At 69.3% G+C, this 57671-nt stretch carries 42 protein-coding genes, 2 tRNA genes and 1 riboswitch (2 of these 45 running past the window's edge); of the genes, 18 read left to right on the top strand and 26 right to left on the bottom strand.

Annotation, left to right across the window (positions count from 1 at the left end; genetic code table 11):
- The 4 genes from ACFU8W_RS16470 to ACFU8W_RS16455 form a co-directional block, all read left to right on the top strand.
- Nucleotides 1–3118 carry the 3' portion of a hypothetical protein gene (locus ACFU8W_RS16470; protein ID WP_384037047.1) on the top strand. Its footprint begins 380 nt before the window's first position, so only the last 3118 of its 3498 coding nucleotides appear in the window; its start codon lies off the left edge, out of view; the stop codon is at nt 3116–3118.
- Between the two features lie 59 nt (nt 3119–3177).
- Nucleotides 3178–5049: a hypothetical protein gene (locus tag ACFU8W_RS16465; protein WP_384037044.1), complete on the top strand. Its 1872-nt coding sequence runs from the start codon at nt 3178–3180 to the stop codon at nt 5047–5049.
- A gap of 38 nt (nt 5050–5087) precedes the next feature.
- Nucleotides 5088–5852: a hypothetical protein gene (locus ACFU8W_RS16460; RefSeq protein WP_384037042.1), complete on the top strand. Its 765-nt coding sequence runs from the start codon at nt 5088–5090 to the stop codon at nt 5850–5852.
- Nucleotides 5853–6555: 703 nt separating this feature from the next.
- Nucleotides 6556–7815 (top strand): MrcB family domain-containing protein, encoded by a 1260-nt coding sequence (locus ACFU8W_RS16455; RefSeq protein ID WP_384037039.1) that lies wholly within the window; start codon nt 6556–6558, stop codon nt 7813–7815.
- Nucleotides 7816–7983: 168 nt separating this feature from the next.
- Here the strand turns inward: ACFU8W_RS16455 and ACFU8W_RS16450 are convergent, their stop codons facing one another.
- Nucleotides 7984–8781: a hypothetical protein gene (locus tag ACFU8W_RS16450; protein WP_384037036.1), complete on the bottom strand. Its 798-nt coding sequence runs from the start codon at nt 8779–8781 to the stop codon at nt 7984–7986.
- Between the two features lie 947 nt (nt 8782–9728).
- Here ACFU8W_RS16450 and ACFU8W_RS16445 point away from each other — a divergent pair.
- Nucleotides 9729–10130 (top strand): CBS domain-containing protein, encoded by a 402-nt coding sequence (locus ACFU8W_RS16445; RefSeq protein WP_345510456.1) that lies wholly within the window; start codon nt 9729–9731, stop codon nt 10128–10130.
- Between the two features lie 314 nt (nt 10131–10444).
- On the opposite strand, the gene ACFU8W_RS16440 is transcribed toward ACFU8W_RS16445, so the two are convergent.
- Nucleotides 10445–11914: a catalase gene (locus ACFU8W_RS16440; RefSeq protein WP_345510458.1), complete on the bottom strand. Its 1470-nt coding sequence runs from the start codon at nt 11912–11914 to the stop codon at nt 10445–10447.
- A 151-nt stretch (nt 11915–12065) separates the two neighbouring features.
- On the opposite strand from ACFU8W_RS16440, the gene ACFU8W_RS16435 reads away from it, so the two are divergent.
- From ACFU8W_RS16435 to ACFU8W_RS16420, 4 genes are all read left to right on the top strand, one after another.
- The gene (locus ACFU8W_RS16435; RefSeq protein ID WP_384037031.1) at nt 12066–12485 is read left to right on the top strand and encodes a Fur family transcriptional regulator; all 420 of its coding nucleotides are present in this window, start codon (nt 12066–12068) and stop codon (nt 12483–12485) included.
- A gap of 413 nt (nt 12486–12898) precedes the next feature.
- A complete protein-coding gene (locus ACFU8W_RS16430; RefSeq protein WP_384037028.1) occupies nt 12899–13714 on the top strand; it encodes an ABC transporter ATP-binding protein in 816 nt (271 codons plus the stop codon).
- Entirely contained in the window at nt 13711–14586 is an 876-nt protein-coding gene (locus tag ACFU8W_RS16425) for an ABC transporter permease (protein ID WP_384037025.1), read from the top strand. Before ACFU8W_RS16430 ends, ACFU8W_RS16425 begins: the two co-directional genes overlap by 4 nt.
- Before the next feature lie 44 nt (nt 14587–14630).
- Nucleotides 14631–15776 (top strand): ABC transporter substrate-binding protein, encoded by a 1146-nt coding sequence (locus ACFU8W_RS16420; RefSeq protein ID WP_384037022.1) that lies wholly within the window; start codon nt 14631–14633, stop codon nt 15774–15776.
- Nucleotides 15777–15841: 65 nt separating this feature from the next.
- On the opposite strand, the gene ACFU8W_RS16415 is transcribed toward ACFU8W_RS16420, so the two are convergent.
- From ACFU8W_RS16415 to ACFU8W_RS16400, 4 genes are all read right to left on the bottom strand, one after another.
- Nucleotides 15842–15915, bottom strand: a tRNA-Met gene (locus ACFU8W_RS16415).
- Between the two features lie 266 nt (nt 15916–16181).
- Nucleotides 16182–18263 (bottom strand): tetratricopeptide repeat protein, encoded by a 2082-nt coding sequence (locus ACFU8W_RS16410; protein ID WP_384037018.1) that lies wholly within the window; start codon nt 18261–18263, stop codon nt 16182–16184.
- Nucleotides 18264–18475: 212 nt separating this feature from the next.
- Nucleotides 18476–18549, bottom strand: a tRNA-Met gene (locus ACFU8W_RS16405).
- Between the two features lie 54 nt (nt 18550–18603).
- Nucleotides 18604–21465 carry a UPF0182 family protein gene (locus ACFU8W_RS16400; protein ID WP_384037151.1) on the bottom strand — a complete coding sequence of 954 codons (2862 nt, stop codon included), beginning with the start codon at nt 21463–21465 and terminating at the stop codon, nt 18604–18606.
- A gap of 127 nt (nt 21466–21592) precedes the next feature.
- Here ACFU8W_RS16400 and ACFU8W_RS16395 point away from each other — a divergent pair, with 127 nt between their 5' ends.
- Nucleotides 21593–22162, top strand: coding sequence for a PPA1309 family protein (locus tag ACFU8W_RS16395; protein ID WP_345510465.1), 570 nt, complete (start codon nt 21593–21595; stop codon nt 22160–22162).
- A gap of 52 nt (nt 22163–22214) precedes the next feature.
- Here ACFU8W_RS16395 and ACFU8W_RS16390 read toward each other — a convergent pair whose 3' ends face one another.
- The 4 genes from ACFU8W_RS16390 to ACFU8W_RS16375 form a co-directional block, all read right to left on the bottom strand.
- Entirely contained in the window at nt 22215–23303 is a 1089-nt protein-coding gene (locus ACFU8W_RS16390) for a PDZ domain-containing protein (RefSeq protein WP_384037013.1), read from the bottom strand.
- Nucleotides 23304–23447: 144 nt separating this feature from the next.
- Entirely contained in the window at nt 23448–23618 is a 171-nt protein-coding gene (locus ACFU8W_RS16385; RefSeq protein ID WP_384037010.1) for a hypothetical protein, read from the bottom strand.
- 124 nt (nt 23619–23742) lie between these two features.
- On the bottom strand, nt 23743–24204 hold the full coding sequence (locus ACFU8W_RS16380) for a molybdenum cofactor biosynthesis protein MoaE (RefSeq protein ID WP_384037008.1): 462 nt from the start codon (nt 24202–24204) through the stop codon (nt 23743–23745).
- Between the two features lie 137 nt (nt 24205–24341).
- Nucleotides 24342–25484 carry an SDR family oxidoreductase gene (locus ACFU8W_RS16375; RefSeq protein ID WP_384037005.1) on the bottom strand — a complete coding sequence of 381 codons (1143 nt, stop codon included), beginning with the start codon at nt 25482–25484 and terminating at the stop codon, nt 24342–24344.
- 190 nt (nt 25485–25674) lie between these two features.
- On the opposite strand from ACFU8W_RS16375, the gene ACFU8W_RS16370 reads away from it, so the two are divergent.
- Together ACFU8W_RS16370 and ACFU8W_RS16365 are read left to right on the top strand one after the other, a co-directional pair.
- Nucleotides 25675–27117, top strand: coding sequence for a zinc-dependent metalloprotease (locus tag ACFU8W_RS16370; RefSeq protein ID WP_345510471.1), 1443 nt, complete (start codon nt 25675–25677; stop codon nt 27115–27117).
- On the top strand, nt 27114–27662 hold the full coding sequence (locus ACFU8W_RS16365) for an NUDIX hydrolase (RefSeq protein WP_345510472.1): 549 nt from the start codon (nt 27114–27116) through the stop codon (nt 27660–27662). Before ACFU8W_RS16370 ends, ACFU8W_RS16365 begins: the two co-directional genes overlap by 4 nt.
- Before the next feature lie 90 nt (nt 27663–27752).
- Here the strand turns inward: ACFU8W_RS16365 and ACFU8W_RS16360 are convergent, their stop codons facing one another.
- From ACFU8W_RS16360 to ACFU8W_RS16345, 4 genes are all read right to left on the bottom strand, one after another.
- Nucleotides 27753–28508, bottom strand: coding sequence for an AIM24 family protein (locus ACFU8W_RS16360; RefSeq protein WP_266981738.1), 756 nt, complete (start codon nt 28506–28508; stop codon nt 27753–27755).
- A gap of 19 nt (nt 28509–28527) precedes the next feature.
- A complete protein-coding gene (locus tag ACFU8W_RS16355) occupies nt 28528–29208 on the bottom strand; it encodes an AIM24 family protein (protein ID WP_266981740.1) in 681 nt (226 codons plus the stop codon).
- Nucleotides 29209–29219: 11 nt separating this feature from the next.
- On the bottom strand, nt 29220–30848 hold the full coding sequence (locus ACFU8W_RS16350; protein WP_345510476.1) for a TerD family protein: 1629 nt from the start codon (nt 30846–30848) through the stop codon (nt 29220–29222).
- Nucleotides 30849–30955: 107 nt separating this feature from the next.
- Entirely contained in the window at nt 30956–31579 is a 624-nt protein-coding gene (locus tag ACFU8W_RS16345; protein WP_345510478.1) for a M48 family metallopeptidase, read from the bottom strand.
- Nucleotides 31580–31852: 273 nt separating this feature from the next.
- Between ACFU8W_RS16345 and ACFU8W_RS16340 the strand changes: the two genes are divergently transcribed.
- Nucleotides 31853–32998 carry a ThiF family adenylyltransferase gene (locus ACFU8W_RS16340; RefSeq protein WP_384036998.1) on the top strand — a complete coding sequence of 382 codons (1146 nt, stop codon included), beginning with the start codon at nt 31853–31855 and terminating at the stop codon, nt 32996–32998.
- 41 nt (nt 32999–33039) lie between these two features.
- Nucleotides 33040–34500, top strand: coding sequence for an ABC1 kinase family protein (locus ACFU8W_RS16335; RefSeq protein ID WP_384036995.1), 1461 nt, complete (start codon nt 33040–33042; stop codon nt 34498–34500).
- A gap of 80 nt (nt 34501–34580) precedes the next feature.
- Here ACFU8W_RS16335 and ACFU8W_RS16330 read toward each other — a convergent pair whose 3' ends face one another.
- The 5 genes from ACFU8W_RS16330 to ACFU8W_RS16310 form a co-directional block, all read right to left on the bottom strand.
- Entirely contained in the window at nt 34581–34784 is a 204-nt protein-coding gene (locus tag ACFU8W_RS16330) for a hypothetical protein (RefSeq protein ID WP_345510483.1), read from the bottom strand.
- 246 nt (nt 34785–35030) lie between these two features.
- A complete protein-coding gene (locus tag ACFU8W_RS16325; protein ID WP_266990483.1) occupies nt 35031–35354 on the bottom strand; it encodes a hypothetical protein in 324 nt (107 codons plus the stop codon).
- 32 nt (nt 35355–35386) lie between these two features.
- The gene (locus tag ACFU8W_RS16320; RefSeq protein ID WP_030915514.1) at nt 35387–35755 is read right to left on the bottom strand and encodes a WhiB family transcriptional regulator; all 369 of its coding nucleotides are present in this window, start codon (nt 35753–35755) and stop codon (nt 35387–35389) included.
- A 172-nt stretch (nt 35756–35927) separates the two neighbouring features.
- Nucleotides 35928–36260, bottom strand: a complete 333-nt coding sequence (locus tag ACFU8W_RS16315; protein ID WP_384036992.1) for a hypothetical protein — start codon at nt 36258–36260, stop codon at nt 35928–35930.
- Between the two features lie 164 nt (nt 36261–36424).
- A complete protein-coding gene (locus tag ACFU8W_RS16310) occupies nt 36425–38614 on the bottom strand; it encodes an ATP-dependent DNA helicase UvrD2 (RefSeq protein ID WP_384036990.1) in 2190 nt (729 codons plus the stop codon).
- 192 nt (nt 38615–38806) lie between these two features.
- Between ACFU8W_RS16310 and ACFU8W_RS16305 the strand changes: the two genes are divergently transcribed.
- Entirely contained in the window at nt 38807–39049 is a 243-nt protein-coding gene (locus tag ACFU8W_RS16305) for a mycoredoxin (protein WP_384036987.1), read from the top strand.
- A gap of 148 nt (nt 39050–39197) precedes the next feature.
- Here the strand turns inward: ACFU8W_RS16305 and ACFU8W_RS16300 are convergent, their stop codons facing one another.
- The 6 genes from ACFU8W_RS16300 to ACFU8W_RS16275 all read right to left on the bottom strand — a co-directional run bounded on the left by ACFU8W_RS16300 (nt 39198) and on the right by ACFU8W_RS16275 (nt 50660).
- A complete protein-coding gene (locus ACFU8W_RS16300; protein ID WP_384036984.1) occupies nt 39198–40061 on the bottom strand; it encodes a bifunctional 5,10-methylenetetrahydrofolate dehydrogenase/5,10-methenyltetrahydrofolate cyclohydrolase in 864 nt (287 codons plus the stop codon).
- Nucleotides 40062–40100: 39 nt separating this feature from the next.
- A riboswitch (ZMP/ZTP riboswitch) is annotated at nt 40101–40198 on the bottom strand.
- 98 nt (nt 40199–40296) lie between these two features.
- Nucleotides 40297–41244, bottom strand: coding sequence for an NAD(+) diphosphatase (gene nudC / locus ACFU8W_RS16295; RefSeq protein ID WP_384036981.1), 948 nt, complete (start codon nt 41242–41244; stop codon nt 40297–40299).
- A 44-nt stretch (nt 41245–41288) separates the two neighbouring features.
- Complete coding sequence (locus tag ACFU8W_RS16290; RefSeq protein WP_384036978.1) at nt 41289–42683, bottom strand: dipeptidase; 1395 nt, start codon at nt 42681–42683, stop codon at nt 41289–41291.
- Nucleotides 42684–42693: 10 nt separating this feature from the next.
- On the bottom strand, nt 42694–46176 hold the full coding sequence (locus tag ACFU8W_RS16285) for a UvrD-helicase domain-containing protein (RefSeq protein ID WP_384036975.1): 3483 nt from the start codon (nt 46174–46176) through the stop codon (nt 42694–42696).
- A 423-nt stretch (nt 46177–46599) separates the two neighbouring features.
- Nucleotides 46600–49998 (bottom strand): ATP-dependent helicase, encoded by a 3399-nt coding sequence (locus tag ACFU8W_RS16280; protein WP_384036972.1) that lies wholly within the window; start codon nt 49996–49998, stop codon nt 46600–46602.
- Nucleotides 49999–50207: 209 nt separating this feature from the next.
- Nucleotides 50208–50660, bottom strand: a complete 453-nt coding sequence (locus tag ACFU8W_RS16275) for an MGMT family protein (protein ID WP_345510489.1) — start codon at nt 50658–50660, stop codon at nt 50208–50210.
- A 236-nt stretch (nt 50661–50896) separates the two neighbouring features.
- Between ACFU8W_RS16275 and ACFU8W_RS16270 the strand changes: the two genes are divergently transcribed.
- The 3 genes from ACFU8W_RS16270 to ACFU8W_RS16260 all read left to right on the top strand — a co-directional run bounded on the left by ACFU8W_RS16270 (nt 50897) and on the right by ACFU8W_RS16260 (nt 57065).
- The gene (locus tag ACFU8W_RS16270; protein ID WP_384036969.1) at nt 50897–53644 is read left to right on the top strand and encodes a lysylphosphatidylglycerol synthase domain-containing protein; all 2748 of its coding nucleotides are present in this window, start codon (nt 50897–50899) and stop codon (nt 53642–53644) included.
- Nucleotides 53645–53777: 133 nt separating this feature from the next.
- A complete protein-coding gene (locus ACFU8W_RS16265; protein WP_384036966.1) occupies nt 53778–55376 on the top strand; it encodes an alpha/beta hydrolase in 1599 nt (532 codons plus the stop codon).
- Between the two features lie 108 nt (nt 55377–55484).
- Nucleotides 55485–57065 carry an alpha/beta hydrolase gene (locus ACFU8W_RS16260; protein WP_384036963.1) on the top strand — a complete coding sequence of 527 codons (1581 nt, stop codon included), beginning with the start codon at nt 55485–55487 and terminating at the stop codon, nt 57063–57065.
- 305 nt (nt 57066–57370) lie between these two features.
- Here ACFU8W_RS16260 and moeZ read toward each other — a convergent pair whose 3' ends face one another.
- Nucleotides 57371–57671, bottom strand: partial view of an adenylyltransferase/sulfurtransferase MoeZ gene (moeZ, locus tag ACFU8W_RS16255; RefSeq protein WP_345510494.1) — the final stretch only. 878 nt of this gene lie beyond the right edge of the window; only the last 301 of its 1179 coding nucleotides appear in the window; its start codon lies off the right edge, out of view — the gene reads right to left on this strand; the stop codon is at nt 57371–57373.

Genomic DNA, 57671 nt, shown 5'->3' with positions numbered 1-57671 from the left:
ATCCAGAGCGCGTAGCGCGGCGGCGGCAACTGGTGCGACCGTACAGACGGTAACCGGAGCGGCTGATGGCCGCGTGTCCCGAGCTCCTCAGGCAGGCGCAGGAAACGGGCGCGGTACCAAGTACCCACTCGCACAGATCTGGACGCACGTCGCAATGAATCCTGTCCGGATCTTCGTTCGCCTTCCTTCCGCGAAGGCATTGTCCATGCGTGTCGGCGAGGAGGACATCGCTGCAGCCCTGCGCTCCGCAGTAGCCAGTCATGGCCACCAGCTCTTTCGACAGCGCTCGGGCGCTCCGGCGAACGGATCCCTGCCCTACGAGCACGACTTGGTCGACGATCGAACGTGGGCCGCGTACAGCGCCCACCATCTGATTCCTGCCGCGGACGTTACCCCTCCCCAGCACCGGGCAGCTGTCGAGATCGAAATCGCTCCTCTCGATGGAGCCTTTGAAGTCTTCGTCGCGGTGGTCAATACCACGCCGGCTCCCAAAGACCAGATGATCCATGGAGTACGCCCCTACGAGGAGGCGTACCTGGATACCCGCTTGTATCAGGTCGTCCTGACGGCGACGCTCGACGGACACATCGAACCGTATGAGCTGGAACAGGTCGCCCAGTCGCATCGATACGAGCGTTCCGTGCCAGCGTTCGGTCACGCCTCGCCTGTCTCTCACCATGAGAATGGCGGACGTACCACGCTCCGGACCGAGTTCGCCGCCACAGAGCCGACATGGCGCGCATATCCCAGGGAGAGGTCCAGCAACATGGCTGGCCACGAAGTCCCCATCGATACCTCCTTCGACTCCCTCATCGCGAACCCGGTTGGCACCATCTCGACCCTGGTCGACCTTTTGGACGTCTGGGTAGACGATCACTGGGGTACTGCGGCATTGGACGTCCTACACAAAGCGCGAGGGTGGAACGACAATGCGCGTGCGGAGGCAGAGGAGGACGCCCACGCCGCCCGCGCGGAGGCGGCCTGGGTCCGTGCCGGATTGGACATCCTGCGGACCAATCCAAACGTGCGGGACGCCTTCGTGGCGGCGAACAAGGTGGTCAAGGCCGCCGCAGGCGATGAATACGACAGCTGGCGCCCTTTTCAGGTGGCTTGGATCGTTGGGTGCCTCCCGGGCCTGGTCGACCCTAAGCAGCACCAAGAGGTCAACATCGTCTGGTTCCAAACGGGTGGCGGGAAGTCCGAGGCGTATCTCGGACTGATGCTCGTCACGCTCTTCTACGGTAGGTACACAGGCGTCACCCGGGGCACGCAGGTATGGGCACGGTTTCCACTTCGCCTGTTGGCGCTCCAGCAGACCGAACGCTTCGCGAAGATGATCATGAACGCGGAGATCCTCAGGCGTAGGGACCATCGCATCCGCGACACGGGCGCCTTTGGCATCGGTTACTTCGTCGGCGGTGGCAATACTCCGAATCGACTCCGCAAGCCTGACGGCAGCAATTACAACAACGGTCCGGACCCCACCGACCCGGCGACCGCCGAGGCATGCAGGGTGCTAGACGATTGTCCCGTTTGTGGTCGGAGTCTCACCGTCAAGTGGGACGACCCAAGCCACACCATGCGCCACGTCTGCGAGAACCGCAACTGCGAGCTGAGCGGTGTCCTCCCGATTTGGGGAGTGGACGACGACATCTACCGCCGGGCACCCTCCGTGCTCGTCGGCACCGTCGACAAACTCGCGCAACTTGGCCAGAACCAGGCCTTCCAGATCTTGCTCGGCCGTCCTCATTCTCTCTGCCCTAGGCACGGCTACTCCGCCAACCCCAGCTGGTGCTCCGTTTTCGGGTGTAAGGAGCAGCGGCGTCCGGTACCGAAGGGGTTCGGGCACGTACGGCTGGAGATCGCCGACGAACTCCATCTCCTCGACGAAAGTCTTGGCGCACTCGACGGCATGTACGAATCGCTGCTCCAAAGGATCAGCGAGCGACTCAAGAACGATCCCTTCCAGATCGTCGGCGCCACCGCGACCATCGAGGGCTACCGGAACCAGGTACGCCATCTCTACGACCGCGAAGCCCGGCGTTTTCCCGTCAACGGCCCTGAGGCAGGGGAGACCTTTTGGTCCACTACCCGGAAGGGCGATCCGCTGCGCCGCTTCCTGGGGGTGCGCTCTCGCGCCAGCACCATGGTCACCGCCACTCGCGAGGTTGCGATGGTGCACGACCGATGGGTGCGTGACCTGCGCGACGACCCAAAGAGCGTCGCCGCGGAATCGGGTCTCGACGCCAACGACGTCTCAGTCATCGAGGAGGTCCGACGGGCGGGCGAGGATCTCTTCGAGGTTTTGGTCGCCTACTGCTTGCGGAACGAGGATCTGACCAGCTTCGTCCGGGACCCCGCGGTGCGGGAGCTATTGGAGAGCGAGGACAACCTCGCGATCATCAACGGCGACACCAGTCCTAGCGTGATCCGCTCAGCCGTTGGCCGGCTGCTGAAGCCTCCGGCGAACAGCTCGGAGCGCGTCAAGCTCATCGCCGCCACCAAAGCGATCGGGCACGGCTTCGACGTCGCGAGGCTTGGCGTCATGGCCGTCATGGGCACTCCGACCCAGGCGTCCGAGATCATTCAGGCGTCGGCACGCGTAGGCCGCCGTTTCCCAGGACTGGTGGTAAATGTGATCAACCCCAGCCGGGACCGGGACGCGAGCGTTTTCCGCTACTACCCCGAGTGGATCCGCTACCTGGATCGCCTCGTCCACAAGGTGCCCGTGAACCGAGAGTCGGTACCTGTCCTCAAACGCGTCCTGCCTGGTGGATTGATGGCCTGGCTCCTACAGGTCCTAGACCGGGACTGGATTACAGGAGGGCGCAGGCGACGATCCCTGGCGGACTCAACCGCGTTCCGAGACGCCGTGAACGACGGATCAGTCGACCGAGCCCTGCTCGTCTCCCTGCTGCGTCACGGATTCGGCATCGACAGCACGAGTGTCTATCACCGAATGCACCGCGAGGCCATCGACGCCTGGGTCGACGACCACCTGGCCACGCTCCCGCTTCGCGCGGAAGCCGGCAAGCGACTCCCCGACCTGCTGCATCCGTCCGTACCTCGGTCCCTGCGCGATATCGAGGAGCCCTTGACCATCTACGGCGAGTTGTAGTCACACGCGGATTCCGCGTCGCTCCCCGCCGTTTCCTCCTGTACTCGGAGAGAGTCCACATGGTCTTCGAACAACTCAACCGCAGCAATATCCAGGCACTCTGGCGCTACATGCCCGGCCAGCCCTACAACTGGTCCTCCAAGGGATCAGTCCTCGGCGAGTCACCGCGCCAGGTAACCCCCCTCGACGTTCCCGAGGGATGGGTGGCACCGCAACTTCGCCGACTGCTCCTGCCCTTCGCCAGTGCCACGGGTAACGATCCGCGAGCTGGTGCCGAGCTGACCGCGATCGAGCGGCGACAGTTCAGTCTGGTCAAAGCGGAGGACCTCCGGGCCGTTCGCTTCCCCAACACCTTCCTGTGCCGTGCATGCGGCGCCTTCCGGCTCATCCGCGCCACCGACACCGCACCTACATGCCCCACTCCCGCTCACGGGCGGTTGGACCAGTTCTCTTGGTGCGAGGTACATGAGTGCGGTCACCTGAGCGAGATCACCGTACCTCGATGTGCCTCGGGCTGCCGCTCCTGGATGCACCTCAATAATACTCGCGACTTGAACACCTCCCGCTGGTACTGGACCTGCGCCCGCTGCCAGCGGCGCTCGGACGAACCAGTCGTCAGATGGTGCTCAACCTGCCGCGATGGGCGTCCTCAGGTCATGCGGGTGCCGCAGACAGCGGCCTATTACCCCCAACAAGTCACCGTCATCAACCCGCCCACCCGCGGGGACTATGGCGCACTCGCCTACGACGGCGTGTACGCCGCCGCAGTAGCGCAGAGCCTTGGCACGCTGCCCAGAGGGGCTGAGGGTCTCCGACGAGCTGGAGGCGCCAATGCCACGGGAGGCGCCGTGGAGCAAGCGCGCGAGACGGCGGAAGCACTGGGAATGAAGCCGGGCGAGGAGCTCTACGACCAGCTCATCGCCAAGGCCCAGAAACGTGAAGACGACGTGCCCGCCTGGGACACCCAAGTCGAGGCCTTGGGCCGTGATCCCGAGACGATCGAAGCGTTCGGTGAAGAATGCCGACAGCTCGGCCTTGCTTGGGACGCCAAGCCGTTGACGGTCCAGAATCTACTTGATGGCGACGCTGGAACCCAGTTGGAGGCCTACTACCAGCAATACCCTAAGCTCATCTCCCGCTGCGGGTTCAATGACGTGACTCTGCTGCGGGAGTTGCCCATCGCCTACATCGTGGCAGGCTACACAAGGATCAGCAGTAACGCGGTGGCCACCACACGCCGAGGCACCCAGACCACGCAGCGGTTTCGCTTCTTCCCGGCAGGGCGCGATAGCAAGTTCCCAATGTACGGCGTGCGCACCGAGACCGAGGGCCTGCTGTTCGAGTTGGACAAGCTTGCCGTGGTGCAATGGCTCATCGACTCGGAGGTCATCGAAGATCCTTGCCTGCGCACGCAGGAAGAGGCTCAACAATGGATCTTCCAATTCAGCGACCCCGTGCTCGACGTCTTCAACGCTCCCGAAAATTCCATCACAAAGGCGATTCTCGGTCTCGTCCATTCTATGGCTCACCGCACGATGAAGGCCCTAGCCACCAGGTGCGGGCTCAACGTCGACTCTCTCGGGGAATACCTCTTCCCAGCTAACTGCGCCTTCCTTGTCTACGCCAACACACGCAGCAACTTCACTCTCGGTGGACTCGAACACGTATATCGGTTCGACCTGGAGGACGCGCTGTGTGAACTGGACGCGGAGACTCGCTGCGTGTTCGATCCGCCTTGTCGCCGGGACTTCGGTGGGGCGTGCGCTGCGTGCCTCCACCTCTCCGAAGTGGCCTGCACAAGGTTCAACACTGTGCTGGATCGCAACCTACTCTTCGGCACGCTCCCACCACTCGTTTCCGACCCTGCCGGAGGGTCAACCCAATCACGAACGGAAGGCAGACGACGGTGGCGCGGGTACTGGAGCCACTGAGACCTCTGGTCTCCCTGCTTCTACAGGCATCAGCCCCCGTGGACACCGCGGCGGCCGCGACCAACATCGCGGCCGCCGCAGGCACCGGTCTTGAAGTGTCCAGGGCCATCATGAACGCCGTCATCGACCAACGGCTCGTTTCTTACGCTCTCACGCACGCGGGCGTTCTCGACGATCAAGGAAACCTCACAGCAGTCGCGCCACTGCTCTTAGCTCAGGTACACGCGATGGTGGCTATGTCGGTTGAAGAGGGATGGGAGTTGGTGCTCACCGTGCCAGCTTTCCTAAAGGATTCGCTGAGCACGATGTCACGCGACAACGGAGGACCAGGGCTGCCACTCGACACGGGTCGCACAATTCGCGAGGTCGCAGAAACCGCCCAAACGTGTCTAGTGATCGCCGCGCCGTACCTGCATCCGTCCTTCACTACCGCACTTGCGCCGGCCCTCGCCACGCTCTTGCAAGACGGTGGGACCGCCACGGTGATCACCAGAGCTTTGGGCTGGTCCGCGCCGAATCGCTCCAACGCCAATGTGGAGGCCGTGACGGTCCTTCGTGAGGCGGCCGGCACCGCCAGCGGCAAGCTAACAGTTTGCTCGTGGGACGAGGTTGGGCTAGGTGTTCACTTCAAGGTCGTGCTGGCAGACGATCGGCTCGCGTACATCGGCTCCGCGAACCTCACTCCGGGAGGAACAGGCGCCCACGCGGAAGCCGGCGTGCTACTACGGGGGTCACGAGTGAAGTCGCTTTCCCGATGGCTTCAAGTGGTAGCGGATGAGCTCACACGACGCTCTGTTGCATGAACGGGGCTCGCTGACTACCTCCAAACGCGTTCCCAATGGTTCCTGGCACTCCCAAGCGGCACCGACCAACCCCGGCCGCCCGTGGACCATCCGTGGACGGTAGCGAGCCATAGCCGACTCCGAACAGCTCTGACCAGCGCAGGTGCTGAAAAAGCCGTCGGCCTCCGGAGCCGTGTGCGCGAAGCGGGATGATGGTCTGCATGGCCTACGAATCCAGCAGCGCCCCAGCCGAGAGCACTCAAGTCGCGACCGTGCCCGATGGGGTCGAGTAGGTCTTCACCTGGGAGCAGGGCGCCCGTATCGAGTTACAGAACCTTGGTGGCGGGGTCGTCATCGAGGCAAGCGTCGCCGGGCTCAGAACGCTGGCCGGGCCATCTACTCACACTCGCCTCCTAAAGCGATGTTGTCGGAGCCCCTTCCCCCAGGTGTGCCCCAGAGGTGTCCAGCAACGGAGAAGCTGCAGGTGAGACGGGGTAACGGGAGCCCTCTGTAAAGCTGCCGATGGAGGGGCGCGTCAGCCTTCCTGCACATAACCGGCGACACAGCCCAGGCGCGGTTTCATGGGCCATCTGTGGGCCAGGAGACCAGCCAAGTGCGACTAGGACAGCATTCTGGCAGGTCACATGCGTTGTGGACGTGGCCAGAGCGACTGGCTTGAAAGCCGTTCCGGTAGCTGTCAGTGCGGAGGTCTACGCTGCGGCGCGTGGATGATCTCTTGGGTTATGTGCTTGATCTGCAAGGTGCGTGGACGGCCGACAACACGGATGAGATGCGGAAGCGGGGCGTCCACATTCGGCAGGACCTTCCCGCTTTCCTGAGGAAGCGCTCATCGGAGTTGGCCGATGCACTCGGCGTGGCCGTGGGCGAGCTGGGGGTCCAGGGACGGGACGGCACCGGGCACAAGCCTGAAATCCCGTGGGTCCGCGTCTTCGGTCGTGAGCAGTCCACGCGTGCCACGACCGGCTGGTACGTCGTCTATCTGTTCAGCGCCACCGGTGACCGCGTGTACTTGTCGTTGAATCAAGGGACGACCGTGTGGACTGGGGGCGACTTTAAGGCTCGCAAGGTCGAGGACCTCAGGGCCCGGGTCGGTTGGGCACGCCCTATCCTCGCTCAGCAGATGGCCGGCCGGGCCGATCTCCACGAGGAGATCGCACTGGATGGGCGCACCTCGCTCGGGCGTGGCTATGAACCTGGGAATGTCGTTGCCATCGAGTACGCCCGTGAAGCTCTGCCCTCGCAGCACGTCCTCATCACGGACTTGCTGTACATGCTCGGCTTGCTGCGGACGGTCTACGAAGCCGAGCGCATGGCCCCGCACATCCCGGGTGACCCGACTCCCGAAGTGCTGGAGGCCGAGGAAAACGCGGCCGTAGTGGCAGGACGACGCAGCCGCAGCCACACGCGCCCGGCACGATCCGGGCAGGGCTTCCGCCTCACGGCCGCGGAGCGACGCGCGATCGAACGGCGCAGCGTGCACATGGCCACGCTCTTCTTCGAGGCACAGGGCTGGTCGGTCAAAGACGTTGGTGATCGGGAGTCCTTCGACCTCCTGCTGAAGCGGGATGAAGAGCGCCTGCACGCGGAGATCAAGGGGACCACCTCGGCTGGCCGCGACGTCATCCTGACCCGGGCTGAAGTGGAGAAGCAGAGGCGGTACTACCCGGCCAACGCCTTGGTCGTCGTCCACTCCATTGTTCTCGACCGCACAGCAGAAGAGCCCGTTGCCTCTGGCGGGGTTCTCCACTGCACGTCGCCCTGGGAGATCGCCGATGAAGACCTGACGGTGATCTCTTACGCCTACCGCACCGCGGTAGGCAACGAAGGGTCAGCCAACAGCGCCCAATCCGTCATCAACGCCCTGGCGAACGGCTCAAGACGTAGTGAGCAAGGGCTAGTTGCTCCAGATGCCGACGCCGTGGACGACCAACCGTACGAGGAGACGTTCAGGGCAGCGGAGTGATGGCCGGCTGACGCGTCGGGACGACGTCTGCTGTTGCAGGACGCGCGCTGCGCGATCCACCGCACTTTGGGCTCTGCCCCTCCCCAAACGAAGCGCTTATCTGGCTCTTTGGCCAAGGGAGGTGCCGTAGCTGTCGTCGTGCGCCCGCCGGGGATTGCGGGAAAACCCTTAGGCAGTAAATGACTTTTGCCGTTTGAGGTACGCGTCGTCCATGGTGAAGAGATAGAAGAACTCGATGAAGTACGGAATTTTAATGTGGCTGGACACCTGATCGCTCCGCGCGACAAGTATCGAGATTGCGTGACGCGCAATTCTGGCACACAGGAATGTCCCTTCCTTGGCCACATATTCGCTCACATTCGCAGCCTCGGCAGCAGCCGCGAACCCATGAACTGGAGATCCGTCCTCAGTCTCGAAGCGAATATTTGCCCTGCTTCCAACCTGTGCATCCAACTCCCGCGCCCACCCCACGTCCCGCAAGGGTCGCTTGCGCTTGCTCATGAGGAGTTGCCCGACCTCGGAAAACCAGCGCTCCACTGGATCCCGCGTTTTAGCTTTCCCTGTCAGTACGTCAATGTTGTAATAACGTGCCCCAATAGCGAAGTCTGACAGAACGCCAATGGCCGCGTCCGTCAGATCGGCGTCCGGAAGTTCCCAAACACGCGCTGACACGTCCAGGCGACTTCGGACATCTCCGAGCCGCGCAAGAAGGTCGGTAAGTTTATGCCCGTATTTCTTCATGAACTGATGATCGCTGGGGAAGCTTCCGTTCTCCACGACATAGTCGACGATGAGGGCCAGTTTCATGATTCGTTCAAGGCCAATGGTGTACTGAAAGAATCCGCCGTAGTAAACCTGCGGATCGGCGTAGTTAGCCTTCCTGAGACTTGCCAGACCTCCCCTCAGTGAGTACGAGGCGAGACCAGCCTCGTGCGTCAACGGCCGCCATTCCGGCGTGTCCATCATGCCCCCCGACATTACCCAGCGCTGTCGAATCAACACGCATTGTGTCAGAGGCGAAGTGTCGTCCGCATCATCCTTCTGACGGATCTCAGTCCACACGCAGTTGGCAGGTCGGAAGGCCCGCTGCGCCGGTAGCCCTCCAGCGAGTTGAGCGCCTACGCCTCTTCCCAGCGAGGGGTCTGGCTGGCGATCATCTCCACGGCCAGCCTGTGCGTTGCCATGGGGGCTGGCCTGCTGTTCTTCATGGCCGGAGCTGAACCGACAGCAGTCCTCGGAGCCAGTGGGGCGGCCTTTTTGGGTTCCGTAGGCGTGGGGTTCGCGGCGCACAACTTCCTCGCAGGCTAAGTGAGGTCGCAGCATCCGCGGACGAGGCGTGGACGCTATTGCTATGGGATTCCGGCAGCACACGCGTGGCCGCAGCTCAGAGCGCATCGTTGTGCGACATCGGCGGTGGACTGTCAAGGAGACGGGCGCTGATCGTTCCTAGCTCGCGGTGGGGCAAGCGTGGGGCGGCTTCACCTTGCGGCAGCCCAATGCCCTGGTCAGAGGCAGACTTACGCGCGGACTGTAAATCTGCCGATGGATGGGCGCTGGCGCTCCTGCAGATGACCGGCGTCACGCTTTCTTCCGGGCCGTCTGTGGGCCGTCTGAGGGGGGCCGGCGATGGCCAGCAACGACCAATGATGCCCGCAACCACGCAGCTCACCGGCATCTTGCGGAGCGATGCCGCACCCCACTGGAGGGGCGGTTCAATACCAGCGGTACTGATCCCGGGCCGTCACGACGCAGCGGACCCCGAGGGGCGTGTGATGCACTTCCGCGCGCCCCTCGAATGATCTCCACACGCCCCCTTGTTGGACTCCCCCAGGGATGCAACGCTGAGAGTCCCCCCACTTGTGAACTTGTGAATCGACTCACGCAGTCGCTTCACGAAGGAGGTGGCTCCCTTCATGCTCGTCCGTGACGCCATGAGCACGATGGTCCTCACTATCGGCCCCACTCATACGCTCCGCCAGGCGGCCCGACTGATGTCCGCACGCCGCATCGGGGCAGCGGTCGTCCTCGACCGCGACACCAGCGGGATCGGCATCCTCACCGAGCGCGACATCCTGAACTCGGTCGGCTCCGGCCAGAACCCCGATACCGAGACCGCGTCCACCCACACCACCAACGATGTGGTCTTCGCCGCGCCGAGCTGGACCCTGGAAGAGGCCGCGGAGGCCATGACGCACGGCGGATTCCGCCATCTGATCGTGCTGGACGACCATGGGCCCGTCGGCATCGTCTCGGTCCGCGACATCATCCGCTGCTGGGCACCCGCCCGGCGCCACCCGGTGGAGCTGGTCGGCTGAGTTCCGCCACGTACGTACGACTGATGGGCCTGCCCCCTCGGTGAAGAGGGACAGGCCCATCGTCGGCGGGAGAGCCGGTACTAGTGCCTTGACCGGCAATGTTTGCCCCATGAGGGGCGCCGTCCGGTGCGTGCGATCGCAAGGCGGCCGGAAGTCCTTGGATGGGGTCTCCCCTGCTCGAACGGAGTTGAGAGCTTGGGGAAGGAACTACCAGGGCTTTTGGCCAACGCGGAAGGGGGTCCCCCCTGGCCCTTAAGGCCTTGGGGGAGCGCGTGCCGGGCGGTGCGACGAGGCAAAGCTTGCCGGGAGGGGCACTAGGCGCGCAGGGCCTGGACCGCCGCTTCCAGTCGCTTGCCGAAGTCTCCGTCGGCCTGACGGAAGTTGTTGATCGCGCGCTCGGCGATGTCGTCGCGCGAGACCTTCGCGATGAATCCGGCGAGGTTGTCGATCAGGCGCGCCTTCTCGTCCTCGGAGTAGAGCCGGTAGAGGTTTCCGGCCTGCACGAAGTCGTTGTCCTCGGCGTGGCTCGGGGCCTCGTGCGTACCGATCTCACCGGTGACCGTGGTGGGTTCCCACAGCGGACGATCCGTCTGGACCGGACCGCCGAAGCTGTTGGGCTCGTAGTTCTTCGCACCCTTGTGGCGGCCGTCGTACAGGTAGCCGTCGCGGCTGTTCGTCCGCGCCTCGGTGGCGTGCGGACGGTTCACCGGCAGGTGGTCGGCGTTGATGCCGACGCGGTACCGGTGGGCGTCGCCGTACGCGAAGAGGCGGCCCTGGAGCATCTTGTCCGGGGACGGGCCGATGCCCGGCACGAAGTGTGCGGGGCTGAAGATCGACTGCTCGGTCTCCGCGAAGATGTTCTCCGGGTTGCGGTTGAGCTCCAGCTTCCCGATCTCGATCGGCGGGTAGTCCGCGTGCGGCCACACCTTGGTGAGGTCGAACGGGTTGAAGCGGTAGGTGGCCGCCTCGGACGCGGGCATGATCTGGACCTGCACGGTCCAGGACGGGAAGTCGCCACGCTCGATCGCCTCGCGGAGATCGCGCTGGTGGCTGTCCGGGTCCTCGCCGGCGAGCTTGTTCGCCTCGGCCTGGGTGAGGTTCTTGATGCCCTGGTCGGTCTTGAAGTGGTACTTGACCCAGAAGACCTCGCCGGCCTCGTTGTTCCACTGATAGGTGTGCGAGCCGTACCCGTTCATGTGACGCAGCGTGGCCGGGATGCCGCGGTCACCGAAGAGCCACGTCACCTGGTGGGTGGACTCGGGCGACAGACCCCAGAAGTCCCAGACGTTGTCCGCCTCCTGCGAGCCGGTGTACGGGTCGCGCTTCTGGGTGTGGATGAAGTCCGGGAACTTGATGGCGTCCTTGATGAAGAACACCGGGGTGTTGTTGCCGACGAGGTCGTAGTTGCCCTCTTCGGTGTAGAACTTCAGCGCGAAGCCGCGGGGGTCACGCACCGCGTCCGCGGAGCCGAGGTTGCCCGCGACGGTGGAGAAGCGCAGGAACGTCTCGGTCTGCTTGCCGACCTCGGAGAGGAACTTCGCCCGCGTCCACTGCGAGACGTCGCGGGTCAGCGTGAACGTGCCGTACGCACCGGCGCCGCGGGCGTGCACGACGCGCTCCGGAATGCGCTCACGGTTGAAGTGCGCGAGCTTCTCCAGGAGCGACTGGTCCTGCACCAGGACCGGACCGCCGACGCCCGCGGTCTGGCTGTTCTGGTTGTCGGCCACCGGCGCGCCGGCCTCCGTGGTGAGCGGTCCCTGCGTCACGTGCGCCTCCTGCGTCATTCCTGCACATCCGTCATGTCCTGATGTCCGCACAGCCTGTCCCTTGGCCTATGCCGATCTCGATCCTACAATGGACTTAGTCCAAGTCAAGTGAACATCTAAAGTCACACCCATTCGGGACCAGGGTCCCCTCACTGTTAGGCTTGCTTCCATGAGTGACCTGTTGGAACGGCTCCGCGGACGCGGCTGGCGCATGACTGCGCAGCGGCGTGTCGTGGCCGAAGTCCTCGACGGGGACCATGTACACCTGACGGCCGACGAGGTCCACGCCCGGGCCGTCGCCAAGCTGCCGGAAATCTCCCGCGCCACCGTCTACAACACGCTCGGCGAGATGGTGACCCTCGGTGAGGTCATCGAGGTCTCCACGGATCGCCGCGCGAAGCGGTACGACCCGAACGCGCACCGCCCTCACCACCACCTGGTCTGCGCCCGGTGCGGCGCCATCCGTGACGTGCATCCGGCGGGCGATCCGCTGGCGGACCTGCCAGCCGACGAGCGCTTCGGCTTCACGGTCTCCGATGTCGAGGTGACGTACCGCGGCATCTGCCCGAACTGCGCGACAACGGCCTGAGACACCGCGAAAGGCCCGGCGCGAGCGACACTCGCGCCGGGCCTTTCGCATGCCGACACCCCAGGGGCTGAACACCGAACCGCACCTGGGTGCCGACGACGCCCGGCCCCCGCGCCCGGCAGATGGCCGGCCAGGAGCCGCGCATCGACCGCAGCGTCATGATCAAGGTCGCCGACTCCCCGATGGGGGACGGCCCGGTCCTGCGCGAACGAGCCGCCGCCGGGCGCGTCCAGCGGCGGCGGTCGGCCGAACCGTCGGACAAGCTGCCGCAGGTGCGCCCCCAGGGAAGCAGGTGTGTGGCACACCCATCCCGCGCGTACCCTCTTCCCGAATCTGATGGGTCGTCATATCGTCGGCGGCGATCGCGTCCGCCCCGCGGCGGATCCACACCTCGACCGCACGAGGAGAGACCCGTGGGAGATCCGCACCCGAGCACATCCCCACCCACACCCACACCCGCCGCCCCCAAGCTCCGGGCACAGGCGCTCACCCGTTCGTTCGGGCGCGGCGCCAAGACCCTCACCGCTCTCGGCCCGGTCGATCTTGACATCGCGCCGGGTGAGTTCACCTGCATCGTCGGCCCGTCCGGCTGCGGGAAGTCCACGCTGCTGAGGATCGCCGCCGGACTGCTCCGCCCCAGCGCGGGCGAACTGTCCATCCGTACGGCATCACCCCGCCCGGCCGCGATGATCTTCCAGGACTACGGGATCCACGATTGGAAGACCGTCCTCGCGAACGTCCGGTTCGGCCTCGACATCCAGCGCGTGCCGCGCAAGGAGGGCGACGCCAGGGCGCGCGACTGGCTCGCCCGAATGGGGCTCGCGGAGTTCGCCGGCGCCTACCCCGCTGCGCTCTCCGGCGGAATGCGGCAGCGCGTCGCCATCGCCCGCGCCCTCGCGGTCGAACCCGAACTCCTGCTGATGGACGAGCCGTTCGCGGCGCTCGATGCCCAGCTGCGGACGATCCTGCAGGACGAACTGCTGGACCTCACCCAGACCACCCGTACCACCACGCTCTTCATCACCCACAGCCTGGAGGAGGCGATCGTGCTCGGCGACCGGGTGCTGGTGATGTCCGCCAGGCCGGGCCGGATCATCGCCGAGCGCCGACCGCCGTTCGCCCGGCCGCGCACCGGCGACGTCCGTTCGGCGCCCGAATTCACCGCACTGAAGAGCGAGTTGTGGGAGCTGCTGCGCGGCGAGGTCCGCAGAGAGGTGGCCCCGGCATGAGCACAGCCGTGAAACGCGCACGTCAGGAAGACGGTGGGGCCGTCCTGGTGCGCAGGCCGGGCCCGCAGGAGCTGCATCCCGTACGCACCCATCGCAGGCGCCGCGCCCTGGAGCTGGCGCTCGCCGTCGCCGTACCCCTGCTCCTCGTCCTGCTCTGGCAGCTGGCCGCCGCGCAGTCCTGGATCGACGACCGGGTCTATCCGGCCCCGTCCACCATCCTCGCGGACGGCTGGGACCGCGCGGCCGAGGGCGAGCTGTGGCCCGATGTGTGGGCCACGCTCAAAAGGGTCCTCGGCGGCTACGCGATCGGCACCGTCACCGGATATGCACTCGGCCTGCTGATGGGGGCGCTCTCCCTCGTACGAGCCGCGCTGGAACCGTTGCTCGATGCCCTGTACGTCGTGCCGAAGCTGGCTCTGCTGCCGGTCTTCCTCAATATGTTCGGCCTCGGCGAGGGGCCGCAGCTCGCGCTGGTCGCCGCCACGGTCTTCTTCTTCGTCTGGATCTCCACCATGGCTGCCGTCCTCGCCGTCCCGGCGGGTCACCGCGACGCCGGCCAGGTCTTCGGCGCCTCGCCCTGGCAGATGTTCCGGCATGTGCTACTGCCCGCCTCGCTGCCCGCGGTGCTGGTCGGCGCACGGATCGCGGCGGGGGTGGCGGTCCTGGTGATCGTGGCGTCCGAGCAGATCGCCGCGGCGGACGGGCTCGGGCATCTGATCTTCGACTCCCGGGCGCTGTTCCAGAACGACGTGATGTTCGTCGGCATCGTCTGTGTGGCGGTACTCGGCGTCGTCTTCTCCGAAGTGGTGCGGATCGCCGGACGGTTGCTCACGCCGTGGGCGCCGCGCGACCGCGGCCGCGGCCAGTCGTGAACGGCACCGACCCTGCTCCATCGAGTTCCCCGTACGGAGGCACTGTGCGTACACGTACCCCTCTCACCCGCACCGTCGCGCTCGCCGCGACAGCACTGCTCGCCACGGCGGGCTGCGCCGGGAAGGACTCCGGCGACAGCACCGGCGCCGCTGCCGCGCCACGCACCGTGAAGCCCGTCACGGGCTGCGGTACGGGCAGCTGGACCGACCCGGCCGATCTGGCACGGGACCGGAAACCTGCCCGCTGCGACAAGGGCGCGCCCGCCGCGCAGCCGCTGACGAAGAAGCGGAAGATCACCGTCGCGACCGGCACCCTCAGCGCGGAGTACGTTGCTCCGCTCCAGGTCGCCGTCGCGAAGGGCGAGTTCGCGAAGGAAGGCCTGACTGTCGAACTGAGGGTGCTCCCCACTCCGGACGCCCTGCCGCTGCTTGCCAAGGGCGATGTGGACGCCCAGTGGGCGGCCCCCGAGGCAGCCGTGATGAACGGCATCAACGGCGGCTTCGACATCAAGTGGGTGGCGGGGAACTTCTCCCCCGACCCCACCTCGAAGAGCGGACTGTGGGTCCGCCTCAAGGAGGGCGAGAGCGCCGGTCACGTCGACATGGCGGGCCGGAAGATGGGCACCATGATCGGCAAGGGGTCGGTCATCGCGTACCCGATGGACACATCGCTGAAGAAGCACGGCGGCGGGCTCGACAAGATCAGCTTCCAGCAGCTCGGCTCGGCGGATGTGCTGACCGCTCTGCAGAACGGGGGCGTGGACTCCGCCTGGCTGCTCGACCCGGTCTGGCGGAAGGTCGACGGCGACAAGAAGTACGCATTCCTCGGCGGCCAGCCGGTCGGCGAACCGCTCGGCGGCCTGCTCTTCGGACCGACGCTGCTGACCAAGGACCCGGACGCGGGCGTCGCCTTCCTCCGCGCCTACATCCGCACGGTGAACACCTACTTCTCCGGGGACTACAAGTCCGATCCCGCCTTCGTCGCGGAACTGGCGAAGCTGATGAAGATCGACGAGGCAACGCTGCGGTCGACTCCGTCGATGCGAATGGACTGGGAGATCCGGAAAGGCACGACGGACCGCCTGCAGCAGGCGTACCGCGACGCGGGCGTCTCGGTCGGCAAGCCGGTGCCGGAGGAGAAGGCCGTCGACCGGGCGATGTACGGGGAGGCGGTGGGCCACACGCTCTGAGGCGAAGGCCCCGGACATGAACAGAGGGCCGGATCCCTGTAAAGGATCCGGCCCTCTGCCTTCAGTAGCGGGGACAGGATTTGAACCTGCGACCTCTGGGTTATGAGCCCAGCGAGCTACCGAGCTGCTCCACCCCGCGTCGGTAAACACAACATTACGTGACGCCCCCGACCAGCGCAAATCCGTTGCCGTGGAGGGGTGCGGCCCTGCGGACGACTCGGCATGCCCGCCCGCACAACGGGCCGGGGCTCAGGAAGGATCGCGGGTGACGGGGCTGACCGCGTGGTACGGCTCCGGACCGGCCGGCACATCCCGTGGCATGCGGCACGCCCGACGGCCCTGCACCGGCTCTGACGTGGGGCGCTACGGCCGGCGCAGCGCCCCGTACCGCACCCCTGGGGCTCCCTACGCTGTCAGCTCCTGGTGCAGTGCCTCGCGCAGCCGTGCCGCCCGCTCGGCGACCTCCGCCGGGCCCAGCTCGACCGCCCGGGCGCACCAGCGCTGCCCCTCGGTGAGCTCGCCGCGGCGGGCGGCGAGCAGGGCGAGGCGCAGCGCGGCCCGCCCGTGCCCGTCGTTCGCGGCACGGCTCCACCACAATGCGGCCTCGCGCTCGCTGCCCTCGCGGGCGAGGAGCAGCCCGAGGTTGAAGGCTCCGTTGCGGCTGCCCGCCTCGGCCGCCTCGCGGTACCAGCGGGCGGCGCTGTCCACATCGCCGCGAGCGGCGGCGAGCATGCCGACGCGCACCTGGGCGCGGCGGTGCCCCTGCTCGGCGGCCCGCTCGTACCACTCCTCGCACTCGGTCTTCTCCGGCATCGGCTCGCCGAGCGCGGGCGGCCCCGGCGGCGGCTGCCGCGAGTCCAGCACCCCGGCCAGCCGGAAGGCGGCCTCGGCGCTGCCGCCGCCCGCGGCGCAGCGAAGATGACGCTCGGCCTCCTGCTCATCGCCGTGGTGCAGCAGCGCCATGCCGACCTGGAGCGCCGCCTCGGTGTGCCCGGCGGCGGCGGCCCGCTCGTACCAGCTCAGCGCTGCCCGGTCCTCGTCGCGCCCTGCGTGCAGGATGCCGAGGTTGAAGGCGGCGTCGACGCTGCCCGCCTCGGCGGCCTTGGAGAACCAGGGCTCCGCACCGGCCGCGTCCCCCGCCTGGAGCAGGAGCACGGCCAGTGCGTTGGCGGCCTCGCGATGACCGGCGTATGCGGCACGGCGGTACCACTGCTCGGCCTGCGGCGTACGGTCCTGGGCGGCGCAGAGCAGTCCGAGGTTGTACGCGCCGTTGACGTCACCCGCGTCCATGGCGGCGCGGTACCAGCGCTCGGCGGTCTGCTGCTCGCCGCAGGCGGCGTGCAGGGCGCCCAGGGCGTTGGCAGCGTTGCCGTCACCGTCCTGGGCGGCGCGCAGCCACCACACGGCGGCGCTCTCGTCGTCGCCCGCATCGCGCAGCAGGAAACCGAGCGCGCAGGCGGCCCGTGCCTCGCCGTCCTTGGCGGAGGTGAGGTACCAGCGGCCGGCCTCCTTCAGCTCGCCGCGCCGTTCGAGGATGGCGCCGAGATGCAGGGCGGCGCGACGGTGTCCGCGCGCGGCGGCCTGCCGGTACCACTGCTCGGCCTCACCGGCCCGCCCCGCGGCGGAACCGGCTACCGGTCCGCCGTCCTTGCCCGCGGCAGCCCCACCCGGGTTACGTGTACCGGTCACGGGACCACCGGCCGCGCCCGGACCGGGCCCCATGCCCATCCCGAGCCCCGCGCCCGCTCCGGGACGGCCGAAGGCGTCGTGCGGGTCGTCGGCAACCCTGCGCTCCAGGGCGCGCGCCAGGCGGTAAGCGGCCTCCCGGTGACCCTGCTCTGCGGCGGCGCGCAACCAACGCTCGGCGCCGACGTCGCTGCGGTGTTCCAGCAGGTCAGCAAGGGCGTATGCGCCCAGCGCATGGCCCTGCTCGGCGGACTGGCGCAGCCAGTACTCGGCGCCGGGCTCGTCGCCGCGCTCGCGGTAGTGGCGGCCCAGGGCGTGCGCGGCGGCGGCGGAACCGGCGACGGCGGCGATGCGCCACCAGCCGGCCGCCTCGTCGGCATAGCCGCGCTGATGAAGGAGAACACCCAAGTTGTTGGCGGCGGCCCGGTCGCCGTCGGCCGTGGCTCCCCGCAGATAGGGTTCGGCGCCGTTCAGATCACCACGGCGCAGCAGCAGTGCGCCGAGGACGCTCATGGACGCGGTGTCCCCGGCGTCGGCGGCGCGGCGGTGCCGCGCTTCGGTCTCGGCGCTCTCCGTGCTCTCGGCGTCGCCGGAAGCCGCCGCGGTCCCGGTGACTCCCGTGATCCCGGCCGCCCCCGCGACCTCGACGCCTTCCACGGTCTCGGCGTTCTCAACGGTCACGGCGCTGCCCGCAGCATCAGCGACAAAAGCCGCGCCCGTCACGTTTTCCACCCAATGGACGTGCCGCTGCACAAACCGCCCTGTCTCCAACAGAGTTGCCCTGTCCCCCATAAATACCATCGTCCCACCACCTGCAACCCGCGTACACCCGGTATACCGCGGCCAGTGAGGTCACTTCAGCGTTTTGTCGACATGCCCACAGAGAGATAAGTCAAACACGTCCGGGCCCAACTCGTGCCCCGCGAACCGCACTTCACGCCCACCAGTTGGGAAGGTTTCACGGCACGACGAAGGCCCGGATCCTCGAAAGGATCCGGGCCTTCGTCTTTCAGTAGCGGGGACAGGATTTGAACCTGCGACCTCTGGGTTATGAGCCCAGCGAGCTACCGAGCTGCTCCACCCCGCGTCGTTGTGTTCAAACCGTACCACGACGCGGGGGTGGGGCTTTACCGGCAGCTGCTCAGCTGCCCTTGTCCGCCTTGGGCGCGGCCTCCGCCGCACGCTTCAGCGCATCCTGCAGATCGGCCTGGGCCTTGCCGTAGGCGGTCCAGTCCTGCTTCTTCAGGGCTGCCTCACCGTCCGCATAGGCCTTCTGCGCATCCGCGATCGCCTGCTTGAGCGCGGCGTCGCCGGTGGCCGCAGGTGGCTTCGTGGTCTCGCTCGGCGGTTGCGTGGTTTCGGTGCCGTCCACCCCGAAGACCGCGTTGAGCGCCTCCCCGAGGCTGTTCTCGAAGACGGTCTTCGAGCCGTACGAGGCAGCCACCTTGCGCAGCAGCGGATAGTTCTGCGTGCCACCGCGCGTGTAGACCGGCTCGATGTAGAGGAAGCCCCCGTCGAGCGGCACCGTCAGCAGGTTGCCGTACTCGATGTCGGAGTCGGTTCCCTTGAGGTTTCTCACGAACTCGGCGACATCGTCGTTGCCATTGAGCTCGCTCTGCACCTGCCCGGGGCCCTTCACCGTCGTGGTGACTCTGAGCAGCCTTATGGTGCCGTAGTCCTTGCTGGCCGCATCGGCGTCCACCGCCATGAACGCCCCGAGGTCGGGCCGCCCCTTCGGGGTGAACGTCGTGGTCAGTGAGAACTTCTGAGCCGACTGGTCGGGCATTTTTATGCTCAGGTAGTACGGCGGGACGGCGCCGGACTCCTTGTTGGTCGGGTCGTCCGGGACCTGCCACGCGTCACTGCCGCTGTAGAACTGTGCGGGGTTGGTGACGTGGTAGCGGGTGAGCAGCTCGCGCTGCACCTTGAACAGGTCCTGCGGGTACCGCAGGTGGGCCATCAGGTCCTGCGGAATGTCGGCCCGCGGCTCCACCGTCCCCGGGAACGCCTTGCGCCAGGTCTTGAGGACCGGGTCCTTGGTGTCCCACTCGTACAGCTTGACCTTGCCGTCGTACGCGTCGACGGTGGCCTTCACCGAGTTGCGGATGTAGTTGACCTGGTTCTGCTGGGCAACGACCGCGCGCTGGTTGGTGGTCAGCGAGTCGGCCGTGGTGTCACCGAGCGTCGTACGCGAGGCGTACGGGTAACCGTTGGTGGTGGTGTACGCGTCGACGACCCACTGGATGCGGCCGTTCACCACGGCCGGATACGCGTCGCCGTCGATGGTCAGCCACGGGGCGACCGCCTCGACGCGCTCCTTGGGCGTGCGGTTGTACAGGATCCGCGAACCCTCGCCGATGGCCCCCGAGTAGAGGATCTGCGGCTCGCTGAACGAGACCGCGTACGCGGCGCGGTTGAACGCGTTGGAGAGGCTGACCCCGCTGTTGCCCTTGTAGCTGGTGGTCTTCTCGCCGTCCTCCTCGTAGTCGAGCTCCTTCTGGGGCCCGCCGACGATGGAGTACTGCTCGGTCTTCTCGCCGTAGTAGATCTGCTGCTCGTACGTGCCGAGCTCGCCGGTGGTCGGCAGACCCGACTCGGTGAAGTCCGGGGAACCCTTCGGGTTCTTGCCCGTCGTGGTGCCCCGCGCGGCGATGGCGCCGTAACCGTGGGTGTACGTGAAGTGGTCGTTGATCCAGTTGCGCTTGGGGATACCGTCCAGGTTGAGCTCGCGCAGACCGATGACCGTGTCCTGGTCCTTGCCGGCGGCGTCCTTGTAGCGGTCGACGTCCAGGGTCTTGGGGAACTGGTAGTAGTTGCGCTTCTGCTGGAGCTGCTGGAAGGCCGGGGAGACGACGTTGGGGTCCATCACCCGGTAGCTCGCCGCGTCGTCCGCGCTCGCGCGCAGCTTCGCGTCGTCCGTCGTGGTGCTCTTGCCCGAGTAGTCGTTCACCTGGGCGTCGTCGATGTCGTACGCGTCACGCGTCGCCTGGATGTTCTTCCGGATGAACGGGGCTTCCTTGGCCTGCTCGTTCGGCTGGACCTGGAACTTCTGCACGATCGCCGGGTACAGACCGCCGATCAGGATCGCGGAGAGCACCATCAGACCGAAGCCGATCATCGGGAGCTGCCAGGTACGGCGCCACAGCGTCGCGAAGAACAGCACGGCACAGATCGCGGCGATGCAGAACAGGATCGTCTTCGCCGGCAGATAGGCATTGGCGTCGACGTACCGCAGGCCGGTCCAGTTGTCCGTCGCCTTGAAGTCGCTGGACTTCACCGCCAGCCCGTACCGGTCGAGCCAGTACGCCACGGCCTTCAGCGAGACGAAGACGCCGAGCAGCACCGACAGGTGGCCGGTGGCCGCACCGGTCGCCCGCGCGCCGGGGCTGGTGATGCGGAGCCCGCCGTACAGGTAGTGGGTGAGCGCGGCGGCGATCAGCGAGAGCACCGTGGCCGCGAAGCCGAAGCCCAGCAGGAATCGGTACCACGGAAGGTCGAAGGCGTAGAAGGAGACGTCCAGATGGAACTGGGGGTCCTTCTGCCCGAACGCCACGCCGTTCACGTACATCAGCCACGTGCGCCACTGGCCCGATGCGGACGCTCCGGCGATCAGCCCGACGAGCGCGGTGACCGCGAGCAGTACCCACTTCTTGAACGGGGCGACGCTCATCCGGTAGCGGTCCAGGCTCTGCTGCTCCAGCGACATCGCGCTCAGCGGCGGCCGGAGCCGGTGCGCGAGCCAGATGTTCAGGCCGACAGCGATCGCCATCAGCAGTCCGAAGACGAGGAACAGTCCGATCTTGGTCCACAGGGTGGTGGTGAAGACGGATGAATAGGCGACCGACCTGTACCAGAGCCAGTCCGTCCAGAACCCGGCGAACATGACGAACGCCATGGCGAGAATCGCCAGGACGCCGAGTGTCATGAGCAGGGTACGGGCGCGCCGGGACGGGCGGCCGACTCTGATCCGTGGCCCGGTCGGGCCTCCGCCGCGGTCCGGCATCTGGAAAGCCAACGTGCGCACCTCGAAGTTCGCGGTCGTGTGAAACGGGCCCAGCGATCGTAGAGCCCACCTATGCAACTTACTGAAGCTTTACCTAGTTCCCGTTCCCGGGGCGGAAGGAGGCAGGATGTTGAGCATGCCCAACGTTTCCCCCTCAGGCCCCCCGATGGCCGCAAGCCCCCTCACCGTCGCCGTGCTCGAAATCGACGAGTACGCCGCCGGCCTCGGCTGGGACCAGCCCGCCCGGCTCTTCGCTCTCGTCGACACCGCCAAGCTGCGCGCCCAGGAGCCGGGGCTCGCCGCCCAGCTCGGTCTCGACAGCCCGGAGTCGACGACCGCCGCACTCACCCCGATCGAGCAGGAGGAGATCCCCCGCGGAAAGGCGCTGGACGAGTTCCTCGCCACCATTGCCTGGCCCGACGCGGTGGCCGGATGCGCGATGACGGTGGAGCGCCTGATGCTGCCGCCGTCCGCCGAGGCCTCCGTACCGGACGGGCTCAGTGACGCCCAGCTGACGAAGTGGGTCGCCCGGCACCCCGACCGGCAGGAGGTGCGGATGACCGTGGCCGTCCTGCGCGACGGTGCGCGGGAGTCCGCCGTACGGCTCCGGGAGAAGGACTCCTCGAGTGAGGTACTGACCGGCGCGGGTCTGGTACCGGGGCTGGCCGAGGCGCTGGCCGCCACGTTCGAGTCCTGAGAGCCCGACCACGGCGGGCGGCATCGCGCCTGCCGTGGTCGTGGGGGCGCGGTCAGCCTGCCGAGCAGCTCGGCAGAGCGGCCGTGTCCCCCGTGCGGATCTTCTCCAGCGACTTCTTCGCGTCGTCGATCGTCTTGACCTTCACGAGCGTGAGCCCGCGGGGAGTGTCGGACGCGGCGGCCTTGCAGTTGTCGTCCGGCGTCAGGAAGTACCTGGCGCCCGCGTTGCGCGCGCCGACCAGCTTCATGTTGATGCCGCCGATCGGGCCGACCTTGCCCCGGTCGTCGATGGTGCCGGTGCCCGCGATGAACTTGCCGCCGGTCAGCTGGCCGGGCGTCAGCTTGTCGATGATGCCCAGGGAGAACATCAGGCCGGCGCTCGGGCCGCCCACATCGGCGAGCTTGATGTCGATCCGGAACGGGAACGTGTGGTCCGTCCCGGCCTGGATACCGACGATCGCCCGGTTCTCCTTGGCCGCCTTCGCCGTCGTGATGGTGATCTTCTCGGAACCCTGTGGCTCCTTACCGGCCTTCTCGGCGGCGGCCGCCGTCTTGGCCGGGATCACCGTGAACGTGACATTCTCGCCGGGCTTGTGCTTGGTGACGAGCTTTGCGACGTCCTCGGGCTGTTTGACCGCCGTACCGTCGACCGCCTTGATCACATCGCCCGCGTGCAGCTTGCCCTGCGCGGGGCTGTCCTTGATCACCGTGGAGACCACGACACGCGAGGTCACCGGGATGCCCAGCTCGGTCAGGGCGGCGACCTTGGCGCTCTCCTGGGACTGGCTGAACTCCTCGGCGTTCTCCTGCGTCGACTGCTGCTCGGTCTTGCCGTTCGGATACAGCGTGTCGTGCGGGACGACGACGCTGTCGTGGGCGAGCCAGCCGTATACGGCCTCGACGAGGTTCATGTTGTAGTCGGCGCCCGTGACCCGCACCGTCGTCATATTGAGGTTGCCGGATGTCTTGTACGTCTTGCGCCCGGAGATCTGCAGGACCGGTTCTCCGCCGACCTTGCCGAGCGTGTTCACCGTCGGGCCGGGAGACATCTCCGAGTACGGCACCTTCATCAGCACACCTGCGCAGAGCAGCGCGATGAGGATCAGTGTGGAGGCGAGCATCGTCGCGGTGCGGCGTGGCATGGAACGACAGTACGGGAAGGGTCTGTCAGTGCACCGCCGGGGCCGGTCCGTCAGGGGCGGAGGGTCGGGTGCGGTGCTGTCGCCGATCGGCGGGGCAGCCGGCGCCGCGATGCGGATTGGCGACTGCGTACATACGGTGCTGCCTCAGGCAGCGTCGGAACCGGAGTGAGATTTCTCCATCGCCTCACGGAACCGGGCAAACCCGGCGAGTTCGGTGACATCGCCGGTCGTGCGATTTCTGGCGGCCCAGCTCCCCCATATCGCAGCGCCGAAAGCAGCGAAAAACGGAATCAGCAACCAGGCAAGTGCTGCCATGACGACCTCCCTACCCCATGAGCGACCGCAACTGCCGATCAGATTAGCCATCTGCAGAATCAACGCTCATGGCAGGGGTGCGGTTACGCAAATCGGGGCGGATGACCGCTGGTTGGGTTTGAGCTCAGCAGGCGCCGACCCACTCCTCCGTACCGTCGGAAAACCGCTGGTGTTTCCAGATCGGAACCTCGTGCTTGAGGTCGTCGATGAGCTTGCGGCACGCCGCGAACGCCTCCGCGCGGTGCGGGCAGGAGACGGCGACGACGACGGCCAGATCTCCCACCTCCAGTTCACCCACACGGTGTATTGCGGCCAGCGCCCGGACCGGGAACTCGGCCACGACCTTCTCGGCCACCCGGCGCATCTCGTCCTGCGCCGACGGATGGCAGGAATAGCCGAGCGCGCCGACGTCCTGTCCGCCGTCGTGATTACGCACCGTGCCGACGAAGAGCGCGGTGCCGCCCGCGGCGTCGTCTCCGACGGCGCGGAAGATCTCGTCGACCGACAGCGGTGTCTCGCGGATCTCCAGCAGCCGGATCGGGTCCTGTGCCGCCTGCTCACCGGGGTGGTCGTGGGTGGGTGCCATGCCGCCCATGGTGCCGTACCGCACTGACATCACGGAATAGCCCTTTCCACCGGCGGACCGTCGGCAGCCTTGGAGCCTTCTACAGACCCGCCCGGCAGACGGCGGTTCGACGACGGGGCCTCATGCCGGGAGGGGCACTAGATACGACGGCGCGCCTTGCGGGCGCGACGGACCAGGGCGGCGGTGCCGAGCAGCGCGACGGTCGCACCGGCGGCACCGGCAGCGGTGGCGTCCTTGCGGCCGAGCCGGCGTCCGGCGACGGTGTGCCGGCCCTCGACCTCTTCGAGGAGCGCGGCGAGCACCTCCTCGTTGGTCCACCGGGGACGCCAGCCGGCGTCGTGCAGTCGGCTCACGCTGACCACCCAGGGGTGCATCGTGTACGCGAGATCGCCCGCGGGGGACGGGGTGAGACCGATCCGGTGCAGGCGGGCTGCGGCGCCGAGGGCGACGGCGGAGGGCAGCTCCATCCGGCGTACACCACTGAGCTCCTCGACCTCCTCCTGCTCCAGCCAGCCGTCGCAGCCGACCGCGAACTCTCCGTCGATCTTCTCCAGCGCGGCGTACTCGAGGGCCGTGACCAGGTCGTCGACGTGGCAGAACTGCCAGGTGGGGCGCGATCCGGCGACGACGAGGAGGCGCGGTGACTCGAAGTAGCGGGTCAGCGCGGTGTCCGTACCGCCGACCAGAACGGTGGGGCGGACCACGGTGACGTTGAGCCCGGGGTGGGCACGAGGTGCGCGGCGGCCGAGCCGTTCGATCTCCAGGAGGTCACCGACACCGGTGGCCTCGGCCGTGGCACGCAGCTCTGCGTCCTCGGCGAGCGGGATGTCGTTGTCGGGCAGCGCCCCGTAGACCATCGCCGAGGTGCAGAGCACGGCCCGGTGGACCCCGGCGGCCGCGGCGGCCGTCAGCACGGTCTGGGTGCCGCGGACGTTGTACGCGGTACGGGCGGCGGGGTCGGTCTCCAGGTCGAGATCGAGTGCCAGATGGACGACGACGTCTGCGCCGCGCAGTTTCTCGGCGATGGCGGGGTCGCGCACGTCGAGAATGTGCCAGGTCACATCGGAGACCTCGCCTCGGCGCTCGTCGATGGCGATGACCTGCTTGATCTCCTCGGATGCCGCGAGGCGCGCGGTGAGCAGCTCACCGACGCCGGTCGCGGCTCCGGTGACCGCGACGACGGGGCCGCGGCTCTTGGAGCGGCTTTTCGAGGGCGTGCTCTCGGGCGAAGGGTCGGCCAGGTTTCGCGCTGCGCGAACCTGAGGATCTGGGGAACTCACCGGGCGTCTCCAGCGGTTGTCTTCAGTACGTACCCGAATGACGCGTACGTACCAGGTGGCGTCCATCCTGCCGCAGGCCGGGACCCGGCGGAGCACTGAGGCCCTGAGCGGACATGGTGTCTACGCTGGATGGTGATGTCGGGCAGTCGCCGTCGGTTCGAGCCGGCGGCCCTACGAGCCGAGGAAACCCGTGAGTGACACCCCATTCGGATTCGGCCTTCCGCCGGAGGAGCCGGAGAACGGCGACGAGGGCAAGAAGAAGGACCCCACCGGAGGTGGGCAGGGTTCGGGCGGGCCGGCGAACCCGTTCGGCTTCGGGCCGGGCGCGGGCGGGGACAACCCGTTCGCGGCGATGTTCGGCACGATGAACCCCAACGACCTGGGAGCCGCCTTCCAGCAGCTCGGGCAGATGCTGAGCTACGAGGGCGGTCCCGTGAACTGGGACATGGCCAAGCAGATCGCCCGCCAGACGGTTGCGCAGGGCACGCCGGACGGCACGAAGGACGCGAGCGTCGGCCCGTCCGAGCGGTCGGCGGTCGACGAGGCGCTGCGCCTGGCGGACCACTGGCTGGACGGCGTGACGTCGCTGCCGTCCGGTGCGGTCTCGACCGTGGCCTGGAGCCGTGCGGAGTGGGTCGAGGCGTCCCTTCCCGCCTGGCAGAAGCTGGTCGACCCGGTGGCGGAGCGTGTCGGCATGGCCATGGGCGATGTGCTGCCCGAGGAGATGCAGGCCATGGCCGGCCCGCTCATCGGCATGATGAGGTCGATGGGCGGTGCGATGTTCGGTCAGCAGATCGGGCAGGCCGTGGGTGTGCTGGCGGGCGAGGTGGTCGGTTCGACCGATATCGGGCTGCCGCTCGGCCCGGCGGGCAAGGCCGCGCTCCTTCCGTTGAACGTCGAGATGTTCGGCAAGGACCTGAGCGTGCCGCAGGACGAGGTGCGGCTCTATCTCGCCCTGCGCGAGGCTGCCCATCAGCGGCTCTTCGCCCATGTGCCGTGGCTGCGCTCGCACCTGTTCGGCGCTGTCGAGGGGTACGCGCGCGGCATCAAGGTCGACACCAGCAAGCTGGAGGACGTGGTCGGCCAGTTCGACCCGTCGCAGCCCGAGCAGCTGCAGGACGCCCTTCAGCAGGGCATGTTCCAGCCGGAGGACACGCCGGAGCAGAAGGCGGCGCTGGCCCGGCTGGAGACGGCGCTCGCGCTGGTCGAGGGCTGGGTGGACGCGGTGGTCCACGAGGCCGCGAAGTCCCGGCTGACCTCGGCGGACGCACTGCGCGAGACGATGCGCAGGCGCCGTGCCTCCGGCGGCCCGGCCGAACAGACGTTCGCCACGCTGATCGGGCTGCAGTTGCGGCCGCGGCGACTGCGGGACGCCTCGCGGCTCTGGGCGTCGCTCACGGACGCACGCGGTCTCGACGGGCGCGACGCGCTCTGGGAGCACCCGGACATGCTGCCGACCGCGCATGACCTGGACGACCCGGACGGGTTCGTGCACCACGAGCAGCTGGACTTCTCCGAGCTGGACAAGATGCTCGGTGAGGCCGCGAAGGGTCCCCGGAAGCCCGCGGACGACAAGGGCGAGGAAACCGGCGCCACCGGCGACGGCGACGGCAAGGACGACACCGACCAATGAGCCTGTACGACGACGCCGTCCTCGTACTGAAGAGATACGAGGACCGGGCCGACGCTGACCAGGAGCAGCTGCGGCAGACCTATCTGGACCATCTGGCACAGCATCCGGACGGCATGTGGAAGGCGTGCGGGGCCGGGCATCTGACGGCCAGCGCGCTGGTCGTCGATCCGGAGCGCGGACGGGTGCTGCTGACACTGCACCGAAAGCTGCAGATGTGGCTGCAGATGGGCGGCCACTGCGAGCCCGAGGACGCCACGCTGGCGGCTGCTGCGCTGCGTGAGGCCACCGAGGAGTCCGGCATCAGCGGTCTGACGCTGCTGGCGGGCGGCCCTGTGGTGCTGGACCGGCATGCGATCCCGGCGCCCTGCCACTGGCATCTGGATGTGCAGTACGCGGCGCTGGCGCCGTCGGGCGCGACGGAAGAGATCAGCGACGAGTCGCTGGATCTGCGCTGGTTCGCATACGACGAGGTGGCCGAGGTGGCCGACACCTCGGTCGTGCAGCTGGTGGCACGTACGCGCGCGGCACTGGAAGGCGGCCGGTAGCCGTACCGACGGCCCTCGGCACCGGCACATCGACGGGTAAGGGGCGTCCTCCCACGAGGCCGCCCCTTGCCCGTGTCCGTTCGCCGCGGTTCAGTTCCAGGCGTTGTTCTGGTTCTGGCCGTGCGCTCCCTGCTGGCCCATGCCGTACTGCGCGCGCAGCCCCTGGCCGATCTGGGCGCTCTGCGGGGGCAGCACCTCGCTCGGCTGGACCAGGGCGAAGCCCTGTCCGAGGAAGCTGAGCTCCCAGCCCTCGCCGGTGTTGCCGCGCCGGCGCCAGACGCCCGAGGAGTGCGTCTGTGCCTGCATCTGCACGCGCAGCGAGCTGGACCAGGCGACGATCGCGTCGGCGTCGACGTTGACGTACTTGTCCGGCGTGACCTGCATCATCAGTGGCTGGCCGGACGTCATCAGGGCGACCTTGCCGGTGCCGGAGATGTTGAGCTGGTACTTGCCCGTGCCCGAGATGCCGTACTGGCTGTCCACGGCGATGACCTCGGTGTGCAACGACGAGTCCAGCGCCAGCACATAGGCGCTGTCCACCGTCATGCCGTCGTGGTCGACGTCCACGACATGGACGTACTGCGCGAGGTTGGCGAGGTAGACGGTGCCCTGGCCCGAACAGCGCATGAGGTCGAGGCCCTCACCGGTGTTCGCGCGGGCGCGGCGCTGCCCGTGCGACTGGTACTCGCCGTCGAACTCCATCAGCCCCTGGTACGCGACCATGGCGCCCTTGCGGGCGAGGACGTCGTCGTGGCCGGTCAGCGAGACCCGCAGGAGCTGCGGGTTCTGCAGGGTGTACCGGTCCTGGGACTGCTGTTCCGTGTAGTTGAAAAGCGGACTTTGCATGGTGTGTTCTCGCTCCCCCTCAGTTCCGGACCCGCAGGCGGTCCGTACTGTCCTCGCTCGGCTGGACGACGACGATGCCCTGGCCGGAGAACGCCATCTGGAACGCCTCGCCGCTTCCCCGCCCGATCAGCGAGGAGGCCTTGAAGCTGCGCTTGCCCTTCACCTTGAGGTTCGGGGACCACGCCACAAGGGCGTCGGGGTCGACATAGGTCTCGTCCTCGCCGCGTCCGCAGTCGACGACGATCGGCGTGCCGCGCGAGGTGATCGCGACCCAGCCGGTGCCGGCGATGCAGACGTTCCACAGGCCCTGGCCGGCGAACTTCGCGAGCCCCTTGACCCGCTCCACGCCCCAGGTGAGGTGGCCGTCGAAGGCCAGGACGTTGGTGCCGTTGACCGAGAGGGAGTCGTTGTTGAGATTGATGACGACCACATCGGCGCCGTAGTCGGCGAGGTAGAGCAGCCCGTCACCGGAGCACTTCATCAGGGGTGCGCCCTCGCCGGTGATCCACTGGGAGGCGATCTGCCGGACGGCCGGCGGGTTGGGCTCGTACTGGATGAAGCCCTCGTAGGACACCATCGAGCCGGTACGTGCGTAGAGGTCCTGGCCCGTGGCCATGGCGACCTTGAGCATCGTATGGCCGTGGTTCTCCATACGGGCCGTGACGGGGGTCGGGGCGAAGCCCGCGAGTTGCTGGTTCATGACGGGCTCCCTCAGACCTCGTAGGGCTGGACGACGATGAAGTTGCCGGGGGCTCCCCGGAACTGGAGGTTCACGGTCTCTCCGCTGTGCCCCGGGTATGCGTTGCGGCGCAGCCGGACCTGGCTGGAGATGATCACCTGGGACGCGGACGACCACGCCACGACGGCGTTGCAGTCGGCGAATGTGGTCGGCGTGACCGGCAGGACGACGGGGACGCCGTGGGTCTTGACGACGATCGTGCCGCTGCCCTGGAACTGCATGGTGAACAGGGCGCCGCCGGGGATGCCGTGACCCTCGATCCTGCGGACCTCGTACTGCAGCGACTCGTCGAAGGCGAGGACGCTCTCCGCGGAGACGCAGATGCCGTCGCCCTGGAGCTCGATGGAGTGCAGATGGGCGCCGTCTTCGGCGAGGAAGACCTGGCCTCGACCGGTACAGCGCATCAGCTGCATTTCCTGGCCGGTCGCATTCCCGACCATGCGGCCTGCGAATCCGGCACCCTTGTAGCTGAAGTCGACCTTCCCCTGATACATCACCATGGAGCCCTGACGGGCGAGCACCGGTGTACCGCCCATCGTGAGGTCCACCCGCATGAGCTGCTGGTTCTGCGGGGTCCAACGCTGGCCGGTGGCTGTCTCCTTGTACGGCTGGAGCGCGGCCTGCAGACCGGCACCGGCCTGCGGCACACCCTGCGGCATGCCCGGCTGCATTCCGGGGGGCTGCTGACCGTACGGCGCCGGAGCCTGCTGACCGTACGGTGCCGGGGCCTGCTGCCCGTAGGGGGCGGCCGGCATGGCCTGGCCGGGGAACTGCCCGAACTGGGGCTGCTGGGGCGGCTGTCCCGGCTGACCGTAGGGAGCGGGGGCGGGCGCGGGCGGCGGGACGGTACCGCCCTGCGGTGCCATCGGCGCCGCTATCGTCGGCGCGGCATGCATCTGCTGCTGCGGGGTGGGGGCCTGCGCGGCCGGGGCGCCGAAGGACGGGGCCGGCTGCGGGACTTGAGGGGTCTGGGGGGCGGCCGGGACACCGAAGGACGGAGCGGGCGCCGGGGCCTGCGCGGGCGGGGCGAACGAAGGGGCAGCCGCCTGCGGCTGCTGTGCGGCGGGCGCCTCCTCGGCGACCTCGCCGCCGAAGTTCTTCAGCAGCGCGTCGAGGCCGCCGTCGAAGCCCTGTCCGACAGCGGCAAACCGCCAGACGTCCTTCAGGTAGAAGTCGCCCAGCATCACCGCGCGCTCGGTGGTGAACTCGGCGCCGGTGAAGGCGTACCTGACGACTTCCTCGCCACCCGCGACGATCCGGATGTACCCCGGACCGATCTGCGACATCTGTCCCGCGCCGTCGACGGTCGCAGTGAACGACAGCTTGTGGATGTTCGCCGGAATGCGGTCCAGAGTGACGCGGAACGACTCGGTGTCACCGGACTGGGCACCGAGGAGCTGAATGGACTCCTCGGGCGATTTCGGCTGGTTGAAGAAGATGAAATACCGGTCGTCGGAGAGCTGCTCATGGGCATCGAGGCCGAAGCAGCTGATGTCGAAGGTCAGTCCAGGACCGGCGATCTGCACACCTACGTACAGATCCGTCCCCGGCGTGAGATCACTGATCTTGGCCTTGTGACCGCGTTGGAATTCCCTGGCCATGCGTAACGACCGTCCCCCATCCCGAATGTGAATGCGTCGCGCCAGGCTATCCGCAAACTCCGACATTGAGCTAAGTCGGTACACACCCGGTACAGAATCACTGAACGTCACTCACCACGCGCGGCAGGCAGATGAGGCAGCCGGTCCGCCGCCACCACTCCTTCGAGGTAGCCGCGGGCCCGCTCGGTACGCGGATACGCCTCCAGCAGCCGCCAGAACCGCGGACCGTGACCGGGGACCAGCAGATGCGCCAACTCGTGGACGAGCACGTAGTCGACGACGTACTCCGGCATGCCCTGCAGACGGTGCGACAGACGGATGCTGCCCTCCGCCGGGGTGCATGACCCCCATCGGGTGTTCTGGTTGGTCACCCACCGCACCGAGGCGGGCCTGGCCCGGCCCGCGAAATACTGGGCGGACAACCGCTCGGCCCGCTCGGCGAGTTCGCTGTCGCCGAGGATCCGCTTGCGCTCCTGGGCCGCGAGTTTGTCGAGCATCACGGTCACCCAGCGCCGCTCCTCCGCCTCCGACATCCTGGCGGGGATCAGCACGATGGTGCGGTCGCCCTCCCGGTACGCGGAGACCGTTCTGCTGCGGCGGGTGCTCCTGCGGACCTCGACCGCGCTCGTCACCGAGACGCGGGGCGGATGGCTGGCCGCGCTGCGCTGATGGTCTTTGGCGCTGCGCGCGGGGGTCTCCCCGGCAAAGCCGGGTGACGGGTCGGCGGGCACGCCCCGACGTTACCCGCTGTCAGTGCGGGAAGTCCCGCCTCCGGGACGGTTCGCGCATGATCCGCTCCATGGCATGCACCATTTGAACGACTAATACCCCATGCCTGTGGACAACTTTCTGCACGCTCCGACACCGGCCTGCATTCTGGCAACGGATCTCGCGAAGCTCCGGTTCGCCGCCGACGCACGCAGATCACTCCGGACCGCACAGAGACCACACAGAGATCGCCCGGAAGAGACAACAGCAGGACGAACACGGGCCAGGGGGAAGCCATGCATCCGATGATGAAACCCGCGCTGCGCCGAGCGTGGCGGGGCAGGAACACCGTGCAATTCGGGGTGACGCCCGCTCACGCGGTGAAGGTGGGGCCGATGGATATCGCCACGGGCAGTTTCCTGGAACTGCTCGACGGAACACGCGGCCTGCCACTGCTGCGCGAGGAAGCCAGGGCACTGGACCTGTCCGACCATCAAGTGGACATGTTGGTGGCACGATTGGTGGAAGCGGGGCTGGTCGATGATGTTCGGGCGGGCGGGCCGGAAGCCGATGCGTTGCGTAACCGGGCCGATGTACTGGAGCGACAGCGCCCCGACCTCGCGTCGCTCTCGATCGTGCACCCCGAACCGGGGGGCGGGCTGAGACGGTTGGCGGCCCGTCGCGCGATGCGGGTCCAGGTGCGGGGCTCCGGCCGGGTCGGCGCGGCAATCGCTGCGGTGCTGTCCGGGTCCGGTGTGGGTCTGGTCGAGGTCCTGGACGGAGGGGTCACCGAGCCGTCGGACGTCGCACCCGGTGGGCTTCCGGCCACTGCGGTCGGTGAGCGCAGGGACACCGCCGCCCGGCAGTTGGTGCGACGATCCGCTGTCGGTCCCGCCCCCCGGACGACCGGGACGGACGGCTCCCCGTCGCGTGGTGGTCCCGGGCTGTCCCTGGTCGTGGTCGCTCCGCGGGACGGTCTCGCGGTGTACGCCCCCGACCCTCGTGCAGCCGAACCATGGATCGCTTCGGGCACTCCTCATCTCTATGCCGGGGTGATCGAGGCCACGGGCGTGGTCGGTCCGCTGGTACTGCCCGGCGGTACGGCCTGCGCGGGATGCCTGGACCTGCACCGCACGGATCGGGATCCGCAGTGGCCGCGGATGCTGGCGCAGTGGCGGTCCGGGCGGCGCGGCGCCGCGCAGGCGTGCGACTTGGGGCTGGCAACAGCGGTGGCCGGTCTCGCGGCGGCCCAGGCGCTGGCGTTTCTCGACGGCGAACTGCCCGCCGGCACGGGAGCCAGATGCGAGGCCGCCCTGCCGCTGTTGGACTGGCGGTCGGAGCGGATCGGGCCGCACCTCGACTGTTCCTGCGGGGCGGGTGGGCACACCGGGAGGGAGCGCACCTCCGGGCTCGACGCGACGCAGGACACAATGGCCGGGTAACCGCCGCACGCGGCACGGCAGTCTGGGATTTGGAGGGGCGTATGTCTGATCTTCCCCGGAAAGCGGTCACCCGAACAGCCAAGTTGGCCGCACTGCCACTCGGCTTCGCCGGCCGTGCCACGTGGGGGCTCGGCAAGCGGATCGGTGGCAAGTCCGCGGAGATAGTGGCCCGTGAGCTCCAGCAGCGCACGGCGGACCAGCTGTTCCGCACGCTGGGCGAGCTGAAGGGGGGTGCCATGAAGCTCGGTCAGGCCCTGTCCGTCTTCGAGTCGGCGCTGCCCGAGGATGTCGCCGGGCCGTATCGGGCGGCGCTCACCAAACTGCAGGAAGCCGCTCCCCCCATGCCGACCCGCACCGTCCACGCCGTGCTCACGGAGCGGCTCGGTGAGGACTGGCGGGAGCTGTTCCTCGAATTCGACGACAAGCCGTCGGCCGCCGCATCGATCGGGCAGGTGCACCGGGCGGTCTGGCACGACGGGCGGGCCGTCGCCGTGAAAGTGCAGTATCCGGGCGCCGGGGAGGCCCTGCTCTCGGATCTGACCCAACTCAGCCGCTTCGCCCGGTTGCTCGGCCCGCTGATCCCCGGAATGGATATCAAGCCGCTCATCGCGGAGCTGCGCGACCGGGTGTCGGAGGAGCTGGACTACGAACTGGAGGCGCATTCGCAGCGCGAACACGCCGAGGAGTTCGCGAACGACCCCGATGTGGTGGTTCCCGGTGTGGTGCACCAGTCCGACCAGGTGCTGGTGACCGAGTGGATCGACGGCGTCCCGCTGTCCGAGGTGATCGCGGAGGGCACCCAGGAACAACGGGACCGGGCGGGTCAGCTGCTGGCGCGATTCCTCTTCTCGGGTCCGGCGCGTACGAATCTGCTGCACGCCGACCCGCATCCGGGTAACTTCCGGCTCCTGCCCGGGGGCGGGGAAGCGGACGGGGAAGCGGAAGGCTGTGGGAGCGGACCATGGCGGCTCGGGGTGCTGGACTTCGGCACGGTGGACCGGCTGCCGGGCGGCCTGCCTCAGCCCATCGGGGACTCGTTGCGGCTGACGCTGGAGGGTGACGCGGAGGCAGTGTACGAACTGCTGCGCGAGGAGGGCTTCGTCAAGGAATCCATCGACCTCGACCCGGATGAGGTACTCGACTACCTCCTCCCCATCATCGAGCCGGCGCAGGTGGAGGAGTTCACCTTCACCCGGAGCTGGATGCGCAATCAGGCGGCCCGGATAGCGGATCCCCGCTCCCCCGCCCATCAGCTGGGCAAGCAGCTGAATCTGCCGCCCGCCTATCTGCTGATACACCGGGTGACGCTGAGCACGATCGGGGTGCTGTGCCAGCTGGGTGCGACGGTGCGGCTGCGGGACGAACTGGAGTCCTGGGTCCCGGGGTTCCTGCCCGTCGAGGACCTGCCCGAGCAGCAGAGCCGGGATCTGGAGTTCCCGGATCAGGATCTGGCCGGCCAGGAGCTGGCCGACGACGAGTTGCTCGACGACCGGCCGGCCTAAGAGCTGTCCCGCGCGATGTCCAGGACCGACCCCGCCCCCGGGGGGGGCGCCGGCAAGGACCCCGGCGCCGAGGGGGCGGGTCACCACCAGGCCGAATCGAGGCGGCCCTCGATCGCCCTGATGTGAGTGCGGGCGCAGTCGTCGCAGAAGTACTGGCGCCTGCCGTTCTCCACGGAGCAGATCCAGGTCGGCGGAGCGTACGCGCTGTCGGCGGTGGTGCCGCACAGGGCGCACACCACGATCTCGGCACCCGGCTGCTCGGGGTGATGAGTCTCCTCGTTCACCCCGTGACGATAACTCCGTCCCCGCTGCGCGGCACGGCACCACACACAGCACGACCGCGGGGCCGGTCCGTTCGGACCGGCCCCGCGGAAGGGGTACTGACAGGGGGTGCTGACTGCTGCCGGGCGGAGCGGCGCCCGGCAGCGGGTGCTGCGGTTTCCGGCCTGGCTAGTGCCGTGATCGGCCGACCAACGCGGTGAGCGGGCGCGCCGGGCGGTGCGACGGGGCAAAGCTTGCCGGGAGGGGCACTAGTGCATGACCGCCATGGCCAGCGCACGGCGGGCGCGCATCGAAGCGCGCTCTGCCCGGCGCTGCATCCGCCGAGCGGTGACCAGGCGCACGGCCCGGCGCTCCGCGTCGGCTTCCCTCAGGCGGTCGTGCATATGCGCACGCGCCAGGGCTTCTGGGATGAGTTGCATTTCGCGGGTCCTGTTCTGACGCGAGTCGTTCGCGCCGATGATCGTGACGTTCGGTGTCGCGGAGCCGATGGGCTCATTCGTGGGGACGGTCATTGGTGCCTGATTTCGAGGGTCGTGGGTCCGGGGACGGTCGATGGTTCCGATGCGCTTCATGGGTTTGGGGGCCGTGGCTCCCAGGCCGGCGGTCACGCCGCGACCGGGTTCTTGCGCGGACGGCCACGCGGCCGCTTGCGAGCGACGACGACGCCCTGGATGAAGAGCTCGCCACCCCAGACGCCCCACGGCTCGCGGCGCTCCTTGGCGCCGGCGAGGCAGGCCTCGACGAGCGGGCAGGTGCGGCAGAGCGACTTGGCGTACTCGACATCGGCCGGCGACTCGGCGAAGAAGACCTCCGGGTCGTAGGAACGGCAGGGGACGGGCACGCCGAGGTTCTCGATGGCGTCGTCGAGCGCGGTGAGCGCAGTGAGGGGGATCAAGGTGGAGTCCTCCGTGAGGCCGGGCGGGGGGATCGTTTCGGAAGGCGGTACGGACGGGGCGTGCGCTTCGAGTTGCACGGTGGTGGTGTCCTCGTCTGGTTGTTCCGGCCGGTCGGCCGGGTGGCTGCTGGTACCGGGTACTGCTTGTCCCGAGGCGCCTTCTCGCTGTGTCGTCCGTTGGGACAAAACAAAAGGGCCGCGGATCCCGAGTGGGGTTCCGCGGCCCTGAAGGCGCCGGCCTGATGGTGGATCAGGCTGGATCACTCCAGGGTTCAGGCCCACGGAAGGCCCACATCGTGTGGTGGTGCGTCATCTGCTGCTCGGCTCCGGCTCCGGCACCGACTGCCGCAAAGGCATAGGCCGCCTTGGCCTGTCCCTTCGCTACTGCTGCCGTCGATGCCTGGATCGGTCGCTCATTGCGCTCCCGCACGGGGAGGCTCGCCAGGGACAGCGGGCTGGCGGCGGAAATGCCGGACAGACCGGTGCCACGGAGCGAAGATTCCGAAGAGCAGGCGAGGCCGAGCGAGCAGGCGGAGACGACCGACAGATCGGTCATTTTGTTGGTCTCGATGATGCTGATCACGACAATCGCCTCCTCTCGGCGTCTCGGTGGACCGGCGGGCCGGTCCTGCGTATTCGGATAAGTACAGCACAGGATCAGGGCTTCAGAGAAGTCGCTGTTCCCGTGGTTAAGAACCTATGGTGATGACTGGGGCGGGCGCAAACTATTTTTTCGACGAGTTTTTCTCACACCTCCCCGTCGTCTCCCCCGAGCCCCTCGACCGGGTCCTCACCTGCACAAATGGCCAGCACGGCTGCTCCGAACCGGTCCATCTTCCGGACACCGACCCCGGAGATTCCCGCCAGTTCGCCCTCGCTGCCCGGCACCGCTTCCGCGATCGCCATGAGCGTCTTGTCGGTGAACACGCAGTAGGCCGGCTGGCCGATCTCCTTCGCCCGGTCCGCCCGCCAGTCGCGCAGCCGCTCGTACAGCGCTTCGTCCATGTCGGAGGGGCAGTCCTCACAGCGCATCAGCTTCATCTCGCCGGCGTCGGTGAGTGTCTTGCCGCAGACCCGGCACAGCGCGGGGCCACGACGCCCGCGCTTGGTCACCGCGGGACGCTCGACGCCTCCGCCGCCGCCGACCGTGCCACGCCCGCCGAGCGCCGCCGAGCCGGGACGCAGTCCGTTCAGGAAGCGGCTCGGTCGCCGCCCGCCGCGGCTGCCCGGCGACCGGGACAGCGACCACGACAGCGAAAGATGGAAGCGCGCCCGGGTGACACCGACGTAGAGCAGGCGGCGCTCCTCCTCGATCTGCTCATCCGTCCTGGCGTACGTGATCGGCATCATGCCCTCGGTCAGCCCGACCAGGAACACGGCGTCCCACTCCAGGCCCTTCGCCGAGTGCAGCGAGGCCAGCGTGACTCCCTGGACCGTCGGGGCGTGCTGGGCGGCAGCCCGCTCGTCCAGCTCCGCCACCAGATCGGAGAGCGTCGCCCCCGGCTTGGCCTGCTCGAAGTCCTCGGCCAGCCGGACCAGCGCGGCGAGGGACTCCCAGCGGTCGCGCATCGCGCCGGAGCCCGCGGGCGGCTCCGTGGTCCACCCCTTGGTGGAAAGCACGGCCCGCACCTGGGAGGGCAGCCCCTCCGCGTCGTCGAGCAAGGAGTCGTTGCCCCCGGCGCGCGCCGCGCCGCGCAGGGCGACGCCCGCCTCCCGTACCTCCGCGCGCTCGAAGAAGCGCTCCGCGCCGCGCAGCTGGTAGGGCACGCCCGCGTCCGAGAGTGCCTGCTCGTAGACCTCGGACTGGGAGTTGACCCGGTAGAGCACGGCGATCTCCCCGGCCGGGACGCCGGCGGCGATCAGATCGCGGATCCGGCGGGCGGTGCCCTCCGCCTCCGCGGGCTCGTCCCCGTACTCCGTGTAGGCCGCCTCGGGGCCCTTCTCCCGCTGCGAGACGAGTTCGAGCCGGTGCTCGGCGGCGCGGCCACGGGCCTGGCCGAGCAGGCCGTTGGCCAGGTGGACCACCTGGGGCGTGGAGCGGTAGTCCCTGACCAGCTTGACCACGGTTGCGTTCGGGTGGCGGGTGCGGAAGTTCAGCAGGTGCTCGGGGGTGGCCCCGGTGAAGGAGTAGATCGTCTGGCTGGCGTCCCCGACGACGCACAGGTTGTCCCGGTCGCCCAGCCAGAGGTCGAGCAGACGCTGCTGGAGCGGGCTGACGTCCTGGTACTCGTCGACCACGAAGTGCTGGTACTGGCGGCGGACATGGTCGGCGATGTCGTGACGGTCCTGGAGGATGGCGACGGTGAGGAGCAGCACGTCCTCGAAGTCGATCACCGAGCGGTCGCGCTTCAGCTGCTCGTACATCGCGTAGATCTGGGAGATCTCGGCGGTGTCGCGCGGAGCGTCGCGCCGGGTCTTGGCGACCACGGCCGGATAGTCGGCGGGCACGGTCTGGGTGACCTTCGCCCACTCGATCTCGCTGGTGACGTCCCGCAGCTCGTTGCGGTCGAGCCGGATGCGGCAGCGGGCGGCGGCCTCGGCGACCAGCTGGACCTTGCGCTCCACCAGCCTCGGCAGCTCGCCACCGACTGCTTTCGGCCAGAAGTACTGGAGCTGGCGCAGGGCGGCGGAGTGGAAGGTCCGCGCCTGCACCCCGGCTGCGCCGAGCTGGCGGAGTCGGCCCCGCATCTCGCCCGCGGCCCGGTTGGTGAACGTGACGGCCAGCACACTGGTCGGCTGGAGTATTCCGGCGCGCACCCCGTACGCGATGCGGTGCGTGATCGCTCGCGTCTTGCCCGTACCGGCTCCGGCCAGCACGCACACCGGGCCGTGCAGGGCCAGGGCGACCTCGCGCTGCTCGGGGTCCAGCCCGTCGAGCACGGCGTCCGCCGACTCGGGGACCTGCGGGAAAAGAGAGGAATGCGTTGCTGCTGTCACCCCGCCATGCTGCCAGGTCGGGGGAGGCGGACGCGGAAGTTGTCCACAGGGGAGCAGTATCCGTCGTACTAATGCGGGGCCGACGGCGGGAATGGTGACCAGGTCACGTACGTTCCACTCCCTGCGGGGATGCGCATGGGCGGCTTTTCCGCAGTCGTGAGTGAGACGAACAAGACAGAGGAGCGCGAAAACATGCCGGGCACTGTGACGATGTACAGCACCACGTGGTGCGGCTACTGCCGTCGGCTCAAGGGCCAGATGGACCGCGAGGGCATCACGTACAACGAGATCAACATCGAGCAGGACCCGACGTCCGCAGCCTTCGTCGAGAAGGCCAACGGGGGCAACCAGACCGTCCCGACCGTGCTCTTCGCGGACGGTTCGACACTGACCAACCCCTCGCTGGCCCAGGTCAAGCAGAAGATCGGCGTCTGAGCGAGCGAGCCCCGCGTCTCGCGGCAGCGGAACGCCCGCACCGACACGCCTGCAGACACGCCCGCCGTCTTCCGGTCCGCCGGAAGGTGGCGGGCGTTTCCGTGCCCGCAAGCCGGCGGGCGCTTCCGCCGGGCAACGGGGCGTCAGCTCACGCCGCGGCGCCGAGCTGCAAGGTGGCCGCGGCCACTGTCTGTTCGAGAAGGACCGCGATGGTCATCGGTCCGACGCCGCCCGGAACCGGGGTGATCAGCCGTGCCCGCTCCGCCGCGGTCTCGAAGTCGACATCGCCGACGTTGCCGTCGTTGTATCCGGCGTCGAGCACCACCGCACCCGGCTTGATGTCCGCACCGGCGATGAAGCGCGGCTTGCCGACCGCGGCCAGCAGCACGTCCGCCTGCTGCACGATCGACGGGAGGTCGGCCGTCCGTGAGTGGCAGTACGTCACGGTGGCGTCCCGGCCGAGCAGCAGCATCCCGGCGGGCTTGCCCAGAATGGCGCTGCGGCCCACGACGACCGCGTGCTTGCCCGCGAGGTCGACCTCGTACTCGTCGAGGAGGCGCATGATGCCGCCGGGCGTGCAGGAGACGAAGCCGGGAAGGCCGAAACTCATCGCCGCGAACGAGTGCATGGTGACCCCGTCGACGTCCTTCGCCGGGTCGATCGCCTCGAAGGCGGCGCGTTCGTCGATGTGGGGACCTACGGGATGCTGCAGCAGGATGCCGTGCACATCGGGGTCGTTCGACAGCGCGGTGACCGCGTCCACCACGTCCTGTGTGGTGGAGGTGGCGGGAAGTGCCACGTGCTGTGACACGATGCCCGCGCTTTCGCAGCGGCGACGCTTCATCCGGACGTAGGTCACCGACGCCGGGTCGTCGCCGACCAGCACGGTCGCCAGGCAGGGTGCCTTCCCGGTGCGCAGCCGGAGTTCCGCCGCTGTCGCGGCGCTGGTCTCGATGATGCGGCGGGCGAGAGCCGTGCCGTCCATCGGACGGGCTGTCTGTGTCTGGGCCACGCTTCACTCCTGAGCGTCACTTGGATCACGAGGATCACGATGAATCGCCCAGGCGCACGGCATCGACGGTTGTCGAGTGTTTCCGTCGGACCGCTCCCCGGTGGTGCTCCACCTCAGCGCCAGTCACGGCCCAGGTCCAGATTAACGGACCGGAGCATCCTTGGGGGGAGTAACGGGGCGCAGTGGTGGGCGGACCCCGGCCGTGCGTACTCCATCGCCCGCCCCGCACCGCGTGTCAGGCGACGCTGCCCGGCTTCGGAAGCGGCTTGCCGTACCAGAGCTCGATCAGACGGGCCGCGATCGAGATGCCGAACGGGGGCAGGATCTCGCCCGATTCGAAGGCCGCCGTCAGGTCCTCGCGGGAGAACCAGCGCGCCTCCTCGATCTCCTCGCCGTCGACGTTGATCTCCGACGACGTGGCCCGCGCCATGAAGCCCAGCATCAGGCTGGACGGGAAGGGCCAGGGCTGGCTGGCGATGTACTCGACCTCACCGACCGTGACACCCGCCTCCTCGAACACCTCGCGGGCGACGGACTGCTCGATCGACTCCCCGGGCTCGACGAAGCCCGCGAGCGTCGAGAACCTGCCCTCCGGCCAGTGCACCTGACGGCCCAGCAGGGCGCGGTCCTGGTCGTCCGTCACCAGCATGATCACCGCCGGGTCGGTGCGCGGGTAGTGCTCGGCGCCGCAGGCCTGGCAGCGGCGGATGTGGCCGGCCGCTGCGACGACGGTGCGTTCGCCGCAGCGGGAGCAGAAGCGGTGCAGCCGCTGCCAGTTCTCCAGTGCCACCGCATGCGCCATCAGCCCCGCGTCGCGCGGGCCGAGGAGCAGTCCGGCCTCGCGCAGCCCGGCCGGGCGCGCCGGCTGGTCCATGCGGCCGGGCAGCGAGTCCTTCTGGAGCGCGAAGTAGCTGACGCCGTCCTCGTCGGTGCCGAGGAAGTAGCGGTGGGTCTCGGTGACCGGGGCCTCGAAGGCCGGGGTCATGACGATCTCCGTGCCGCCGTCGGCGGTGTCGTCGATCAGCACCTGCCCGCCGGAGACCACGAAGACCCGGGTGGTCGGGTGGCTCCAGGCGGCGGAGAGCCAGGCCTCGTCGAGGCGGTGGTGCGCGGCGCGGTCGATGCCACTGGGCGCGGTGAGACCGATGGGCCGGTCTGTGGTGGCGTTGTCGATGGTGCTCACAGGTGCTTCCTACTCCCCCGGGATGGATCGGGTGTTCAGAGGATTCAGCGGAGTGCGGTGGCCAGTTCGCCCCAGAGGTGGGCGGTCGTCTGCACGCCCTTGAGCAGGAGGTCCAGCTCCACCTTCTCGTTGGGGGCGTGCCAGCCGTCGGACGGTACGGAGATGCCCAGGAAGAGGACGGGGGCGTCGAGCACGTCCTGCAGGTCGGCGGCGGGCCCCGAGCCTCCTTCGCGGGTGAAGAGGATCTTCTGGCCGAAGGCCCGTCCCATGGCGCGGGCCACGGCCTGCAGGGCGGGGTGGTCCAGCGGGGTCAGGCAGGGGCGGGTGGCGGGGGCGAAGGTGATCCGATGGCGGATGCCGGCCGGGAACTGCGCCTCGGCCCAGGCCCGGACGGCCTGTTGGACGTGGTCGGGGTCCTGGCCCGCGACCAGCCGGAAGCTGATCTTCACGAAGGCGGAGGACGGAATGATGGTCTTGCTTCCGGCGCCCTGGTAGCCGCCACCGATGCCGTTGACCTCGGCCGTCGGGCGCGCCCAGATGCGCTCCAGCGTGGAGTGGCCGGCCTCGCCCGTCGCGGCCCGCGACTTGGCGGTACGCAGCCAGCCGGCCTCGTCGAAGGGGAGTTCGGCGAAGAGGGCACGCTCGGTGTCGGTGAGTTCCGTCACGCCGTCGTAGAAACCGGGGATCGCGACCCGTCCGTCCGCGTCGTGCAGCGCGGCGACGAGGCGGGCCACGGCGGTCGCCGGGTTGGGGACGGCGCCGCCGAACGATCCGGAGTGGATGTCCTGCTCGGGGCCGTGGAGCTCGATCTCGCACTCGGCGAGACCGCGCATGCCGGTGCAGACCGTCGGGGTCGTCTCGTCCCACATGCCGGTGTCGGAGACGATCACGGCGTCGGCGGCGAGACGCGCGGCCTGCTGCTCGACCAGGGCGCGGAAGTGCGGGGAGCCGGACTCCTCCTCGCCCTCGACGAGGAGCTTGAGGTGGACGGCAGGGGTGGTGCGGCCGGTGGCGGCGAGGTGGGCCCGGACGCCGAGTGTGTGGAAGAACACCTGGCCCTTGTCGTCGGCGGCGCCGCGCCCGTACATCCGGCCGTCCCGGATCACCGGTTCGAACGGGTCGGTGTCCCAGCCGTCCTCCCGGGCGGCGGGCTGCACGTCGTGGTGGCCGTAGACGAGGACGGTCGGGGCGTCCGGGTCCTCGGACGGCCACTCGGCGAAGACGGCGGGGGCGCCCGGCGTCTCCCAGACCTCCGTGACCGGGAAGCCGGTCTCCTTGAGCTTGGCGGACAGCCACTCGGCGCTGCGCCGTACGTCTCCGTCGTGCTCCGGCTGGGCGGACACGGAGGGGATGCGCAGCCACTCGGCAAGGTCGTCGAGGAAGGCTGTGCGGTGCTGTTCGGTGTACGTACGGACGGCGCTGTCCGGGGTGTCGCTCATGGTCTTGAGCCTATCGGCCTGCGGGAGGTGGCTCGTCCCACAGGATTTGTTCGAGCTCGGTCCGGCCGGGGAGATCGGTGGGGTGGACGGCCTCCCCGGTGCGGACGAACAGGAACGTGGTGGTGACGGAGTCGAGCGGTACACCGTGCAGTTCGGCCCAGGCGAGGCGGTAGACGGCCAGCTGCAGCGGGTCGGCCGTGCGGACGGCCGACGTGTCTTCGTGGCCGTGGGGGGCGTGACGGGTCGTCTTCCAGTCGACGATCTCGTAGGCGACCCCGTCCGCACCTTCCGTGCGGTACACGGCGTCGATCCGGCCCCGGACCACGCGGCCCGCGAGCGTGATCTGGAACGGTGTCTCGACGCGGTACGGGGTGCGGTGGGCGTACGGGGTCCGCTCGAAGGCCTCCTTGAGCGCGGCGAGGTCGCGCTCGTCCGCGATGTCGGTGTCGCTCCCGTCGCCGCCGGGCAGCTCGTCGGGGCCGAGCATGGGCAGCGGCAGCTCCTCGAAGCGGGCCTCCACCCAGGCGTGGAACCTGGTGCCCCGGCGGGCCGAGGGCGCGGGCGGCCGCGGCATGGGCCGGGCCAGCTCCTGGGCGAAGCCGTCGGGGTCGTCGGCGAGCCTCAGCAGCTGCGTGGCGGAGAGCGATGCGGGCACGAGGACCTCGCGCACGGTGGCGCGGGCGCGGCGCAGCTCACCGGCGAGCGCGTCGAGGTCCCGGTCCCAGGAGGCGAGGGCGCGCGTCTCCTCCGGGGTGAGCCGTGAGGGGGTCCGGGCGGCAGGGACGTGGAGGGCGGGGATCCGAGGGGCCGATGACGTGGAGGCGGGGTCCGCGGGAGGTTCGCTCGACAGGGAGTCCCAGTCCGCGGCCTCGTCCGGATACGGCTCGTCGTCCGGGTACGGCTCGTCGTCGGCAAACCACTGGTCGTCCGGTGCCGCGGGGTACGCCCCCGGCGCCGAACCCGCCGCCGACTCCCCCGCCAGCGTCTCCAGGTGGGCCAGCACCGTCTCGGCGGCCGCCCGGCGGCGGGCCAGCGCCGTGTCGTCCAGCGGGAGCGGCCAGGCGTGGTCGGCGGCCGCCTCCGCGAGAGCCGGGTTCTCCTCGTCCTCGTCCGGCTCGTCCGCCCATGCCTCGATCTCGCCGTGTCCGGCCGCGCAGTGCTCGTACAGCGCCTGCAGGAAGTCCGACGGGCCGCGGGGCTTCTTCTGGGACGGCCCCCACCAGTGGCCGGAGCCGAGCAGCAGGCTGCGCGGCCGGGTGAAGGTGACGTAGCCGAGGCGGAGCTCCTCGGTGTGCTGGTGCTCCTTCATCTCCTCCTTGAAGCCCCCCAGCCCCTTGGCGTCCCAGGAGTGGATGACGGGCAGGGTGGGTGCGTCGCCGCGCAGGGCGTGCGGAAGGACCTTGGACTGGGAGGTCCAGGCGTCGCGGGACCGAGGGCTGGGGAACTGTCCGGTGACCAGGCCGGGCACGGCGACGACGTCCCACTCCAGGCCCTTGGACTTGTGGGCGGTGAGGACCTTGACGGTGTTCTCGCCGCCGGGCAGTGCGTTGTCCAGACCCTTCTCGTACTGGACGGCGGTGCGCAGGAAGCCGAGGAAGGCCAGCAGCGTGGCCTCGCCGTCGGCTGCGGCGAAGCGGGCCGCGACGTCCAGGAAGTTGGCGAGGGTCTCGCGGCGGCGGGCGGCCAGCGCGTGCGGCGACGCGGAGAGCTCCACCTCGAGGCCGGTGGTGGCGAGGACCCGGTGCAGGACGTCCATGAGCGGGTCGGCCAGCGAGCGGCGCAGCTCGCGCAGTTCGGTGGCGAGGCGGGCGAAGCGGACGCGTGCCTCGGCGGAGAACGGCAGCCCGTCGTCCTCCGTACCACTCGATTCGAGGAAGGTGTCGAGGGCGTCGGCGAGCGAGATCACCTCGGCCGGGTCGATGCCTTCGACCGCTTCGGCGAGCCGGCGGTCGGGGTCGAAGTCGTCGTCGTCCGCATGAGCCGCGCGGTGGACGAGGAGGCGGGCGCGGCGGCCGAGGAGCGCCAGGTCGCGGGGACCGATCCGCCAGCGGGGCCCGATGAGCAGCCGGACCAGGGAGGCGTTGGCGCCGGGGTCCTGGAGGACTTCGCAGACTGCGACGAGATCGGCGACCTCGGGCAGGTGCAGCAGCCCCGAGAGGCCGACGACCTCGACGGGGATGTCGCGGGCGACGAGCGCGGCCTGGATCTCCGGGAAGTCGCCCGCCGTGCGACACAGCACGGCGATCTCGCCGGGTTCCTTCCCCGTCCGTACGAGATGGGCGATCGAGTCGGCGAGCCAGTCGATCTCTTCGGTGTGGGTGCGCAGCAGGGCGCAGCGGACGATGCCGTCGCGTTCTGCGCCCGGGGCGGGGCGCAGCGCTTCGACGCCCTCGTGCATGGCGCGCAGCGGCTCGGCAAGCCCGTTGGCGAGGTGCAGCAGGCGGCCGCCGCTGCGTCGGTTCTCGCTGAGGGAGTACCGGGTGGCGGGGGCGCCGTCGGCGTGCGGGAAGTGGTGCGGGAAGTCGTCGAGGTTGGCGACGGAGGCGCCGCGCCAGCCGTAGATCGCCTGGCAGGGGTCGCCGACGGCGGTGACGGCGTGCCCGGGCGCGGTGCCGTCGGGGCCGCTGCCGAAGAGGGCGGAGAGGAGCAGCCGCTGGGCGACGGAGGTGTCCTGGTACTCGTCGAGCAGGACGACCCGGTACTCGTCGCGCAGGATCGCGCCGACCTCGGGGCGGGTGAGGGCCAGCTCGGCGGAGAGCGCGATCTGGTCGCCGAAGTCGAGAAGGTCGCGGCTGCGCTTGGCTTCCCGGTAGCGCCGGGTCAGCGAGAGCAGCTCGCGGCGGGCTTCGGCGGCTTCGGGGATCTTGCGCAGTTCGGCGTTGGTGAGCCGGGCCGTTTCCAGCGTACGGAGGAGGTCGCTGTCGTACGCCGCGAGCTGCTCGGGGCGTACGAGATGCTCGGCCAGCTCGGCGTCGAGTGCCAGCAGATCGCTGACCAGGGTGGGGAACGACCTGGTCAGTGCCGGGAACGGGCCCGGGGCCTCGCGCAGCACGCGGGCGGCGAGCTGGTAGCGGGTGGCGTCGGCGAGGAGGCGGGTGGTGGGTTCGAGTCCTATGCGCAGCCCGTGTTCGGTGAGGAGCCGTCCGGCGAAGGCGTGGTACGTGGAGATGCTGGGCTCGCCCGGCGGGTTGTCCGGGTCGATGGCGTCCGGGTCGGTGACCCCGGCGGCGGCGAGTGCCTTGCGGACGCGCTCGGCGAGCTCGCCCGCCGCCTTGTTCGTGAAGGTGAGTCCGAGTACCTGCTCCGGGGCGACCTGCCCGGTCCCGACGAGCCACACCACACGCGCCGCCATCACCGTGGTCTTCCCCGACCCGGCTCCGGCCACGATCACCTGCGGGGCCGGCGGCGCGGTGATGCAGGCCGTCTGCTCCGGGGTGAAGGGGATCCCGAGGAGCTCTTTGAGCTGCTCGGGATCGGTGATACGTGAGGACACCCCACAGAGGCTAACCGGGCGCACCGACAACGTGCGGGGTCCGCGAGAGGGCCGGGACGCGCCTTGCCGGGAGGCCACCTGTGGTCGGGGGCGGGCACTGCCCCCGACGATCTCATCCGTCAACAGCCTTGCGAGGACGGCCACCTGGGACGTCTGCCGAGCGGGGCGCCCGGACGGTTGAGCACGAGACGGGCCGGCTGGGAGCATCCGGGCCCCCTGGGGCAGATGTGGCCTCCGCCACGGGCCGCTCCGGGACCATCGCCGACCGGTGGCGCGGCCACACAGGGATCGCACGGTGAGTGGGGTGATCGCAGCGGATGATCCGGACCGCACGATCCTGCGGGACTGCCGCCTCAGGGTTGTCGTCGGCTGCACGCCGACGACTGCTGTGGCTCAACTCGACCGGCCGGAGCCGCAACCCGGTCACTCCAGGATGTGGCGGCCCTCGGGCTGAGCGCTGCACGAGGCCCGGAACGTGCAATGGGTGCAGTGCTGCCCGGTCGTGGGTGTGAAGCGTTCGTCCAGGACCCGGCCCGCGGCCGTGGCCAGCAGGTCGGAGACCCACTCGGTGGTGGGCGGTTCCTGGGCCTGCACCTTGGGAAGGGCGTCGCCGCCCTCCTTCTTCGGGGCCGGCTGCCGCAGGTGGACGAGTTCGGCGCCACCGGGGGCGGGTCGGTGGCCGTCGAAGATCTCGTCGACGGCCCCCTCCCGGACGGCCAGCTGGTACACGGCGAGCTGGGGGTGGCGGGCGACCTCGTCCTTCGTCGGGGACTGCTTGCCGGTCTTGAAGTCGACGACGTACGCACGGCCGTCGGCGTCCCGTTCGACGCGGTCCATGGAGCCGCGGATCCGTACCTCGTACTCCCCCGCTTCGAGCGTCACGTCGAAGTCGTGCTCGCTCGCGGCGGAGGTGCGGCCGGTGCGGTCCATGACATGCCAGCGCAGAAAGCGTTCGAGAGCGGCCCTCGCCTGCTCCTTCTCCTGCTGCGACTTCCAGGGGGCGTCGAAGACCAGCCCGTCCCAGACGGAGTCGAGGCGCTCCATCAGGACCGCCAGGTCGGCGGGGGTACGGCCGGAGGCGACCTCGTCGGCGAGTACGTGCACGACGTTGCCGAAGCCCTGCGCGGCCGTCGCCGGGGCGTCCGCCTTCACCTCGCGGCCGAGGAACCACTGCAGGGCGCAGGTGTTGGCCAGCTGGTCGAGTGCGCTGCCGGAGAGCGCCACGGGGTGGTCCCGGTCGCGGAGCGGGACGGCCGAGCGGGTCGGCTCGTACAGCCCCCACCAACGGTACGGATGGGCCGACGGCACGAGCGGCTGCCCCTCGTCGTCCGTGAGCGCGGCCAGCCGGGCCAGCCGGTGGGCGGCCTCGTCGCGCAGGGCGTCGGAGGCGTCGGGGTCGACGGTGGTGACGCGCAGCTCGGCGACGAGCGCGGCGACGGCGAGCGGGCGGCGCGGGCGTCCGGTGACGTCGCGCGGTTCGATGCCCAGCTCGGTGAGGAAGCGGGACGGCTGGTCGCCGTCGTCGGCGGGGGCCTTCACCGCGGTGACGATCAGCCGTTCCCGTGCGCGGGTCGCCGCCACGTAGAAGAGGCGTCGTTCCTCGGCGAGGAGGGCGCCGGGGGTGAGCGGTTCGGCAAGGCCGTCGCGGCCGATCCGGTCCGCCTCGAGCAGCGAGCCGCGGCGGCGCAGGTCCGGCCAGAGCCCCTCCTGCACCCCGGCGACAACGACCAGCCGCCACTCCAGACCCTTCGAGCGGTGCGCGGTCATCAGCCGTACGGCGTCGGGGCGTCCGACCCGCTTGGAGAGCGTGTCGGCGGCGATGTCCTGGGCGTCGATCTCTTCGAGGAAGTTGAGCGCGCCGCGGCCGCCGGTGCGTTCCTCGGCGCGGGCCGCGGTGTCGAAGAGTGCGCAGGCGGCGTCGAGATCGCGGTCGGCGTTGCGGCCGCCCGCGCCGCCGCGCAGCGCGGCGCGTTCGAGCCGCCCCGGCCAGGGGGTGCCCGCCCACAGCTCCCACAGGGCCTCTTCGGCGGTGCCGCCGCCTTCGAGGAGTTCGCGTGCCTTGCGCAGCAACGCGCCGAGGCGCTGGGCACCGCGGGCGTACGCGGGGTCGTGTGCGACGAGGCGTTCGGGTTCGGCGAGCGCACGGGCCAGCAGCTCGCCGGAGGGCGGCGGTACCCGGTTCCCGGCGGCCCGCTCCTCGTCGCGCAGCGCCCGGCCGAGCCGGCGCAGATCGGCGGCGTCCATGGAGCCGAGGGGGGAGGTGAGGAGGGTGAGGGCGGTCTCGGTGTCGAGCCAGGGGGCGGCGGGCCCCTCGGACGCGGGGGCGGTGCCGTCGTCCGGGGCCGTCGGCTCCGCAGCCGTCGTGCGGTGCAGCGCGGCCGTGGCGACCGTGCGGAGGGCGGTGAGGAGCGGGGCCACAGCGGGTTCGTGGCGCAGCGGGAGGTCGTCGCCGTCGACCTCCAGAGGCACGCCCGCCGACGTCAGGGCGCGGCGCACCGCGGGGATCGTGCGGCCCCCGGCACGTACCAGCACCGCCATCTCGTTCCATGGCACGCCGTCCTCCAGGTGGGCGCGGCGCAGCAGGTCGGCGATGTTGTCCAGCTCGGTGGAGGCGGTCGGGTAGGTGTACGTCTCGACGCGCCCGCCCTCGCGTACCGCGGCGAGCTCCCGGTGGGCGCGGACCTTCGCCGACGGCAGCCGGGTCAGCGGCATCCGGCGGGTGAGCAGCCGGGTGGCGGCCAGCAGCTGTGCGCCGGAGCGGCGCGACGTGGTGAGGACGCCGACCGGGGCCGGGCCGCCGTCCGCCCGCCGGAACGTCTCAGGGAAGTCGAGGATGCCGTTCACGTCGGCGCCCCGGAACGTGTAGATCGACTGGTCCGGGTCGCCGAAGGCGATCAGGTCCCGGCCGCCGCCGGCCCCCGGCGCGCTCCCGCGGTTGCCCGCCAGCGCGTGCAGCAGCCGCACCTGCGCCGGGTCCGTGTCCTGGTACTCGTCGACGAACACCGCGTCGTACGCCCCGGCCAGCACCGCCGACACCTCGGGGCGCTCGGCCAGGAGCACCGCCCGGTGGACCAGCTCCGCGTAGTCCAGCACCCCCTGTGCGTCGAGCACGTCCAGGTACTCGGCGAGGAAGGCCGCGGCCGCGCCCCAGTCCGGGCGGCCGGTACGGCGCGCGAAGTCGGCGAGGGCATCCGGGCCGAGGCCCAGCTCGCGGCTGCGGGCGAGCACCGCGCGTACCTCGTCGGCGAAGCCCCGCGTGGTCAGGCAGGCCCGCAGCTCGTCGGGCCAGCGAATGTGCGCGATGCCCTCCTGTTCCAGTTCGAGCTGGCCGGCCAGGAGATCGCGGACGGTGACGTCCTGCTCGGGTCCGGAGAGCAGCCGCAGCGGGTCGGCGAAGAGGTCGGCGTCCTGATGGGCGCGGACCAGTGCGTAGCAGAAGGAGTGGAACGTGGTGGCCTGCGGGCCGCGGGCGGCACCGAGCCGGGCGGCCATCCGGTCGCGCAGCTCCACCGCCGCCTTGCGGCTGAACGTGAGGACCAGGATGCGGCCCGGGTCGCCGCCCCTGGCGACGCGGGCGGCGACCGCTTCGACGAGCGTGGTCGTCTTGCCGGTGCCCGGTCCGGCGAGGACCAGCAGCGGGCCGCCGGGGTGATCAACCACCGTCTGTTGCGCTGCGTCCAGAACAGGGGGGTCCACGGAACCCGGCGGGGTACGCACCAGTCGGTACGCGCCCGTGGTCCTCCCCCCACGCCCCTGCGGGCGTGGGGGGACCCCCTGCCGTGCCTGACGGTGCGGACTGTGCCGGGTGAAGGAGGAGCTCACGTGGATCGCCGGTCCTGGGGGGTGTGCTGATGGTGAGGGAGCGGGGGTGCCTGCCGCGAACTGTCGACGCTACGCCAGTGGGGGCGTGGGATGCGGCGGGTCCACTGCGTCGAACGTCACGTTCCGCGTCGCACGGCAGGTCACGCAGGTTTTCTCGTCCATCGAGCGGGCCCGGCTCTGCCCGTCATGGGGCCGAATGGCGGAAGCTGTCAGGTGTGAGCTCCCCCGACCCCGTCCTGGTCCCCGTCCCGGTCGGTGCCCCCGCCCCCACCGGTCACGCCGTCCCACCGCGCGCGCTTCATGTCGAGCCGTGGCAGATGGCCCTCCGCGCTGCGCGGGGCCTCGCGCAGCGGGGTGCTCTCCTCGTGGTAGTGGTCCAGCGCCCGCAGCTCGTGACCGGGCAGCAGCGCCCCGTCGGCCCGCACCACCCGCCACCACGGCGCCGCGGCGCCGTACAGCGCCATGACCCGGCCGACCTGGCGCGGGCCGCCCTCCCCCAGCCACTCCGCGACATCGCCGTACGTCATGACGCGGCCGGGCGGAATCAGGTCGGCGACATCGAGCACGCGCTCCGCGTACTCGGGCAGTGCGTCGTACTCCGGCGACGCGTCGGGCGCCCGGTCGCCCCTCGCCCCGTCGTCGCTCGTCCGGTGTTGGCTCATCCGGCCCATGGTGCCGTACGCCACCGACAGTCCGGCCCGGTCCCCGGCCGATGGACGCGTAGGCGCGCACTCACTGAGTGTGCACGCACGAGCAAAGGGGCGTATCTTGCGCATCGCGCGACCGTGCAGTGCACCCTGACACCCCACTCTGCCTCCGGGCCGTGCCACCATCATGCGGGCGGTGACCGGTGATACGAGACCACGAAGACCAATCAGAGGCGACGAAGGAGCAGGGCGTGCAGCCACCGAAGGCGGCCGACGCCTCTGACGCCGAGCGGCGCCCGGAAGAGCGGCGGGAGCAGCAGAGGTCGACGCAGAAGCGCGAGGAGCGGGTGTCCGCCCCGCGCCATCTGGTCGGATCCACCCTCTCGACCGTCGCAGAGGCCGAACAGGCCGACCGGGTCTCCGGTGACGAGCCGCTGCTCCCCGCCCGGGTGCACCGCCCCTCCGACCTCATGCGGGTTCTCGTCGGTCTCCTCGCGATCGTCGTCCTGCTCTCCATCGCCGCGTTCGCCCACGGCACGACCACCGGTCTCGAAAACGACATCAACAAGGGAACGGACCAGGCACCCGACGTTCTGATCAAGCTCGCCGGCCTGGTCTCCAGCATCGCGGTGCTGCTGGTCCCCGTCGCCTTCGCCATCGAGCGGCTGATCAAACGCGACGGGCTGCGGATCGCGGACGGTGTCCTCGCCGCCGTCCTCGCCCACGGGGTGACGCTCGCCACCGACCTCTGGGTCGCCAAGTCCGCCCCCGGCACCATTCAGGACGCCCTCACCCAGCCTCAGCCCGGTGCCGCACTCACCGATCCCGTACACGGCTATCTCGCACCCGTGATCGCCTACATGACGGCGGTCGGGATGGCGAGACGGCCGCGCTGGCGGGTCGTGCTGTGGGTGGTGCTGCTGCTCGACGCCTTCGCCATGCTGGTGGGCGGCTACACGACCCCGTTCTCGATCGTCCTCACCGTGCTGATCGGCTGGACCGTCGCGTACGGCACGCTGTACACGGTCGGCTCGCCGAACGTCCGGCCGACCGGTCAGCATCTGATGGCCGGTCTGCGTCACGTGGGCTTCCGCCCGGTCACCGCGATGCGCTCCGAGGACACCCCCGACTCCGGCGACCCGAGCGACCGGGGCCGCCGTTATCTGGTCTCCCTGGAGGACGGTCTGCCGCTGGATGTGACGGTCGTCGACCGGGAACAGCAGGCACAGGGCTTCTTCTACCGGGTGTGGCGCAGACTCACCCTGCGCGGCATCACCCAGCGCCGGTCCATCCAGTCGCTGCGCCAGGCCCTGGAGCAGGAGGCGCTCCTCGCGTACGCGGCGATCGCCGCCGGAGCCAACGCCCCCAAGCTGATCGCCACCTCGGAGCTCGGTCCCGACGCCGTGATGCTGGTGTACGAGCACATCGGCGGGCGCTCCCTCGATGCGCTGGAGGACGTGGAGATCACCGACGACCTGGTGCGCGGTGCCTGGCGGCAGGTGAAGGCGCTCCAGTCCCGGCGGATCGCGCACCGCAGGCTCACCGGCGACGCGATCCTGGTGGATGGTTCGGGCACCGTGTTCGTGACCGATCTGCGCGGCGGTGAGATCGCGGCCGGTGATCTGTTGCTGCGGATGGACATCGCACAGCTGCTCACCACCACCGGTCTGCGGGTGGGGGCCGAGCGGGCCGTCGCGACGGCGCTCGAAGTCCTCGGCCCCGATGCCGTGGCGGACTGCCTGCCGCTGCTCCAGCCGATCGCCCTCAGCCGCTCCACCCGGGCGGCGCTGCGGAGGCTGGCCCGCGAGCGGTCGCAGCGCGAGCGCGAGGCGGTGATCGCGGCGTCGGACGCGGCAAGGCTCGCCAAGGCCCAGGAGGCACAGGCACCGGTCCCTGCCGACCGCAAGGCGCTCCGCAACGAGAAGCAGGCGGAGAAGCGCGCGGAGAAGCGCGCGATAGACGATGCCCTGGACGAGGCCCGGGAGGAGGATCTGCTGACCCAGATCCGCCGCCAGGTGCTGCTGATCCGGCCGCAGGCACCCGTGGAGCCGGTCCGGCTGGAGCGGATCAAGCCGCGCACGCTGCTCAGCTTCATCGCCGGCGCGATCGCCGCGTACTTCCTGATCTCCCAGGTCACGGAGGCCGACTTCGGCGCGGTCGTCGAGCAGGCGGAGTGGGGCTGGGTGGCGGCGGCGCTCGGGTTCTCGGCGCTCAGCTACATCGCGGCGGCGATGAGCCTGCTGGGGTTCGTGCCGGAGCGGGTGCCGTTCGTCAAGACCGTGCTCGCCCAGGTGGCCGGTTCGTTCGTGAAGATCGTCGCGCCGCCCGCAGTCGGCGGCGTGGCGCTGAACACGCGGTTCCTGCAGCGTTCCGGGGTACGCCCGGGGCTCGCCGTCGCGAGTGTCGGCGCCTCGCAGCTGTTCGGGCTCGGCTGCCACATCCTGCTGCTGGCCGCGTTCGGATATCTGACCGGGACCGAGAAGACTCCGTCGTCGCTCACCCCGTCCCGGACGGTGATCGCCGGACTGCTGACGGTCGCGGTGCTGGTCCTGGTGGTGACCGCGATCCCGTTCCTGCGGAAGTTCGTGGTGACGCGCTTGCGGTCGCTGTTCGCCGGGGTCGTACCGCGCATGCTCGACGTCGTACAGCGCCCGCAGAAGCTGTTCACCGGTATCGGCGGCATGCTGCTGCTGACCATCCTGTTCGTGCTGTGCCTGGACGCGTCGATCCGGGCGTTCAGCGGTCCCGATGTGCCGCAGCTCAGCTACGCGAGCATCGCGGTGGTCTTCCTCGCCGGCAACGCACTGGGGTCGGCGGCGCCGACGCCGGGCGGTATGGGTGCGGTCGAGGGCGCACTGACGCTGGGACTCATCGCGGTCGGTCTGCCGAAGGAGGTCGCGGCGCCCGCCGTGCTGCTGTACCGGCTGATGACCCTGTGGCTGCCGGTTCTGCCCGGCTGGCTCTGCTTCAACCACCTCACCCGCAAGGGCGCCCTCTGACACGCCGCCGCCCTGTGGAGACCGCCCGTCGGGGAGACCCTCCACGGCCTCTGCCCCAGGTCAGCCCCACCGGGGCCACCCACTTGGACCGGTGTCCCGCGCGCCGCCCCGCGCGCCGTCGCACGATGGGGCGATGAGGACCTCCCCTGCCCTGCGCGCCGCAACCCTCGCGGCCACCGCCACCGTTCTGCTGCCCCTCACCGCCTGTTCGGACAACAGCAACGACACGGACCGTACGAAGAACTCTCCGCACGCGGCGAACGCCGCCGACCCATCAGGATCGGCCGACCTGGCCTCCCAGAAACTGACATGGAAACCCTGCCCCGCCCCGTCCACGGCACAGGGCGGCGGAACCGCCCCGACCCCGCTCCCCGGCGGCGCCGCGTGGGAGTGCTCCTTCATGAAGGCCCCGCTCGATTACGCGAAGCCGGACGGCAACACGATCTCGCTGGCGCTGATCCGCGCCAAGGCCGTCAACCAGAACAAGCGAATCGGCTCGCTCATCTTCAACTTCGGCGGCCCCGGCGCCTCCGGCGTCGCCACGCTGCCGGCCTTCGGCCCCACCTACGCCAGCCTCCGTACCCGTTACGACCTGGTGAGTTTCGATCCCCGCGGGGTCGGCCGCAGCTACGGGGTGAAGTGCGAGAACGACAAACAGCTCGACGCGCGCTTCCAGAGCGACGCCACCCCGGACGACGCCGCCGAGGAGAAGGCCCTCCTCAACCAGCAGAGGATGTTCGCCGCGGCCTGCGAGAAGAACTCCGGCTCCGAACTCCCCCACGTCGGCACCACCAACGCCGCCCGCGACATGGATCTGATGCGCCAGGTGCTCGGCGACGACAAGCTGCACTACTTCGGCATCTCGTACGGCACCGAACTGGGCGGCGTCTACGCGCACTTGTTCCCGAAGAAGGTCGGCAGGGCGGTGCTCGACGGGGTCGTCAACCCGACCGAGGACTACAAGCAGTCCTCCCTCGGCCAGGCGAAGGGCTTCCAGCTGGCGCTGGACAACTTCACCCAGAACTGCGCGGATCGCGGCGCCGCCTGCAAGCTTCCCGGTACCACCGGGAAGGAGGTCGAGCAGGGGATCGCCGAACTTCTCGACCGGCTGGACAAGCAGCCGATCCAGGGGCTCGGATCCCGGCAGCTGACGCAGTCCCAGGCCACCACCGGAATCGCGGCCTCGCTCTACTCCAAGGAGACCTGGTCGCTGCTGGAACAGGGCATCGACGAGGCGGACGGCGGGAACGGCGCGCTGCTCCTGGCTCTCGCCGACTCGCTGAACGGCCGCTCCCGGAACGGCCGGTACGACAACTCGACGGCCGCCAACGCGGCCGTCAACTGCGCCGACTCGAAGCAGCGGTTCACCGTCGACGGGACGAGGGCGCTGATCCCGGAGTTCCAGAAGGCGTCGCCGGTCTTCGGCGACTACATGGGCTGGGGTCTGATGCAGTGCACCGACTGGCCGGTCGCGGGTGCGTGGGAGACCCCGGACGTCAGTGCTCCCGGCGCGGCGCCCATCCTGGTCATCGGCAACACGGGCGACCCGGCGACCCCGTACAAGGGTGCAAAGGCGATGGCGGATGAGCTGGGCCAGGGCGTCGGGGTGCAGCTGACCTACGAGGGCCAGGGACACGGCGCGTACAACAGCGGCAACACCTGTGTGAAGAAGACGGTGGTCGGCTACCTGCTGGACGGCACGGTCCCGGCGGCCGGTACCGTCTGCCGCTGAAGCTGTCGGCGGCGGCGCCCAGGCCCCGTTCCGGATCACGCCGGGCTCACGGGCCCTGGCCTGCCGCCGCACGCCGTACGCACAGGCACCAAGGGGAGGGACGTACACGTGGTCCACCATGCACGCGCCGGAGCGCTGGCCGCTGCCGCACTGCTGTTCACGGGGGTACTTGCGGGCTGCGGCGGGGGTACGGACCCTGCGTCGGACGACAAGGCGAGCGCCGGCGCCGCCCCCTCGTCCACCGGATCGTCCAAGGCCTCGGACGGGAAGCCGGCCCTGCCCGCCCTGCCCGCGTCCCTCACCTCCCAGCGCCCGGACTGGAACCGGTGCAAGGCCCCCGAGGGCGGCACCGCACCCGGCGTCGACTGGCGGTGCGCGACGGTCAAGGTGCCGCTGAACTACACGAAGCCGGACGGCAGCACGATCGGGATTGCGCTGATCCGCAAGGAGGCCCGGGACAAGAGCCGCCGGCTCGGCTCGATGCTGTTCAACTTCGGCGGCCCCGGCGGTTCCGGCGTCTCGATACTGCCGCGCGCCGCCGGCTCGTACGGGAAGCTCAACGCCCGCTACGACCTGGTGAGTTTCGACCCACGCGGGGTCGCGGCCAGCGCCGGCGTGAACTGCCGCACCGACCGGGAGCAGGAGGACGCCAACCGGAAGGTCGACATGACTCCGGACACGGCGGCCGAGGAGGCGGCCTTCATGAAGGACGGCGCGGACTTCGGCGCCGGCTGCGAGCGCCGTTCGGGCAAGGTCCTGCCGTACGTCGGTACGACGAACGCCGCCCGGGACCTGGACCTGATCCGCCAGGTTCTCGGCGACAGGAAGATGACGTACTTCGGCGTCTCGTACGGTACGGAGCTCGGCGGAACGTACGCGCACCTCTTCCCGAAGAACGTGGGACGCACGGTCCTCGACGCGGTCGTCGACCCGACCGCCGACACGATCGGGCACGCCCGCAACCAGACGACCGGCTTCCAGCGGGCCCTGGAGAACTACTTCAAGGACCGCGGCCAGGACCCGAAGGCCGGCACGCAGCGCATCGCCCGGATGCTGGAGCGGATCGACAGGAAGCCGCTGCCGACCGGCTCGGGCCGCGAGCTCAACGAGGCGATGGCGGTCACCGGCATCGTGCTGCCGCTCTACTCCAGGAGCAGCTGGCCCGTCCTGACGAACGCGCTGGACGAGGCGGAGAAGCAGGGCACCGGCAATCTGCTGCTGCAGCTGGCCGACCAGTACAACGGTCGTGACGAGAAGGGACACTACGACACCCAGAACCACTCGCAGCGCGCCATTTCCTGCGCGGACAGCAGCCTCCGGCCGACGGTCGCGGAAGCCAGGGCCCTGCTGCCCGAGTTCCGGAAGCTGTCCCCGGTCTTCGGCCCGTTCCTGGCGTGGGACACGGCCGGCTGGTGTTCCGACTGGCCGGTGAAGGGTGAGCTGGACACCCCGGAGGCGAGCGCTCCGAGCGCCGGTCCGATCCTCGTCATCGGCACGACCGGCGACCCTGCGACACCCTACGAGGGAGCGCAGAGGATGGCGGACGAGTTGGGCAAGGGCGTCGGCATCATGCTCACCAACAAGGGCGAGGGCCACGGCTCGTACGGTGTGAGCAGTTGTGTGACGTCGACGGTGGACGCGTACTTCCTGGACGGGAAGGTCCCCACGGACGGCAGGACCTGTTCGTGACGGAGTGAACGGAGAAGGGGCCGGCCCGCATGATGCGGACCGGCCCCTTCGAAGCTCTTCGCCTCTAGTGCCGCGACGGGGCAAAGCTTGCCGGGAGGGGCACTAGTGCCGTGACCGGCAATGTTTGCCCCATGAGGAGCGTCGTCCGGTGCGTGCGATCGCAAGGCGGCCGGAAGCCCTTGGATGGGGTCTCCCCTGCTCGAACGGAGTTGAGAGCTTGGGGAAGGAGCTACCAGGGCTTTTGGCCAACGCAGCGAGTGTGCGTGCTGGGCGGCGCGACGGGGCAAAGCTTGCCGGGAGGGGCACTAGTACACCGGCTTCTCGGGCTCGATCTGGTTGACCCAGCCGATCACGCCGCCACCGACGTGCACCGCGTCGGCGAAGCCCGCCGACTTGAGGACCGCGAGGACCTCGGCGCTGCGGACGCCGGTCTTGCAGTGCAGGACGATGCGCTTGTCCTGCGGGAGGTCCTGGAGGGCGTTGCCCATCAGGAACTCGTTCTTCGGGATCAGCTTCGCGCCGGGGATCGAGACGATCTCGAACTCGTTCGGTTCACGGACGTCGATGATCTCGATCTTCTCGTCCGCGTCGATCCACTCCTTGAGC

It is taken from the genome of Streptomyces sp. NPDC057565 (assembly GCF_042801455.1).
Taxonomy (GTDB): domain Bacteria; phylum Actinomycetota; class Actinomycetes; order Streptomycetales; family Streptomycetaceae; genus Streptomyces; species Streptomyces yanii.
The sequence above is the reverse complement of the archived record's forward strand: the minus strand, read 5'-3'. Positions and strand labels throughout refer to the sequence as shown.

Coding starts and splice junctions, on each gene's coding strand:
- ACFU8W_RS16465 (WP_384037044.1), top strand. CDS start 3,178: ATGGTCTTCGAACAACTCAACCGCAGCAATATCCAGGCACTCTGGCGC.
- ACFU8W_RS16450 (WP_384037036.1), bottom strand. CDS start 8,781: ATGATGGACACGCCGGAATGGCGGCCGTTGACGCACGAGGCTGGTCTC.
- ACFU8W_RS16445 (WP_345510456.1), top strand. CDS start 9,729: ATGCTCGTCCGTGACGCCATGAGCACGATGGTCCTCACTATCGGCCCC.
- ACFU8W_RS16440 (WP_345510458.1), bottom strand. CDS start 11,914: ATGACGCAGGAGGCGCACGTGACGCAGGGACCGCTCACCACGGAGGCC.
- ACFU8W_RS16435 (WP_384037031.1), top strand. CDS start 12,066: ATGAGTGACCTGTTGGAACGGCTCCGCGGACGCGGCTGGCGCATGACT.
- ACFU8W_RS16425 (WP_384037025.1), top strand. CDS start 13,711: ATGAGCACAGCCGTGAAACGCGCACGTCAGGAAGACGGTGGGGCCGTC.
- ACFU8W_RS16410 (WP_384037018.1), bottom strand. CDS start 18,263: ATGGTATTTATGGGGGACAGGGCAACTCTGTTGGAGACAGGGCGGTTT.
- ACFU8W_RS16400 (WP_384037151.1), bottom strand. CDS start 21,465: ATGCCGGACCGCGGCGGAGGCCCGACCGGGCCACGGATCAGAGTCGGC.
- ACFU8W_RS16395 (WP_345510465.1), top strand. CDS start 21,593: ATGTTGAGCATGCCCAACGTTTCCCCCTCAGGCCCCCCGATGGCCGCA.
- ACFU8W_RS16390 (WP_384037013.1), bottom strand. CDS start 23,303: ATGCCACGCCGCACCGCGACGATGCTCGCCTCCACACTGATCCTCATC.
- ACFU8W_RS16385 (WP_384037010.1), bottom strand. CDS start 23,618: ATGGCAGCACTTGCCTGGTTGCTGATTCCGTTTTTCGCTGCTTTCGGC.
- ACFU8W_RS16380 (WP_384037008.1), bottom strand. CDS start 24,204: ATGGCACCCACCCACGACCACCCCGGTGAGCAGGCGGCACAGGACCCG.
- ACFU8W_RS16365 (WP_345510472.1), top strand. CDS start 27,114: ATGAGCCTGTACGACGACGCCGTCCTCGTACTGAAGAGATACGAGGAC.
- ACFU8W_RS16360 (WP_266981738.1), bottom strand. CDS start 28,508: ATGCAAAGTCCGCTTTTCAACTACACGGAACAGCAGTCCCAGGACCGG.
- ACFU8W_RS16355 (WP_266981740.1), bottom strand. CDS start 29,208: ATGAACCAGCAACTCGCGGGCTTCGCCCCGACCCCCGTCACGGCCCGT.
- ACFU8W_RS16350 (WP_345510476.1), bottom strand. CDS start 30,848: ATGGCCAGGGAATTCCAACGCGGTCACAAGGCCAAGATCAGTGATCTC.
- ACFU8W_RS16340 (WP_384036998.1), top strand. CDS start 31,853: ATGCATCCGATGATGAAACCCGCGCTGCGCCGAGCGTGGCGGGGCAGG.
- ACFU8W_RS16335 (WP_384036995.1), top strand. CDS start 33,040: ATGTCTGATCTTCCCCGGAAAGCGGTCACCCGAACAGCCAAGTTGGCC.
- ACFU8W_RS16325 (WP_266990483.1), bottom strand. CDS start 35,354: ATGAAGCGCATCGGAACCATCGACCGTCCCCGGACCCACGACCCTCGA.
- ACFU8W_RS16305 (WP_384036987.1), top strand. CDS start 38,807: ATGCCGGGCACTGTGACGATGTACAGCACCACGTGGTGCGGCTACTGC.
- ACFU8W_RS16290 (WP_384036978.1), bottom strand. CDS start 42,683: ATGAGCGACACCCCGGACAGCGCCGTCCGTACGTACACCGAACAGCAC.
- ACFU8W_RS16275 (WP_345510489.1), bottom strand. CDS start 50,660: ATGAGCCAACACCGGACGAGCGACGACGGGGCGAGGGGCGACCGGGCG.
- ACFU8W_RS16265 (WP_384036966.1), top strand. CDS start 53,778: ATGAGGACCTCCCCTGCCCTGCGCGCCGCAACCCTCGCGGCCACCGCC.